Annotated in this window: 56 protein-coding genes (1 of these 56 cut by a window edge); 29 read left to right on the top strand and 27 right to left on the bottom strand. The window is 71.2% G+C overall.

The annotated features are described in order from the left end of the window. Positions 1-161: 161 nt before the first annotated feature. The gene (locus tag ACZ601_RS32075) at positions 162-1,145 is read right to left on the bottom strand and encodes a DeoR/GlpR family DNA-binding transcription regulator (RefSeq protein WP_469544586.1); all 984 of its coding nucleotides are present in this window, start codon (positions 1,143-1,145) and stop codon (positions 162-164) included. 197 nt (positions 1,146-1,342) lie between these two features. Next, the gene (locus tag ACZ601_RS32080; protein WP_440578112.1) at positions 1,343-2,782 is read right to left on the bottom strand and encodes an NAD(P)H-quinone dehydrogenase; all 1,440 of its coding nucleotides are present in this window, start codon (positions 2,780-2,782) and stop codon (positions 1,343-1,345) included. 250 nt (positions 2,783-3,032) lie between these two features. Here ACZ601_RS32080 and ACZ601_RS32085 point away from each other — a divergent pair, with 250 nt between their 5' ends. The 3 genes from ACZ601_RS32085 to ACZ601_RS32095 all read left to right on the top strand — a co-directional run bounded on the left by ACZ601_RS32085 (position 3,033) and on the right by ACZ601_RS32095 (position 6,138). Then, positions 3,033-3,470 carry a gamma-glutamylcyclotransferase family protein gene (locus tag ACZ601_RS32085; RefSeq protein ID WP_024490113.1) on the top strand — a complete coding sequence of 146 codons (438 nt, stop codon included), beginning with the start codon at positions 3,033-3,035 and terminating at the stop codon, positions 3,468-3,470. A gap of 103 nt (positions 3,471-3,573) precedes the next feature. Beyond that, on the top strand, positions 3,574-4,398 hold the full coding sequence (locus ACZ601_RS32090; RefSeq protein ID WP_073732485.1) for a purine-nucleoside phosphorylase: 825 nt from the start codon (positions 3,574-3,576) through the stop codon (positions 4,396-4,398). 99 nt (positions 4,399-4,497) lie between these two features. After that, positions 4,498-6,138 carry a phospho-sugar mutase gene (locus ACZ601_RS32095; protein WP_469544589.1) on the top strand — a complete coding sequence of 547 codons (1,641 nt, stop codon included), beginning with the start codon at positions 4,498-4,500 and terminating at the stop codon, positions 6,136-6,138. A 69-nt stretch (positions 6,139-6,207) separates the two neighbouring features. On the opposite strand, the gene ACZ601_RS32100 is transcribed toward ACZ601_RS32095, so the two are convergent. After that, positions 6,208-7,620, bottom strand: a complete 1,413-nt coding sequence (locus ACZ601_RS32100) for an aminopeptidase P family protein (protein ID WP_469544591.1) — start codon at positions 7,618-7,620, stop codon at positions 6,208-6,210. Between the two features lie 191 nt (positions 7,621-7,811). On the opposite strand from ACZ601_RS32100, the gene ACZ601_RS32105 reads away from it, so the two are divergent. Then, entirely contained in the window at positions 7,812-8,795 is a 984-nt protein-coding gene (locus ACZ601_RS32105; RefSeq protein WP_469544593.1) for a LuxR family transcriptional regulator, read from the top strand. Positions 8,796-8,825: 30 nt separating this feature from the next. Here the strand turns inward: ACZ601_RS32105 and ACZ601_RS32110 are convergent, their stop codons facing one another. Continuing rightward, the gene (locus tag ACZ601_RS32110) at positions 8,826-9,464 is read right to left on the bottom strand and encodes a PH domain-containing protein (RefSeq protein ID WP_469544595.1); all 639 of its coding nucleotides are present in this window, start codon (positions 9,462-9,464) and stop codon (positions 8,826-8,828) included. Positions 9,465-9,610: 146 nt separating this feature from the next. Between ACZ601_RS32110 and deoC the strand changes: the two genes are divergently transcribed. The 3 genes from deoC to ACZ601_RS32125 are packed head-to-tail and all read left to right on the top strand — an operon-like array spanning position 9,611 to position 12,887. Next, positions 9,611-10,558, top strand: a complete 948-nt coding sequence (gene deoC / locus ACZ601_RS32115; protein ID WP_469544832.1) for a deoxyribose-phosphate aldolase — start codon at positions 9,611-9,613, stop codon at positions 10,556-10,558. A 6-nt stretch (positions 10,559-10,564) separates the two neighbouring features. After that, positions 10,565-12,001, top strand: coding sequence for an aldehyde dehydrogenase family protein (locus tag ACZ601_RS32120; protein ID WP_469544597.1), 1,437 nt, complete (start codon positions 10,565-10,567; stop codon positions 11,999-12,001). After that, on the top strand, positions 11,994-12,887 hold the full coding sequence (locus ACZ601_RS32125) for an aldehyde dehydrogenase family protein (RefSeq protein WP_469544599.1): 894 nt from the start codon (positions 11,994-11,996) through the stop codon (positions 12,885-12,887). Before ACZ601_RS32120 ends, ACZ601_RS32125 begins: the two co-directional genes overlap by 8 nt. A gap of 68 nt (positions 12,888-12,955) precedes the next feature. Here ACZ601_RS32125 and ACZ601_RS32130 read toward each other — a convergent pair whose 3' ends face one another. Further along, entirely contained in the window at positions 12,956-13,381 is a 426-nt protein-coding gene (locus tag ACZ601_RS32130; protein ID WP_311303592.1) for a hypothetical protein, read from the bottom strand. Positions 13,382-13,456: 75 nt separating this feature from the next. Between ACZ601_RS32130 and ACZ601_RS32135 the strand changes: the two genes are divergently transcribed. Beyond that, positions 13,457-14,185, top strand: coding sequence for a uridine kinase (locus ACZ601_RS32135; RefSeq protein ID WP_469544602.1), 729 nt, complete (start codon positions 13,457-13,459; stop codon positions 14,183-14,185). 186 nt (positions 14,186-14,371) lie between these two features. Here ACZ601_RS32135 and ACZ601_RS32140 read toward each other — a convergent pair whose 3' ends face one another. Continuing rightward, positions 14,372-15,157, bottom strand: a complete 786-nt coding sequence (locus tag ACZ601_RS32140) for a SigE family RNA polymerase sigma factor (RefSeq protein WP_440574524.1) — start codon at positions 15,155-15,157, stop codon at positions 14,372-14,374. Between the two features lie 192 nt (positions 15,158-15,349). Between ACZ601_RS32140 and afsQ1 the strand changes: the two genes are divergently transcribed. From afsQ1 to ACZ601_RS32165, 5 genes are all read left to right on the top strand, one after another. Beyond that, positions 15,350-16,027 carry a two-component system response regulator AfsQ1 gene (afsQ1, locus tag ACZ601_RS32145; RefSeq protein ID WP_026171255.1) on the top strand — a complete coding sequence of 226 codons (678 nt, stop codon included), beginning with the start codon at positions 15,350-15,352 and terminating at the stop codon, positions 16,025-16,027. Beyond that, positions 16,024-17,562: an ATP-binding protein gene (locus ACZ601_RS32150; RefSeq protein ID WP_469544604.1), complete on the top strand. Its 1,539-nt coding sequence runs from the start codon at positions 16,024-16,026 to the stop codon at positions 17,560-17,562. Before afsQ1 ends, ACZ601_RS32150 begins: the two co-directional genes overlap by 4 nt. After that, positions 17,559-18,176 (top strand): GerMN domain-containing protein, encoded by a 618-nt coding sequence (locus ACZ601_RS32155; protein ID WP_469544606.1) that lies wholly within the window; start codon positions 17,559-17,561, stop codon positions 18,174-18,176. Before ACZ601_RS32150 ends, ACZ601_RS32155 begins: the two co-directional genes overlap by 4 nt. Positions 18,177-18,263: 87 nt before the next feature. Then, positions 18,264-18,812, top strand: coding sequence for a VanZ family protein (locus ACZ601_RS32160; RefSeq protein WP_440574527.1), 549 nt, complete (start codon positions 18,264-18,266; stop codon positions 18,810-18,812). Between the two features lie 120 nt (positions 18,813-18,932). After that, a complete protein-coding gene (locus tag ACZ601_RS32165) occupies positions 18,933-19,139 on the top strand; it encodes a PspC domain-containing protein (RefSeq protein ID WP_469544607.1) in 207 nt (68 codons plus the stop codon). Between the two features lie 68 nt (positions 19,140-19,207). Here the strand turns inward: ACZ601_RS32165 and ACZ601_RS32170 are convergent, their stop codons facing one another. Both ACZ601_RS32170 and ACZ601_RS32175 read right to left on the bottom strand, forming a co-directional pair. Beyond that, on the bottom strand, positions 19,208-19,522 hold the full coding sequence (locus ACZ601_RS32170) for a hypothetical protein (protein ID WP_390086589.1): 315 nt from the start codon (positions 19,520-19,522) through the stop codon (positions 19,208-19,210). Positions 19,523-19,656: 134 nt separating this feature from the next. Continuing rightward, positions 19,657-20,811, bottom strand: a complete 1,155-nt coding sequence (locus ACZ601_RS32175; RefSeq protein ID WP_440574529.1) for an adenosine deaminase — start codon at positions 20,809-20,811, stop codon at positions 19,657-19,659. 113 nt (positions 20,812-20,924) lie between these two features. On the opposite strand from ACZ601_RS32175, the gene ACZ601_RS32180 reads away from it, so the two are divergent. The 5 genes from ACZ601_RS32180 (at position 20,925) to ACZ601_RS32200 (ending at position 25,851) form a co-directional block, all read left to right on the top strand. Next, entirely contained in the window at positions 20,925-21,686 is a 762-nt protein-coding gene (locus ACZ601_RS32180; RefSeq protein ID WP_469544610.1) for an alpha/beta hydrolase, read from the top strand. 33 nt (positions 21,687-21,719) lie between these two features. Further along, complete coding sequence (locus ACZ601_RS32185) at positions 21,720-22,187, top strand: NUDIX hydrolase (protein ID WP_469544612.1); 468 nt, start codon at positions 21,720-21,722, stop codon at positions 22,185-22,187. 201 nt (positions 22,188-22,388) lie between these two features. Further along, complete coding sequence (locus tag ACZ601_RS32190; RefSeq protein WP_469544614.1) at positions 22,389-23,978, top strand: hypothetical protein; 1,590 nt, start codon at positions 22,389-22,391, stop codon at positions 23,976-23,978. A 125-nt stretch (positions 23,979-24,103) separates the two neighbouring features. Further along, the gene (locus ACZ601_RS32195; protein WP_469544615.1) at positions 24,104-24,823 is read left to right on the top strand and encodes an RNA polymerase sigma factor; all 720 of its coding nucleotides are present in this window, start codon (positions 24,104-24,106) and stop codon (positions 24,821-24,823) included. After that, positions 24,820-25,851, top strand: a complete 1,032-nt coding sequence (locus ACZ601_RS32200) for a CU044_5270 family protein (RefSeq protein WP_469544617.1) — start codon at positions 24,820-24,822, stop codon at positions 25,849-25,851. The genes ACZ601_RS32195 and ACZ601_RS32200 overlap by 4 nt, the downstream gene beginning before the upstream one ends. A gap of 32 nt (positions 25,852-25,883) precedes the next feature. Here the strand turns inward: ACZ601_RS32200 and ACZ601_RS32205 are convergent, their stop codons facing one another. Next, positions 25,884-26,837, bottom strand: coding sequence for a LysR family transcriptional regulator (locus ACZ601_RS32205; RefSeq protein WP_440574535.1), 954 nt, complete (start codon positions 26,835-26,837; stop codon positions 25,884-25,886). Between the two features lie 63 nt (positions 26,838-26,900). Here ACZ601_RS32205 and ACZ601_RS32210 point away from each other — a divergent pair, with 63 nt between their 5' ends. The 4 genes from ACZ601_RS32210 (at position 26,901) to ACZ601_RS32225 (ending at position 30,519) form a co-directional block, all read left to right on the top strand. Further along, positions 26,901-28,220, top strand: a complete 1,320-nt coding sequence (locus ACZ601_RS32210) for an MFS transporter (protein ID WP_469544620.1) — start codon at positions 26,901-26,903, stop codon at positions 28,218-28,220. A 133-nt stretch (positions 28,221-28,353) separates the two neighbouring features. Then, a complete protein-coding gene (locus tag ACZ601_RS32215; RefSeq protein ID WP_469544622.1) occupies positions 28,354-29,070 on the top strand; it encodes a L,D-transpeptidase family protein in 717 nt (238 codons plus the stop codon). A gap of 100 nt (positions 29,071-29,170) precedes the next feature. Continuing rightward, complete coding sequence (locus tag ACZ601_RS32220) at positions 29,171-30,163, top strand: sigma-70 family RNA polymerase sigma factor (protein WP_469544624.1); 993 nt, start codon at positions 29,171-29,173, stop codon at positions 30,161-30,163. Then, a complete protein-coding gene (locus ACZ601_RS32225) occupies positions 30,160-30,519 on the top strand; it encodes a hypothetical protein (RefSeq protein WP_469544626.1) in 360 nt (119 codons plus the stop codon). The genes ACZ601_RS32220 and ACZ601_RS32225 overlap by 4 nt, the downstream gene beginning before the upstream one ends. 38 nt (positions 30,520-30,557) lie before the next feature. Here the strand turns inward: ACZ601_RS32225 and ACZ601_RS32230 are convergent, their stop codons facing one another. Beyond that, positions 30,558-30,926: a VOC family protein gene (locus tag ACZ601_RS32230; RefSeq protein WP_469544628.1), complete on the bottom strand. Its 369-nt coding sequence runs from the start codon at positions 30,924-30,926 to the stop codon at positions 30,558-30,560. Positions 30,927-30,988: 62 nt separating this feature from the next. Between ACZ601_RS32230 and ACZ601_RS32235 the strand changes: the two genes are divergently transcribed. Beyond that, entirely contained in the window at positions 30,989-31,453 is a 465-nt protein-coding gene (locus ACZ601_RS32235) for a MarR family winged helix-turn-helix transcriptional regulator (RefSeq protein ID WP_469544631.1), read from the top strand. A 316-nt stretch (positions 31,454-31,769) separates the two neighbouring features. On the opposite strand, the gene ACZ601_RS32240 is transcribed toward ACZ601_RS32235, so the two are convergent. Both ACZ601_RS32240 and ACZ601_RS32245 read right to left on the bottom strand, forming a co-directional pair. Next, positions 31,770-32,240, bottom strand: a complete 471-nt coding sequence (locus tag ACZ601_RS32240; protein WP_469544633.1) for an NUDIX domain-containing protein — start codon at positions 32,238-32,240, stop codon at positions 31,770-31,772. Positions 32,241-32,242: 2 nt separating this feature from the next. Next, positions 32,243-32,962: an XRE family transcriptional regulator gene (locus tag ACZ601_RS32245; protein WP_469544833.1), complete on the bottom strand. Its 720-nt coding sequence runs from the start codon at positions 32,960-32,962 to the stop codon at positions 32,243-32,245. Between the two features lie 270 nt (positions 32,963-33,232). On the opposite strand from ACZ601_RS32245, the gene ACZ601_RS32250 reads away from it, so the two are divergent. After that, entirely contained in the window at positions 33,233-33,484 is a 252-nt protein-coding gene (locus ACZ601_RS32250; RefSeq protein WP_469544635.1) for a hypothetical protein, read from the top strand. After that, positions 33,472-33,717 carry a DUF7848 domain-containing protein gene (locus ACZ601_RS32255; protein WP_469544637.1) on the top strand — a complete coding sequence of 82 codons (246 nt, stop codon included), beginning with the start codon at positions 33,472-33,474 and terminating at the stop codon, positions 33,715-33,717. The genes ACZ601_RS32250 and ACZ601_RS32255 overlap by 13 nt, the downstream gene beginning before the upstream one ends. 375 nt (positions 33,718-34,092) lie before the next feature. Here ACZ601_RS32255 and ACZ601_RS32260 read toward each other — a convergent pair whose 3' ends face one another. The 11 genes from ACZ601_RS32260 to ACZ601_RS32310 all read right to left on the bottom strand — a co-directional run bounded on the left by ACZ601_RS32260 (position 34,093) and on the right by ACZ601_RS32310 (position 47,821). Beyond that, on the bottom strand, positions 34,093-34,398 hold the full coding sequence (locus ACZ601_RS32260) for an STAS domain-containing protein (protein WP_469544639.1): 306 nt from the start codon (positions 34,396-34,398) through the stop codon (positions 34,093-34,095). An 84-nt stretch (positions 34,399-34,482) separates the two neighbouring features. Then, on the bottom strand, positions 34,483-35,073 hold the full coding sequence (locus tag ACZ601_RS32265) for a Uma2 family endonuclease (RefSeq protein WP_469544641.1): 591 nt from the start codon (positions 35,071-35,073) through the stop codon (positions 34,483-34,485). A 123-nt stretch (positions 35,074-35,196) separates the two neighbouring features. Then, the gene (locus ACZ601_RS32270) at positions 35,197-36,474 is read right to left on the bottom strand and encodes a thymidine phosphorylase (protein ID WP_469544643.1); all 1,278 of its coding nucleotides are present in this window, start codon (positions 36,472-36,474) and stop codon (positions 35,197-35,199) included. 144 nt (positions 36,475-36,618) lie between these two features. Beyond that, a complete protein-coding gene (locus tag ACZ601_RS32275) occupies positions 36,619-37,041 on the bottom strand; it encodes a cytidine deaminase (RefSeq protein ID WP_440574546.1) in 423 nt (140 codons plus the stop codon). Continuing rightward, entirely contained in the window at positions 37,038-38,327 is a 1,290-nt protein-coding gene (locus ACZ601_RS32280) for an ABC transporter permease (RefSeq protein ID WP_440574547.1), read from the bottom strand. The genes ACZ601_RS32275 and ACZ601_RS32280 overlap by 4 nt, the downstream gene beginning before the upstream one ends. Then, positions 38,324-39,439, bottom strand: a complete 1,116-nt coding sequence (locus ACZ601_RS32285) for an ABC transporter permease (protein WP_024488543.1) — start codon at positions 39,437-39,439, stop codon at positions 38,324-38,326. Before ACZ601_RS32285 ends, ACZ601_RS32280 begins: the two co-directional genes overlap by 4 nt. Then, on the bottom strand, positions 39,436-41,061 hold the full coding sequence (locus ACZ601_RS32290; protein ID WP_469544645.1) for an ABC transporter ATP-binding protein: 1,626 nt from the start codon (positions 41,059-41,061) through the stop codon (positions 39,436-39,438). The genes ACZ601_RS32285 and ACZ601_RS32290 overlap by 4 nt, the downstream gene beginning before the upstream one ends. Positions 41,062-41,318: 257 nt before the next feature. Continuing rightward, positions 41,319-42,356: a BMP family lipoprotein gene (locus tag ACZ601_RS32295; RefSeq protein ID WP_440574549.1), complete on the bottom strand. Its 1,038-nt coding sequence runs from the start codon at positions 42,354-42,356 to the stop codon at positions 41,319-41,321. Between the two features lie 138 nt (positions 42,357-42,494). Then, on the bottom strand, positions 42,495-43,733 hold the full coding sequence (locus ACZ601_RS32300; protein WP_440574550.1) for an amidohydrolase: 1,239 nt from the start codon (positions 43,731-43,733) through the stop codon (positions 42,495-42,497). 297 nt (positions 43,734-44,030) lie between these two features. Beyond that, positions 44,031-44,582 carry a hypothetical protein gene (locus tag ACZ601_RS32305; protein WP_469544647.1) on the bottom strand — a complete coding sequence of 184 codons (552 nt, stop codon included), beginning with the start codon at positions 44,580-44,582 and terminating at the stop codon, positions 44,031-44,033. A gap of 230 nt (positions 44,583-44,812) precedes the next feature. Continuing rightward, a complete protein-coding gene (locus ACZ601_RS32310) occupies positions 44,813-47,821 on the bottom strand; it encodes a S8 family serine peptidase (RefSeq protein ID WP_469544649.1) in 3,009 nt (1,002 codons plus the stop codon). A 283-nt stretch (positions 47,822-48,104) separates the two neighbouring features. Here ACZ601_RS32310 and ACZ601_RS32315 point away from each other — a divergent pair, with 283 nt between their 5' ends. From ACZ601_RS32315 to ACZ601_RS32325, 3 genes are all read left to right on the top strand, one after another. Next, positions 48,105-49,085: a helix-turn-helix domain-containing protein gene (locus ACZ601_RS32315; protein WP_469544651.1), complete on the top strand. Its 981-nt coding sequence runs from the start codon at positions 48,105-48,107 to the stop codon at positions 49,083-49,085. 184 nt (positions 49,086-49,269) lie between these two features. Further along, a complete protein-coding gene (locus ACZ601_RS32320; RefSeq protein WP_469544653.1) occupies positions 49,270-49,515 on the top strand; it encodes a type II toxin-antitoxin system Phd/YefM family antitoxin in 246 nt (81 codons plus the stop codon). Then, positions 49,512-49,886, top strand: coding sequence for a type II toxin-antitoxin system VapC family toxin (locus ACZ601_RS32325; RefSeq protein ID WP_469544654.1), 375 nt, complete (start codon positions 49,512-49,514; stop codon positions 49,884-49,886). Before ACZ601_RS32320 ends, ACZ601_RS32325 begins: the two co-directional genes overlap by 4 nt. A gap of 35 nt (positions 49,887-49,921) precedes the next feature. Here ACZ601_RS32325 and ACZ601_RS32330 read toward each other — a convergent pair whose 3' ends face one another. Genes ACZ601_RS32330 through ACZ601_RS32345 form a run of 4 tightly spaced genes read right to left on the bottom strand, consistent with a single transcriptional unit; the run spans position 49,922 to position 54,599 of the window. Beyond that, positions 49,922-50,980 carry a hypothetical protein gene (locus ACZ601_RS32330; protein WP_469544655.1) on the bottom strand — a complete coding sequence of 353 codons (1,059 nt, stop codon included), beginning with the start codon at positions 50,978-50,980 and terminating at the stop codon, positions 49,922-49,924. An 11-nt stretch (positions 50,981-50,991) separates the two neighbouring features. Next, on the bottom strand, positions 50,992-51,927 hold the full coding sequence (locus ACZ601_RS32335) for an N-acetylneuraminate synthase family protein (RefSeq protein WP_401923750.1): 936 nt from the start codon (positions 51,925-51,927) through the stop codon (positions 50,992-50,994). A gap of 15 nt (positions 51,928-51,942) precedes the next feature. Next, positions 51,943-53,175, bottom strand: a complete 1,233-nt coding sequence (locus ACZ601_RS32340) for a cytidylyltransferase domain-containing protein (protein ID WP_469544658.1) — start codon at positions 53,173-53,175, stop codon at positions 51,943-51,945. Between the two features lie 32 nt (positions 53,176-53,207). After that, positions 53,208-54,599: a DUF6716 putative glycosyltransferase gene (locus ACZ601_RS32345; RefSeq protein ID WP_469544660.1), complete on the bottom strand. Its 1,392-nt coding sequence runs from the start codon at positions 54,597-54,599 to the stop codon at positions 53,208-53,210. Between the two features lie 220 nt (positions 54,600-54,819). On the opposite strand from ACZ601_RS32345, the gene ACZ601_RS32350 reads away from it, so the two are divergent. Continuing rightward, a protein-coding gene (locus ACZ601_RS32350; protein WP_440576665.1) for a glycosyltransferase family 2 protein crosses the window boundary here: on the top strand, positions 54,820-55,369 show its 5' portion. The gene runs 431 nt beyond the window's last position; only the first 550 of its 981 coding nucleotides appear in the window; its start codon is at positions 54,820-54,822; the stop codon falls past the right edge of the window.

The raw sequence follows: 55,369 nt of genomic DNA on the forward strand, positions 1-55,369 counted from the left end.
CCCCCCCCCCCCCCCCCCCCCCCCCCCCCCCCCCCCCCCCCCCCCCCCCCCCCCCCCCCCCCCCCCCCCCCCCCCCCCCCCCCCCCCCCCCCCGGGCTCCGCCCCGGACCCCGCGCCTCAAACGCCGGCGAGGCTGGTTGCGCACCGCCGAGCCCGAACCGCTAGCGGCGTCGCAGGTCCGCCACCCTCGCCCGGTCCGACTGCCCCTGGCCCTGTCCTTGCCCCTGCTCCGACAGCACCGCGGCACCCCGCAAGGGCTGTGGCCCGCTCCCGTGCGTGCGCCGCTGCCCCGGGAGCGGCATGTCCCGGCGGTTGCCACGCCCGGACGAGCCCGGTTCGGAGGACGCCGGGGCCGGAGCACCCCCAGAACCCGCCACCGCGATCTGCACCCCCTGGTCGGCCAGGGCCTGCAGCTCCGCCGCTCCACGGTCGTCGTGCGCGGCCGGTTCGTCCGTCACGAGCCGGGTGATGAGGTCGGTCGGCACCGTCTGGAACATGGTGTCGGAGCCGAGCTTGGTGTGGTCGGCCAGGACCACCACCTCCCCGGCCGCCTGCACCAGCGCCCGGTCCACGCTCGCGGAGAGCATGTTGGACGTGGAGAGCCCGCGCTCGGCGGTGAGGCCGCTCCCGGAGAGGAACGCCCGCGACACCCGCAGCCCCTGGAGCGACTGCTCGGCCCCGCTGCCCACCAGGGCGTAGTTGGAACCGCGCAGGGTGCCGCCGGTCATCACCACCTCCACCCGGTTGGCATGGGCGAGCGCCTGGGCGACCAGCAGCGAGTTGGTGACCACGGTCAGGCCGGGGACCCGCGCGAGCCGGCGGGCCAGCTCCTGCGTGGTCGTACCGGCGCCGACCACGATGGCCTCGCCCTCTTCGACGAGACCGGCGGCCAAATCGGCGATGGCGGTCTTCTCCGCGGTGGCGAGATGGGATTTCTGCGGAAACCCGGACTCCCGCGTAAAACCGCCCGGCAAGACCGCACCGCCGTGCCGGCGGTCGAGGAGTCCTTCTGCCTCCAGTGCCCGCACGTCCCGCCGTACGGTCACTTCGGAGGTCTGGACGACGCGGGCGAGCTCACGGAGCGATACCGCCCCGTTGGCGCGCACCATTTCGAGGATCAATTGACGACGTTCTGCAGCGAACACGAAACTGACAGTAACGCGATCGCCGGAGAGTTCTCAGCAGTTTGCGCTGAATTGCAGAAGTTGTACATACAAAGGGCCGCCAAGTGGTATAGGCGGCCCTGTTGTTGTTCCCTACTGATCGCGGGTGGTCACAAGACCGCCCGAGTTGACGGGAGTTGCCGTGGAATGCCTGGACTGCCGGGGGTCCGGCAGTCCCCCTAGCCTTCGCCCGCCTGCTTACGGGTGTGCAACTGGCGGGCCACTTCCGCGATCGATCCCGACAGGGACGGATACACAGTGAAGGCGTTTGCGATCTGTTCCACCGTCAGATTGTTGTCGACGGCGATCGAGATGGGGTGGATCAGTTCGCTCGCCCGAGGTGCGACGACACAGCCACCGACCACGATGCCGGTGCCGGGGCGGCAGAATATTTTGACGAAGCCGTCCCGGATGCCCTGCATCTTGGCGCGCGGGTTGCGCAGCAGCGGCAGCTTGACGACCCGGGCGTCGATCCGGCCCGAGTCGACGTCGGACTGGCTGTAGCCGACCGTGGCGATCTCCGGGTCGGTGAAGACGTTCGAGGAGACCGTCTTCAGGTTCAGCGGCGTGACCGCGTCCCCGAGGAAGTGGTACATCGCGATCCGGCCCTGCATCGCGGCGACCGAGGCGAGCGCGAAGATCCCGGTGACGTCACCGGCCGCGTAGACCCCCGGCGCGCTGGTGCGGGAGACCTTGTCGGTCCAGATGTGGCCCGAGTCCTTGAGCCGGACCCCGGCCTCCTCCAGGCCCATGCCCGCGCTGTTCGGGATCGCGCCGACCGCCATCAGGCAGTGCGAGCCGGAGATGACCCGGCCGTCGGCCAGGGTGACCTCGACCCGGTCGCCGACGCGCTTGGCGGACTGCGCGCGGGAGCGGGCCATCACGTTCATGCCCCGGCGCCGGAACACGTCCTCCAGGACGGCGGCCGCGTCCGGGTCCTCGCCCGGCAGCACCCGGTCCCGGGACGAGACGAGCGTGACACGGGAGCCGAGTGCCTGGTAGGCGCCGGCGAACTCCGCGCCCGTGACACCCGAGCCGACGACGATGAGCTCCTCGGGGAGCTCGTCGAGGTCGTAGACCTGGGTCCAGTTCAGGATCCGCTCCCCGTCGGGAAGCGCGTCCGGGATCTCCCGGGGGTGGCCGCCGGTCGCGATCAGCACGGCGTCGGCGGTGAGGGTCTCCTCGGTGCCGTCGGCCGCGGTCACGACGACGCTGCGGGAGCCGTCGGCGGCCTGGAGGCCCTCCAGCCGGCCGCGTCCGCGCATCACCCGGGCCCCCGCACGGGTGACGGAGGCGGTGATGTCGTGGGACTGAGCGAGCGCGAGGCGCTTCACCCGTCGGTTGACCTTGCCGAGGTCGACGCCGACCACGCGCGCGGCCTGTTCTATGTGCGGCGTGTCGTCCGCGACGATGATGCCGAGCTCCTCGTACGAGGAGTCGAAGGTGGTCATCACCTCTGCCGTCGCGATCAGGGTCTTCGAGGGCACGCAGTCGGTGAGCACGGACGCGCCGCCGAGGCCGTCGCAGTCGACGACGGTCACCTCCGCGCCGAGCTGGGCACCCACCAATGCCGCCTCGTACCCGCCGGGTCCGCCGCCGATGATCACGATCCGGGTCACGAAAAGTCCGCCTCGCGTTTCTCGTCCCTCGGCCGTCTGCTGTCCCGGCCGGGGTCCGGGGGGTCGCCCCGGGGGAATGCAGTACGTACTTCATTGTCCCGCACGCGCCAAGGTGCTTCGCCCCGGGGCCCTCCATACGTGCACCGGACCCCTGGAGCCAGGGCGTGTCCACGGGCGGCGGACCCCCCGAGCGGGCGTCTTCCTCACCGGAATCGACCTCACCGGGGCCACCTCCCGTACCCTCGACCCCATGTCGCTCTACGCCGCATACGCCGGCAACCTCGACGCGCGGCTGATGACGCGCCGCGCACCGCACTCGCCGCTGCGCGGAACCGGCTGGCTGAACGGCTGGCGGCTGACGTTCGGCGGGGAGCAGATGGGCTGGGAGGGCGCGCTGGCCACGGTGGTCGAGGCGCCGCGCTCGCAGGTCTTCGTCGCCCTGTACGACCTGGCTCCGATGGACGAGGACTCCATGGACCGCTGGGAAGGCGTCGGCCTGGACATCTACCGGCGGATGCGGGTCCGGGTGCACACGCTGGACGGCGAGGAGCCGGCCTGGATGTACGTGCTGAACGGTTACGAGGGCGGGCTGCCCTCCGCCCGCTACCTCGGCGAGATCGCGGACGCCGCCGACTCGGCGGGCGCCCCGCACGACTATGTGATGGAACTCCGCAAGCGCCCCTGCTGACCCCTGCCGACCGGCCCTTCTGTGCGAAAGCACGAACGGATGCCGCGAGTCTCTGTACGGGAACATCTACGCGCGTAGGGAATCAGCGGTTACGCTCATCCGCGTGAACGCATCAGTTATTCCGGACCACATCCAGGGCGACCCGCGCGCCGCCGCCGACGACGCCGCCGCCCGCCTGCGCGAGCTGACCGGTGCCGAGACCCACGACGTCGCACTCGTGATGGGCTCCGGCTGGGCACCCGCGGGCGATGCGCTCGGCACCCCGGAGGCCGAGTTCCCGGTGACCGCCCTGCCGGGATTCCCGGCCCCCGCCGTCGAGGGCCACGGCGGCACGATCCGCTCGTACCTGATCGGTGAGAAGCGCGCCCTGGTCTTCCTGGGCCGCACGCACTTCTACGAGGGCCGGGGCGTCGCCGCCGTGGCGCACGGGGTGCGTACCGCCGTCGCGGCGGGCTGCAAGACCGTCGTGCTGACGAACGGCTGCGGCGGACTGCGCGAGGGCATGCGCCCCGGGCAGCCGGTCCTGATCAGCGACCACATCAACCTCACGGCGGCGTCGCCGATCATCGGCGCCAACTTCGTCGACCTGACCGACCTGTACTCGCCCCGGCTGCGGGCGCTGTGCAAGGAGGTCGACGAGACCCTCGAAGAGGGCGTGTACGTGCAGTTCCCCGGCCCGCACTACGAGACGCCCGCCGAGATCAACATGGTCCGGGTGATGGGCGGCGACCTGGTCGGCATGTCCACCGTGCTGGAGGCCATCGCCGCCCGGGAGGCGGGGGCGGAGGTCCTGGGCATCTCCCTGGTGACGAACCTGGCCGCCGGGCTGAGCGGGGAGCCGCTGAACCACGAAGAGGTGCTCCAGGCGGGCCGTGACTCCGCGACCCGGATGGGCTCGCTGCTGGCGCGCCTGCTGGACCGCATCTGACGGGCCCGTTCCCGGGGGCGCTGCCCCCGGGGCGGAGCCCGGTTGTGGCCTACCGCAGGCGCCCCACCCGCACCGCACCCACCCCGAAAGGCGGACACCGTGCAGCAGGACCTCATCGCGCGCGCCAGGACCTGGCTCGCCGAGGACCCGGACCCCGAGACCCGCGACGAGCTGGCCAAGCTCATCGAGACCGAGGACCTCGACGAACTCGCCGGCCGTTTCGCCGGCACCCTCCAGTTCGGCACCGCGGGCCTGCGCGGTGAGCTGGGGGCCGGTCCGATGCGGATGAACCGCGCCGTCGTCATCCGCGCCGCCGCCGGGCTCGCCGCGTACCTGAAGGCCCAGGGGCAGTCGGGCGGCCTGGTCGTCATCGGGTACGACGCCCGCTACAAGTCCACCGACTTCGCGCGCGACACCGCCGCCGTGATGACCGGCGCCGGGCTGCGGGCGGCGGTACTCCCCCGACCGCTCCCCACCCCCGTACTCGCCTACGCCATAAGGCATCTGGGCGCCGTCGCGGGCGTAGAGGTGACCGCGAGCCACAATCCGCCGCGCGACAACGGCTACAAGGTCTACCTGGGCGACGGCTCGCAGATCGTCCCCCCGGCGGACGGCGAGATCGCCGCCGCGATCGCCTCGGTCGGCCCGCTGGACACCGTGCCGCGCCCCGACGACGGCTGGCAGACCCTCGGCGACGAGGTGCTGGACGCCTATCTGGCCCGTACGGACGCCGTACTGGCCGACGGTTCGCCGCGCACGGCCCGCGTCGTCTACACGGCGATGCACGGCGTCGGCACCTCGGTCCTCACCGCGGCCTTCGACCGGGCGGGCTTCCCCGCCCCGGTCCTCGTCCCCGAACAGTCCGAGCCGGACCCCGCGTTCCCCACCGTCGCCTTCCCCAACCCGGAAGAGCCCGGCGCGATGGATCTCGCCTTCGCCACCGCACGCCGCTCGGACCCCGACCTCGTCATCGCCAACGACCCGGACGCCGACCGCTGCGCCGTCGCCGTCCCGGACCCGGCGGCCGACGGCGGCTGGCGGATGCTGCGCGGCGACGAGGTCGGCGCGCTGCTCGCCGCCCATCTCGTCCGCCGAGGGGTCACCGGCGTCTTCGCGGAGTCGATCGTGTCGTCGTCCCTCCTCGGCCGGATCGCCGAGAAGGCGGGCCTCGGCTACGAGGAGACGCTGACCGGCTTCAAGTGGATCGCCCGGGTGGACGGTCTGCGCTACGGCTACGAGGAGGCGCTCGGCTACTGCGTCGACCCGGACGGGGTCCGCGACAAGGACGGCATCACCGCCGCGCTGCTCGTCGCGGAACTCGCCTCCGTACTCAAGGAACAGGGCCGCACCCTGTCCGGCCTGCTGGACGACCTCGCGGTCGAGCACGGTCTGCACGCCACGGACCAGCTGTCGGTCCGGGTCGAGGACCTCTCCCTCATCGCGGACGCCATGCGCCGCCTGCGCGAGCAGCCCCCGGCCGCCCTCGCCGGACTCACCGTCACCTCGGCCGAGGACCTCTCCCACGGCACCGAACTGCTGCCGCCCACCGACGGACTCCGCTACCAGCTGGAGGGCGCCCGGGTCATCGTCCGCCCGAGCGGCACCGAGCCCAAGCTCAAGTGCTACCTGGAGGTCGTGGTGCCGGTCGCCTCGGCCGACGGACTCCCCGCGGCCCGCGCACGCGGCACGGAACTGCTCGACGGCATCAAGCGCGATCTGGCGGCCGCCGCCGGGATCTGAGGCGGCGAGAGCTACGCAGGGGCGGGAAGCCGAACGCTTCCCGCCCCTCCCCGTACTCCCCCGGTGCGTTCAGCCCGCGAACCGCGCCATCCAGGCCTCGACCTCGTCGGCCGAGCGGGGCAGGCCCGCCGAGAGGTTCTCGTGGCCGTCCTCCGTGACGACCAGGTCGTCCTCGATCCGGACGCCGATGCCGCGCCACTCCTCGGGCACGGTGAGGTCGTCCGGCTGGAAGTACAGGCCGGGCTCGACGGTGAGCACCATGCCGGGTTCCAGCGCGGCGTCCACGTAGGCCTCGTTGCGGGCGTGGGCGCAGTCGTGGACGTCCAGGCCGAGCATGTGACCGGTGCCCGCCATGGTGAAGCGGCGCTGGAGGCCGAGTTCGTACGCGCGCTCGGCCGGGCCCTCGATGAAGCCCCACTCGACCAGCCGGTCCGCGAGGTGGCGCTGGGACGCCTCGTGGAAGTCGCGGTAGGCGGCGCCCGGCTTCACGGCGGCCATGCCCGCCTCCTGGGCCTCGTACACCGCGTCGTAGACCTTGCGCTGGAGCGGCGTGAAGGTGCCGTTGATCGGGAGGGTGCGGGTGACGTCGGCGGTGTAGAGGGTGTGGGTCTCGACGCCGGCGTCGAGCAGGAGGAGCTCGCCGGGGCGTACCGGGCCGTCGTTGTCCGTCCAGTGCATGATCGTCGCGTGCTCGCCCGCCGCGCAGATCGAGCCGTAGCCGACGGCGTTGCCCTCAAGGCGGGCGCGGCGGAAGAAGGTGCCCTCGATCCAGCGCTCGGACGAGGCGACCGCGCGGGAGAGCTCACCGATCACGTCGGTGAATCCGCGCACGGTGGAGTCGACGGCCTTGCGGAGCTCGGTGATCTCCCAGGCGTCCTTGACGAGGCGGAGGTCGCTGAGGGCCTCCTCCAGTTCGTCGTCGCGCTCCTCTTCGGTGGTGACGGCGTCCTCAAGGGAGGGGTCGATGCCCCGGACGATCCGGGTCGGCGCGCCGGAGCCGGCGGCCAGGGTGTCGGCCGCGGTGCGGACGTCGCGGCAGGGCAGGCCGAGTACCCGCTCCGACTCCGCGAGCGAGCGGCGCCGGCCCATCCACAGCTCCGCCGTGGGGCCGGTCCAGAACTCGTCGTTGTCCCGGCTGTCGCGGGGCAGCTGGAAGCAGTAGGCGTCGTGGCCGCCGTCCGCGCGGGGTTCGAGGACGAGGGCGCCGTCGCGGACCCGGTCGCCGGTCATGTGCACGTAACCGGTGTAGGGGCGGAACGCGTAGCCGTCGTCGTTCGACCGGACCTTGAGGTTGCCCGACGGGATCACCAGGCGTTCGCCCGGGAAGCGGGCGGAGAGCGCGGCGCGTCGGCCGGCCGCGTACGGGGCCTGCTCGTCGGGCTGGAGGTCGTGCCGCTCGGTGTCCGCCCAGCCGGTCCGCATGAGCGCGGACAGTTCCTCGGATATGCCTGCGTAGAGACGGTTCTTCCGGCCTTTCGCCACGTCGTACACCTTCTTCTGGTGGGTTCCTCGGCGGCGAGGGGCGCGTGCCCCGCCGGGTGCGGCCCGGGGCGCCCTCGCTGCCGCCGGTCGGCGGCACCCGGACGGTATCCCGCGCCGCGCGCACCCGGGGCGAAGGAGTGCCAGTGGCACAGATCGGCCATACCTGGATGAGGGCGTTGGACAATGAGGGCATGACGAACGAGAGACTCCGTGCGGCGCTGCGGCTCCTGGGGCTCGGCCACCCGTCGGCCGACGTCTATCTGGCGCTGCTCGATCTGGCCCCCGCACCGCTGCCCGCCGTCGGGGCGGCGGCCGGACTGGCGGGGCCGGAGCTCGACACGGCGTACGGCGCGCTGGTGGACGCCGGTCTGGCCAGTGCGGCGGGGGACGGCGAGGACGTGGTGGCCCCGGTGCCGCCGGCCGCGGGCCTGGAGATCCTGGCCCGGCACCGGGCGAGCGAGGTCGAGGCATCACGGATCGCGGTGGGGGGCGCGTTCGACTCGTTCCGGCGGCAGCGGCTGGCGGCGTACAACGACCATCTCGTCGAGGTCGTCACCGGCGACGCCGTCGGCCCCAGGATCCGCCGGGCCTGGGCGAGCGCCCGCGAGCAGATCCGGCAGTTCGAGTCACCGCCGTACTTCCCGCTGCCGGGCGCCACGGACGACGCGCTGGCCACCCTGGCGCGCGGGGTGACGCAGCGCGTCGTCTACTCGCGGGAGTCGCTGGAGCACCCGGGCCATCTCAAGGACGTCATCGAACCGTGCGTCAACGCCGGTGAGCAGGCCCGGGTGCTGCCGTCCGTGCCGGTCAAGCTGGTGATCATCGACGACGCGTACGCGCTGGTGTCGCTGTCGATCAAGGAGGCCGACGTGCACAACACCATGCTGGTCGTGCAGCCGTGCGGACTGCTCTCCGCGCTCACGGCACTGTTCGAGCAGTCCTGGCAGAACGCCCTGCCCTTCCACGGCCGCACCACCCGCCCCGGCGGCCTGCCACCCGCCGACCGCCGCCTCCTGTGGCTCCTGGCGGGCGGCGCGAGCGACGAGACCCTCACCCGCGAACTGAGCATCAGCCGCCGCACCCTCTTCCGCCGCCTCCAGGTCCTGATGGCCCGCCTAGGCGCCGCGAACCGCTTCCAACTGGCCCTCCAGGCGCAGCGCAGCGGCTGGCTGTGAGCGGCCGGGCCACCCCGACCGGCAGGCCGCTCAGCCCGTCGCGCCCAGAATCACCAGCAGGATCGCGCCCACGGCTGCCGGGGCGATGACCTCGTACGCCCAGCGCACCGATGCGGTGACGTCGCCGGCTACGGGCTTGTCGCCCGCCCCTTCGGCCAGCTCCCGCAGGTCCACCACTGTCTGGTCGGCGCCCGCGGTCAGCGCCCTGGTGGCCTGGACGTCGGCGGTCACCGAGGTCCGGCCGTACGGGTCGTCCGTCGCCTGGCGGGTCTGGCGGCGGGCGGCCTTCTTGCGTTGCCGCAGCGAGACCGGGACGGCCCAGAGCTGGTACTTCGTGCCCTCCTGCGTGAACAGTTCGCTGGAGTAGCTCGCCCGCACGTTCGCGACGCCGGTCCACGGCAGCGTGATCGTGCGGAACGGGTTGCGGATCCGGATGCGCCGGTCGTTGGCGAAGACCACGGGGCGCAGGGTGAAGGCGATCACCAGAGGGACCACGGTGAGCAGCCCGGCCAGCGCCAGCCACGGCACCCGGCCCTCGCCCCGGACCGCGGCGTCCACGCCGATCCAGAGGATGAGCAGGAGCAGCAGGGCGCCCCCGACCAGCCCGGCGGGCGACCGGAAGGTCCGGTCGGCGTAGGTGGGCTCTGCGGGTGGCGTGGGGCTCGTCATGAGCCCGATTCTGCCTCAGAAGCTGCAAGCGATGCGGAGCGGCTTCCCTGCCACCCGGGTGCGCCGGGCCGTGGGGCGGGCGATACGCGAACGGGATGGGCCCCTGTACAGGCCGCTACGCGCGTAGATATGCTCATCTGGTGACCATGCCCACCACTGCTCCCGCATTCGCCGACGCCACGGCGTCCGACAGTGCGCTGCGCCGCTTCCTGCACGGGCTGCCCGGCGTCGACGCCGTCGGCCTCGAAGCGCGCGCCGCCTCGCTCGGAACCCGTTCGATCAAGACGACGGCCAAGGCGTACGCCATCGACCTCGCCATTTCGATGATCGACCTGACGACGCTGGAAGGCGCGGACACCCCGGGCAAGGTCCGGGCACTGGCCGCCAAGGCCGTCCATCCCGATCCCACCGACCGCACCTCGCCGCGCACCGCCGCCGTCTGCGTCTATCCGGACGTGGCGGCGACCGCCGTCGCCGCCCTGGCCGGTTCCGGCGTGAAGGTGGCGTCCGTCGCGACGGCCTTCCCGGCCGGCCGGGCCGCGCTCGACGTGAAGCTCGCGGACGTCCGTGACGCCGTGGCCGCCGGGGCCGACGAGATCGACATGGTGATCGACCGGGGCGCCTTCCTCTCCGGCCGGTACCTGAAGGTGTACGAGGAGATCCTCGCCGTGAAGGCCGAGTGCGGCTCGGCCCGGCTGAAGGTGATCTTCGAGACCGGCGAGCTGTCCACGTACGACAACATCCGGCGGGCCTCCTGGCTCGGGATGCTGGCCGGCGCGGACTTCATCAAGACGTCGACCGGCAAGGTCGGGGTCAACGCCACCCCCGCGAACACCCTGCTGATGCTGGAGGCGGTGCGCGACTTCCGGGCGCAGACCGGCGTCCAGATCGGCGTGAAGCCGGCCGGCGGCATCCGCACCTCCAAGGACGCGGTCAAGTTCCTGGTCCTGGTGAACGAGACGGCGGGCGAGGACTGGCTGGACAACCACTGGTTCCGCTTCGGCGCCTCCAGCCTGCTGAACGACCTGCTGATGCAGCGCCAGAAGCTCAGCACCGGCCGTTACTCCGGCCCCGATTACGTGACGGTGGACTGATACCCCATGGCATCCGCATTCGAGTACGCACCCGCCCCCGAGTCGCGCTCCGTCGTCGACATCGCCCCCTCGTACGGGCTGTTCATCGACGGTGAGTTCACCGACGCCGCCGACGGCAAGGCCTTCAAGACCGTCTCGCCGAGCAGCGAGGAGGTCCTCTCCGAGGTCGCCCGCGCGGGCGCGCAGGACGTGGACCGGGCCGTGAAGGCGGCCCGCAGGGCGTTCGAGAAGTGGTCGGCGCTGCCCGGCTCCGAGCGCGCCAAGTACCTGTTCCGGATCGCCCGGATCATCCAGGAGCGCTCACGCGAGCTCGCCGTCCTGGAGACCCTGGACAACGGCAAGCCGATCAAGGAGACCCGCGACGCGGACCTCCCGCTGGTCGCCGCGCACTTCTTCTACTACGCGGGCTGGGCCGACAAGCTGGACCACGCCGGCTACGGGGCGAATCCGCGTCCGCTCGGCGTGGCCGGGCAGATCATCCCCTGGAACTTCCCGCTCCTGATGCTCGCGTGGAAGATCGCCCCGGCGCTCGCCACCGGCAACACGGTGGTGCTGAAGCCTGCGGAGACGACCCCGCTCTCCGCGCTGTTCTTCGCCGACATCTGCCGCCAGGCCGGGCTGCCCAATGGCGTCGTCAACATCCTCACGGGCTACGGGGACGCGGGCCAGGCGCTCGTCGTGCACGGGGACGTCAACAAGATCGCCTTCACCGGCTCGACCGCCGTAGGCAAGGCCATCGCGCGCAGCCTCGCCGGTACCGACAAGCGGGCCACCCTGGAGCTGGGCGGCAAGGGCGCCAACATCGTTTTCGACGACGCGCCCATCGACCAGGCCGTCGAGGGCATCGTCACCGGCATCTTCTTCAACCAGGGCCAGGTCTGCTGCGCGGGCTCGCGGCTCCTCGTCCAGGAGTCGGTCCAGGACGAGGTGCTGGACGCCCTCAAGCGCCGGCTGACCACGCTGCGCCTGGGCGACCCGCTGGACAAGAACACCGACATCGGCGCGATCAACTCCGCGGAGCAGCTCGCCCGGATCACCGCGCTCGTCGAGACCGGCGAGGCCGAGGGCGCGGAGCGCTGGTCCGCCCCCTGCGAACTCCCCTCCTCCGGCTACTGGTTCGCGCCGACGCTGTTCACCGGCGTCACCCAGGCGCACACCGTCGCGCGCGACGAGATCTTCGGCCCGGTGCTGTCCGTGCTGTCGTTCCGCACGCCGGACGAGGCGGTCGCCAAGGCCAACAACAGCCAGTACGGCCTCTCGGCCGGCATCTGGACGGAGAAGGGCTCCCGCATCCTCGCGGTGGCGAACAAACTCCGGGCGGGCGTCGTCTGGGCCAACACGTTCAACAAGTTCGACCCGACCTCGCCGTTCGGCGGTTACAAGGAGTCGGGCTTCGGCCGCGAGGGCGGCCGTCACGGTCTGGAGGCCTACCTCGATGTCTGACGGGCGACTGAGCGTCTTCAAGACCTACAAGCTGTACGTCGGGGGCAAGTTCCCCCGCTCCGAGAGCGGCCGGGTGTACGAGGTGACCGACTCCAAGGGCAGGTGGCTGGCGAACGCGCCCCAGTCGTCCCGCAAGGACGCCCGCGACGCGGTCGTCGCCGCGCGCAAGGCGTTCGGCGGCTGGTCGGGCGCGACCGCGTACAACCGCGGCCAGGTCCTCTACCGCGTCGCGGAGATGCTGGAGGGCCGCCGGGAGCAGTTCGTCCGGGAGGTGGCGGAGGCCGAGGGGCTCTCCAAGTCCAAGGCCGCCGCCGTCGTGGACGCGGCGGTGGACAGGTGGGTCTGGTACGCGGGCTGGACGGACAAGATCGCCCAGGTGGCGGGCGGCGCGAACCCGGTCGCGGGCCCCTTCTTCAACCTCTCCACGCCCGAACCGACCGGTGTGGTCGCGGTCCTGGCCCCGCAGGAGTCCTCGTTCCTGGGCCTGGTCTCCGTGGTGGCCCCGGTGATCGCAGCGGGCAACACCGCGGTCGTCATCGCCTCCGCGGAGGCGCCGCTGCCCGCCCTGTCGCTGGGCGAGGTGCTGGCCACCTCCGACCTGCCGGGCGGAGTCGTCAACATCCTGTCCGGAAAGACGGCGGAGATCGCCGCGCCGCTCGCCTCCCACCAGGACGTGAACGGCATCGACCTCACGGGCGCCGACGCTGAGCTGGCGAAGGAGCTGGAGATCGCGGCTGCCGACAACCTGAAGCGCGTCGCCCGCCCGCCCGTGCCGGGCACCGACTGGTCAGCCGACCCCGGCACGCACCGGCTCACCGCGTTCCTGGAGATCAAGACGGTCTGGCACCCGACGGGCGCACTGGGCGTGTCCGGCTCCTCGTACTGACGGCTGAGATAACGACACACGGGCGTGGCCCGTCCCCCGGACTCCCCGGGGGACGGGCCACCTCCGGGTCAGCTGTGCAGCAGCCCCGTGACCTGCCCCACCACGGGCAGGTCCTTCAGCGCGCCCCCGCTGGTCAGCGGGTCTGTGACCAGGGCCGTGGAGACCGGCTTGAAGTCGGCGATCTGCGTCCCCACCGCGTTGTCCAGCGGGTCCGTACCGGTGCCGGCCAGCGGGTCGAGCCGCAGATGCGTGACGGGGGCGATGCTGTTGTCGAGCGCGGGGCCGAGCGCCCCGGTCAACGCCCCGCCGGCGGCGTCCGTGGCCGCACCCAGGCCGCTGCTGCCGCTGTCGCTGCCGGTCACCGGTGCGGCGGGCAGCGGCGCCGCCTGGGCCGCCGCACCCCCCGCGCCCAGTGCGGCTCCCACCGCGGTGACGGTCAGCCCCGCCCGCAGCAGAGCGCGGCGCGGGGACTTGGAAAGTGCGTGACGAGCCATGGATTTCCCACCTGATCGGGCCGATCGAACCATCGATCGAGTAATCGTCTGGGCGCACAGCGTAGTTGAGGTGTGATGCTCGATACCAACAAGACCTCCGGGGGGTCCCCTGTGCGGGTCAATGCCTCACACTCATGTCCTGTGAGTTCCCATGCGCATTCGACCCGCGTCGTCCTCCTTGCGGGCCCCTCCGGCTCCGGCAAGTCCTCCCTCGCCGCCCTCACCGGTCTTCCGGTGCTGCGGCTGGACGACTTCTACAAGGAGGCCGGCGACCCCACCCTGCCGCTCGTCCCCGGCAGTACGGACATCGACTGGGACTCCGCGCAGTCCTGGGACGCAGACGCGGCGGTCGCCGCGATCGCCGCGCTGTGCCGCACCGGCCGCACCGATGTGCCGCTGTACGACATCGCCACCAGCTCCCGGACCGGGCACGAGGTGCTCCACATCGAGCGCACCCCGCTCTTCGTGGCCGAGGGAATCTTCGCCGCCGACATCGTGGCGCGGTGCCGGGCGCTCGGGGTGCTCGCGGACGCCCTGTGCCTGCGCGGCCGTCCGTCGACGACGTTCCGCCGGCGACTGCTGCGGGATCTGCGCGAGGGCCGCAAGTCCGTGCCGTTCCTGCTGCGGCGGGGCTGGCGGCTGATGCGCTCCGAGCGGCGCATCGTGGCACGCCAGGCCGAACTGGGCGCGCACCCCTGCAACAAGCCCGAAGCCCTGGGCCGCCTGGCCGCAGCGGCAGCGGGCCGCTGCCGCACACCCGCGACGGCGACGGCGACCGCGAAACCAAGCCCCTCCGGCGATTGAGGAGCGGGGGTCCGGGGGCAGCGCCCCCGCAACGCACCGCAGGCCCGGACGCCCCCGCAACGCACCGCGGGGCCGGACAGGACCCCCCGGCCCGTCCGACCCCACAGCTTCCCCCGTGCGCCGCCGCCTCCCCCGAAGCGACGACCCCGTTTCCCCCGTTCCCCGTTACCCCGTTCCCCCGTCGCCTCAGGCCACCAGCTCGCCGAAGGACTCCTCCTCGTCACGGCCGAAGCTGAGGACCTCGTCCTCACGCAGCCGGCGGAGTGACCGCCAGATGCTGGACTTCACCGTGCCGACACTGATGTCGAGGATGGACGCGATCTCCGGGTCCGTACGGCCCTCGTAGTAGCGCAGGACCAGCATCGTGCGCTGGAGCTCCGGCAGTCGCGCCAGCGCCTGCCAGAGCACGGCACGCAGCTCCGTACCACGCATCGCGTCCGTGTCGCCCGCCGTCTCCGGCAGCTCCTCTGTCGGGTATTCGTTCAGCTTGCGCCTGCGCCAGGCGCTGATGTGCAGATTGGTCATGGTGCGGCGCAGATAACCGCCGACCGCCGCCTTGTCACTGATCCGGTCCCACGCCCGGTACGTGGAGAAGAGGGCGCTCTGCAGCAGGTCCTCGGCCTCGAACCGGTCGCCGGTCAGGTGATAGGCGGTGGCGTACAGGGAGGCGCGGCGTTCCCTGACGTAGGCCGTGAACACCGCTTCGGCGTCCTCGTCCCGCGCCGGGGCCTGCCGCTCCCCCGTGGCCTCCCCGTACGTGCTTCCCCCGTTGCTCCCGCCCGTTGAGGCGGTTGCGTCCACAACCGTCATGTAGGGCTTGCGCCCTTGCTCCCCAGCTGACGGGTGCTGACGCCCAGCGCCGCGAACGCACCCCCGCCCGTTCAATGCGGCGCCGGACTTCTCCGCGGTCCGCCCGACGTCGTGGAGACGCGTGACAACTGCGCTTGCGGTGATGTTGTGTGTTGCGTTCATCTCGCGCCCCCCGTCGGTGGAGTCCGTCCGTTCCTTGTGACAACGAGCTTGCCGGGGCAGTTTCATGGCGCTGTCCCCCGACTGTCACAGGCCTGTCACAGGCCCCTGTGAGGACACGATCAAGGGGTGCTCGACGCATAAGAGGGGACCAACTGTCGAACTAGGGCTCCCCCATGGGTCAGAATGACCAGCGTGCCTTTCCTGTTGCTGATCGAGGACGACGACGCCATCCGCACGGCCCTCGAACTCTCGCTGTCACGCCAGGGCCACCGTGTGGCCACCGCGGCGACGGGAGAGGACGGCCTCAACCTGCTGCGAGAACAGCGGCCCGACCTGGTCGTACTGGATGTGATGCTGCCCGGAATCGATGGATTCGAGGTGTGCCGGCGCATCCGGCGCACCGACCAGTTGCCGATCATCCTGCTGACCGCGCGCAGCGACGACATCGACGTCGTGGTCGGCCTGGAGTCCGGTGCCGACGACTATGTGGTGAAACCCGTGCAGGGCCGGGTGCTCGACGCCCGGATCCGTGCCGTGCTGCGCCGGGGCGAGCGCGAGTCCACCGACTCCGCGACGTTCGGGAACGTGGTGATCGACCGGTCCGCGATGACCGTCACCAAGAACGGGGAGGATCTTCAGCTCACGCCGACCGAGCTGCGTCTCCTGCTCGAACTGAGCCGCCGCCCCGGCCAGGCCCTGTCCCGGCAGCAACTGCTGCGACTGGTCTGGGAGCACGACTACCTCGGTGACTCCCGGCTGGTGGACGCGTGCGTCCAGCGGCTGCGCGCGAAGGTGGAGGACGTGCCGTCCTCACCGACCCTGATCCGTACCGTGCGGGGCGTGGGATACCGGCTGGACTCGCCGCAGTGAGCACGGCTGTGCGGCGGGGCCTGCTCGCCGGGCTCCGCTGGACCAGCCTGCGGCTGCGGCTCGTCGTCGTGTTCGCGCTGGTGGCGCTGACCGCCGCGGTGTCCGCGTCCGGGATCGCGTACTGGCTGAACCGCGAGGCGGTGCTGACCCGTACCCAGGACTCGGCGCTCGGGGACTTCCGCCAGGAGATGCAGAACCGGGCGGCCTCGCTGCCGCCCCGTCCCACCAAGGACGATCTGGAGCACGCCGCCGCGCAGATGGCGAGCAGCAGCCCCGGTTACAGCGTGCTGCTGATCGACGAGCGCGATCCGGGCAAGCCGATCGTCGGCACCTCCGACGTGGACACCTTCACCCGGGACGACGTGCCGCAGTCGCTCCAGAATCAGGTCGCCAAGAAGCAGCCGGTCAAGGCGGGCAACAAGTACCAGTACCACCTGTTCTGGCAGCGGACCTCGATCCGCGGCACCCCGTACCTCGTCGGCGGTACGAAGATCATCGGCGGCGGCCCGACCGGGTACATGCTCAAGTCGCTCGACCAGGAGCGGCAGGATCTCAACTCCCTCGCCTGGTCGTTGGGGATCGCCACCGCGCTCGCCCTGGTCGGCTCCGCGCTGCTCGCGCAGGCCGCCGCGACGACCGTGCTGCGTCCGGTACAGCGGCTCGGTGACGCCGCCCGCAAGCTGGGCGAGGGCAAGCTCGACACCCGGCTCACGGTGTCCGGCACCGATGAACTGGCCGATCTCTCGCGGACGTTCAACAGAACGGCGAGTTCGCTGGAGAAGAAGGTCGCGGACATGACCGCGCGGGAGGAGTCCAGCCGCCGGTTCGTCGCCGACATGTCGCACGAGCTGCGCACCCCGCTCACCGCGATCACCGCGGTCGCCGAGGTGCTGGAGGACGAGGCCGACAGCCTGGACCCGATGATCGCGCCGGCCGTGCACCTGGTGGTCAGCGAGACCCGGCGGCTCAACGACCTGGTGGAGAACCTGATGGAGGTCACCCGCTTCGACGCGGGCACGGCCCGGCTCGTCCTGGACACCGTGGACGTGGCCGACCAGGTGACGGCCTGCATAGACGTGCGGGCCTGGCTGGACGCGGTGGACCTGGACGCGGAGCGCGGCATGATGGTCCGCCTCGACCCGCGCAGGCTCGACGTCATCCTGGCGAACCTGATCGGCAACGCCCTGAAGCACGGCGGTTCGCCGGTCCGGGTCACGGTCAGGACCGAGGGCGACGAGCTGGTCATCGAGGTCCGCGACCACGGTCCCGGCATCCCCGAGGACGTACTGCCCCATGTCTTCGACCGCTTCTACAAGGCCAGCGCCTCCCGGCCGCGTTCCGAGGGCAGCGGTCTCGGCCTGTCGATCGCCATGGAGAACGCGCACATCCACGGCGGTGACATCACCGCCGCGAACTCACCGGACGGCGACGGCGCCGTGTTCGTACTGCGCCTGCCGCGCGACGCCGAGGGGCTGAACAGCACCGCAGAGGACGACGACGCCCAGACCCCGGACCAGGAGGACGACGCGACGTGATGTCCAGCGAACGCCGGAAGCGGCGCCCCGTCGCGGCGGTGGCCGGGGCCGCGCTCTGCGCGATACTGGCCGCGGGCTGCGGGATCAGGACGACCTCGGTACCGGTGGACGCCGGGCCCGCGCCGTCCCGGGTGCCGTGCGACATGCCCGCGCAGGACAGCAGCGCGCAGCCGGGGCAGAGCATCGGCGCGGAGGTCTACCTGGTCTGCAACTCGCAGCTGGTCGCGGTCGACCGCACGGTCCCGGTCAAGGAGGCGGAGGCCGGCCGGCTCACGCTCGCCGGGGCTCTCCTGGACGAACTGAGCGAGGAGCCCCCGGACCCCGAGCGGCAGGCGGGCTTCGCCACGGACGTCCCGTCGACACTGCGGGTGAGCGGCCCCCGTGCGGGCGACCCGAAGGACGCGCTGCGGCTCAGCGAGCAGCCGGAGGACCTGACGGCCGAGGCGCTGGCCCAGATCGTCTGTACGTACACGGAGAGCGAAGCGCTCGTCCGGGGCGGCACGGTGCTGCTCGGCGGCCCGGGGGCGTACGCGCCGCGCGGCTATCTGTGCACCGCGGAGACGAAGGCCAGGCCCAAGGCCGTACCGACGCTGGGCGCGCTCCGGCTGCCCTGAGCGCGCCGCCTTGACCTGCCGCACGGTGAGCCATGTCTCCCCCGGGGGAGCGGAACCGATCCTGCCGCTGCCCGCGTCTTGGGGAACGTGCGTCAAGGTTCGGACGGCCAGGCCGTCATCCGCTTCCGCGCGGCCGGAGTATCACTCCTCCTCGCGCATCTGCTGCTCGTCGGGTGGCTCACTCTCCGCCCGCTGGACGTGCCGTGGATGACCGCCGCCAACCTCCAGCCGTTCGCCGGTATCAAGGCGGACCTGACTCTGGGCCCGGTGACCGCCACCCGTCGGATCGGCGGGGGCCTGCTGCTGCTGGCGCCGCTGGGCGTACTGCTCCCGATGGCCGGCGGCCGGCTGTTCGTCTCGCCGTTGGCCTCGCTCGCCCGTACCGTCGCGGCCGGGGCACTGATCTCGCTGGCCATCGAGCTGGGCCAGACCGGTGTGCCCGGCCAGGTCGTCGACGTCGACTCGCTGATCCTGAACACCGTCGGCGTGGCACTCGCCCACGCGCTGTTCGTCCCCGCCGGCCGGGCCCGGCTGCGCCGCCGCGAGCAGCGCCGGATCCGGGTTCCGGTGCCGGCAGGGCGCGAGGTCCCTCAGGGGTCGACCCCGACGATTTCCGGGGTCGGCATCGCCCCGTAGAGCGATGCCCGGCCCCGTCGTAGGAGCCATCCTGGATACATCGGGAACGGACAGGCCGCTCCCGGCACGGGGAGCGCGACAGGCCGCTCCCTCCAGCAACGGTTCGCGAAGGAGCCCACCATGGCCGCACTTGCCCGCCCCCGTGACGGACGCATGATCGGTGGAGTGTGCGCGGCGCTGGCCCGGCGCTTCGGCACCTCCGCGGGGACCATGCGCGTCATCTTCCTCGTCTCGTGCCTGCTGCCGGGCCCGCAGTTCCTGCTCTACCTGGCGCTGTGGGTGCTGCTCCCCCAGGAGCGCTCGTCGTCGTCCACCGCGGCCTGGTAGCCCCCGTACACATGCCTGTGGGCGGGCACCCCGGTCGGGGGCCCGCCCACAGGCGTGTGCGGTACGGGTCAGCGGCCGAGCGGCACGCCGTTGAGGTTCAGGCCGCCGGTCTTCATGCCGCCGGTGGGGAGACCGCCGAGGAGACCCTTGGCGGGGGCGGTGACGTCCTTGACGGTCTTGGCCTGGCTGGTGCCGAGGAGGTTCGTGGCGGTGTCCGTGACCGGCAGCGTCGAGGTGGCGTTGGCCAGAGAGCCGACGACGGGCAGGGCGCCGGTCGCGGTGTCGAGCGGCAGTGCGGCGGCCGACGCGGTACCGGCGGCGGCAGCGGCGAACGCGGCACCGAGAGCGGCGACGCCGAGAGTCCTGGCAGCAGACTTCTTCATGTGAATTTCATCCTTGGGGAAGGGGATGTGAGCGGCTCTGCAACGTAGCCAGCTCCGGGCCTTCCCGCAAACATCGAAAAGACGCGAAAACGGCCGGGACATACCGTCCCGGCCGTGTGTCGTGGAGCGTTCGTTCAGCCGGCCACGGACGTGGACACGCTGGTCGCAGCGGTCTGCTCGAAGAGCCATTCGGACTTCAGCTCGGCATATCCGGGCTTGATGACGTCATTGATCATCGCCAGACGTTCATCGAAAGGAATGAATGCTGATTTCATCGCATTGACTGTGAACCACTGCATGTCATCGAGCGTGTATCCGAAAGTCTCGATCAGCTTCTCGAATTCCTGGCTCATGCTGGTGCCACTCATAAGTCTGTTGTCCGTATTGACCGTGGCCCGGAAGTGCAGCTTGCGCAGCAGCCCGATGGGGTGCTCGGCGTACGAGGCGGCGGCGCCGGTCTGCAGGTTCGAGGTCGGGCACAGCTCCAGCGGGATGCGCTTGTCCCGTACGTAGGAGGCGAGGCGCCCCAGCTTCACGCCGCCGTCCTCGGCGACCTCGATGTCGTCGATGATGCGGACGCCGTGGCCGAGCCGGTCGGCGCCGCACCACTGGATGGCCTGCCAGATCGACGGCAGCCCGAAGGCCTCGCCCGCGTGGATGGTGAAGTGGTTGTTCTCGCGCTTGAGGAACTCGAAGGCGTCGAGGTGCCGGGTGGGCGGGAAGCCCGCCTCCGCGCCCGCGATGTCGAAGCCGGCGACGCCCTGTTCCCGGTAGCGGTTGGCGAGTTCGGCGATCTCCAGCGAGCGGGCCGCGTGCCGCATCGCGGTGAGGAGGGCGCCGACCCGGATCCGGTTGCCGTCCCGGCGGGCCCGCGCCTCGCCCTCCCGGAAGCCCTCGTTGACCGCCTCGACGACCTCTTCGAGGCTCAGCCCGGCTTCGAGGTGCTGCTCGGGGGCGTAGCGGATCTCGGCGTACACGACCCCGTCGGCGGCCAGGTCCTCCGCGCACTCGGCGGCGACCCTGACGAGCGCGTCACGGGTCTGCATGACGGCGCAGGTGTGGGCGAACGTCTCCAGGTACCGCTCCAGCGAACCGGAGTCGGCGGCTTCCCGGAACCAGTTGCCGAGCTTGTCCGGCTCGGTCTCCGGGAGTCCTTCGTATCCGGTCGCCGCGGCGAGGTCGACGATCGTCCCGGGGCGCAGGCCGCCGTCGAGGTGGTCGTGGAGAAGGACCTTGGGCGCACGCCGGATCTGATCCTGGCCGGGCACATTGAGGGTCGGGCTCATCATTCACGCACTCTAGCGCCTACGCGCGTAGAGCGCCGCTGCGTGCCGCTTGCCGATACGTAACGGTGACCGCGAATACGGGTGGCGTACACCCTTCCTTCTGAGACTGTTACGTCATGGCACAGCGCGCACTACCCCTGCCTGCTGCGAGGCTGGGACGGGCCGTCAGAACGGCCGGAGCACCTACCGAGGTCAGCGGCGTGGTTCTGCTGCTCCCGGACGGCGAGCCCCACTCGTACCGCCGCCCCTCCGCCGTCTCGTACGTCCGCCAGCTGCCGCTGGCCCGCGCCCTGACCCGGGCGGCCCGGGACGACGGCCTCACCGCGCACGTCGTCCACTACCGCTGCCGCGGCTGGAACACGACGGAGGCGCGGCTCGCGGCGGACGCCGAATGGGCGGTGGACGAGGTGGTACGCCGCTACGGCGACGTCCCCGTCTGCCTGGCCGGCCACGGCATGGGCGGCCGCGCGGCCCTGCGCGCGGGCGGCCACCCGGCGGTCGGCGCGGTCCTCGCGCTGGCCCCCTGGCTGCCCGCGGAGCCGGACGCGGAGCCGGAGCCGGTGAAGCACCTGCTCGGGCGTCAGGTCCTGCTGGTGCACGGCACCACCGACGCGGGGGCCGACCCCGAACTCTCCTTCCGCCTCGCGGAACGCGCCAAGAAGTCCAACCGCGACACCTGCCGCTTCGAGGTCCACTCCGACGGCCACGGCCTGCGCCAGCACCGCGGCGAAGTGGCCGCCCTCGCGGCGGACTTCGTCCGGGGCGCGCTCTTCGGGCACGCCTACGCCCGCCCGGTGGCCGACGCGCTGGCGGCCCCGCCGCCGCTGGGGCTGCGGATGCCGCTGGCGGCGGGGTTCGGGAAGTCGCTGGGACGCTGAGGAACCGACCGGTTCGAAAGAGGTGGGGGCGGCATGAGTTTCCGGCTGGCGGCGTACGCCGTTTGTGTCGAGGACGGGCGGGTGCTGGTCGCCCGTCATGTGTCCTCGGACGGGAAGAGCACCTGGACCCTTCCGGGCGGCGGGGTCGAGCACGGGGAGGATCCGTTCGACGCGGTGATCCGGGAGGTCGCGGAGGAGACCGGCTGCACGGCGGTGGTCGAGAGCCTGCTGGGGGTGGACTCACGGGTGATCTCCGCGGCCGAGGCACGGTACGGGGGCAGGCACCAGAACGTCGGTGTCTTCTACCGGGTCCGCATCACCGGCGGCCGGCTGCGGCCCGAGCCGAACGGCGAGATCGCCGAGTCCGTCTGGACACCGTTCCCCGATGTCGCCGCCCTGCGCCGGTCCTCGCTCGTCGACATCGGCCTCGCCCTCGCGCGCACCGCCCCCGCGACCGGCCATGTGGGTCCCGTCCCGGTCGGCGGCCTGGTCCAGCACTGAGCCACCCGCTTGACCTGGCCCCGCGAGCCCTGTCCCACGGGCCCTGCCCCGCGATATGGACCCCGGGATGTGGGCCCCGCGTTTTGGGCCCGGGGATGGGCCTTCGGGCACTGTCCGTGGGCCCCCGTGCCGTCGTTACCGTTCGGGTCCCGGCGGGTGTCCCGCCCACGGGGACCCGGGCGAGGCACGACGAGGTGACGCGTGGAACGCAGCGATCGGATACGCCGAGGCGTACGCACGAGCACGGGGCAGAGCGCGATCGAGTACCTGGCCGTGCTGGGCATCGTCGTCGCGGTGGTCGGCTCGATGGTGGCCGTCAGCATCGGCGGCGACGTCACCGGCTCCGCGCACGAGCAGATCTGCCGCATCGCGGCGACGACGGGCGGCGGCGGCGAGTGCGGCGATGACAACGCTGTCAGCGACAGCGGGACCGACACCACCGGCGCCACGGATGGCGGGCCCGACGACGAACCCGACGACGAACCCGACGACAAGCCCTCCGAGAAGCCCGACGAGAACAAGGGGAACGCGCTCCCCAGCCTCTGCTTCGAGCCGAGGGAGCGCTCGTCGAACTCCTCGGTCTCCGTCCCCGGCAACGGCCCCGTCAGCACGGCCGCCGCCTGGGGCTACTCGTACCTCGTCAACTTCATCATCGACAAGATCAACAACGAGAAGAACAAGGAGAAGCGGGTCAAGCAGGCGCTCGACGACCTCTCCTACTGCCTCCCCGACTACAACATCGTCATCGCGCAGCCGCACGAGGGAAACCTCCAGCAGATGGACGGCGCGGCGATGATCCAGACCGTCGAGATCAGCGGCACGACGTACCGCGTCTACGCTTTCAGGACCGGCACGTTCACCTGGGCGGACGACGCCGACCTCGGATGGAAGAACCGGGCGTTCAAGGGCGTGTTCGACGTCAGCGAGGACAAGCGCACGGTCACGTTCGGCGAACCGCCCCGCCCCAAGCGGAAGAAGGACTGGAAGCCCGGTGACGAGGGCTGCCAGATCGAGGGCCAGGAGCCGCCCGACCGGAGCCGCTACTACGACACGTACTCCCCGCTGGACAACGAGGGTTCGGCCCAGGCGGTCCGGATGCTCGTGAACGACATGCGCCGCTGCTACCCGGACTACAACGTGGTCGCCATGCACTCGGAGCAGTCGTCGCACTGGGTCGACAAGCCGGACTCGTTCATCAACGAGAGCAGGTACCGGCTGAACTCCAACGAGTACCACGACGAGGAGACCGGCGACGACATCGCCTCGGGCCGCGCGGTGTTCGACGTCTACGTCTTCGACAAGGGGACGTATCGCAACGACGGCGACGGCGGGTACACCAACTGGGCGTACTACGGCGACTTCACCCGCGACGGCTCGGAGGCCACCTTCGAGAAGCCCGAACCCGCCGACCTGGACGCCGACTCGATCACCACCGGATCGGAGTCCGTCGACTTCAACGACGGCGCCCCGAAGTACACCGACGGGACGTACCCCGGCACCGACTACGACGGCAAGGCACCGGGCGACGACGCCGAGCTGAACCAGTCGCTGATCGACGAGTACAGCCGCGCCTTCCCCGACACGAACATCATCGCGGTGAAGAACTTCAACGACCTCTCCTTCTCCGGGGTTTCCGGCCTCGAACACCTCGCGGTGGTGGACGGCGTCGACATCTTCTCGATCAAGAACGGCACGATCATCAACAACGGCGACGGCGGCTGGAAGAACTGGGGCTTCGCGGGCACGTACGACCGCGACAAGGACTCGAAGGAGGTGACGTTCAAGCGGTAGCGAGGGCGGCGGGACAGACGTGACGGCACGGGATGGAACTCGAATCCGGCCTGCGGCGAAGTACAGGTGTAAGAACCGATCAAGCCCGAGCCTTCGAGGTATTCAGACCGATGAATGGAGCCCCGATGACCGTCGAACCCCCGGGCGTCCGCACCCGCGACGCGGAGCGCGAGGAGACCGACGCCCAGGTGATCGAGCGGTCCCGGGATGAGCCCGAGCTGTTCGCCGTCCTCTTCGACCGGTACGCCGACGCCGTGCACCGCTACGCGGCGCGGCGGCTCGGACCGGAGGCGGCGGAGGATCTGATGGCGGAGACGTTCACGACCGCCTTCCAGCGACGCCATACGTACGACCTCTCGCGCGGCGATGCCCGGCCGTGGCTGTTCGGCATCACCACCAACCTCGTGAGCCGGCACCGCAGATCGGAGGCGCGCCGCTTCAAGGCGCTCGCCAGGGTGCCGGAGCCGGTGGAACACGAGGAACCGGTCGCGGACCTCGCGGTCGCCAGAGCCGGCGCTACAGGGGTGCGCCGGGAACTGGCGGCCGCGTTGTCCGGGCTTTCGGCCCGGCACCGCGATGTCGTACTGCTGGTGGCCTGGGCCGACCTCGACTACGAGGAGGCGGCCCAGGCCCTGGGGGTGCCGGTCGGCACCGTCAGATCACGGCTGCACCGGGCTCGCAGCAGGCTGCGCGAAGCGCTGGGTGGATGCGATCCGACAGGTCCGGCAGATCCGGGCCGTCCGGCAGATCCGGCAGATCCGGCAGATCGGGCTGCACACGCCCGATCACGCCGATCGGGCCGATCACGCCGATCCGACAGCTTCCGAGAGGCAGACACCCCATGAGTGACCGTGGCATCGATGAACTGCGCACGTTGAGGGAGTACGACGCGGAGGCTCCTCCGCTCGACAACGCCACCCGCGACCGGGCGCGGGCCCGGCTGTTCGCCGCGATGAGCACGACATCCGCGACAGACCGGACCGCCGCGCGCCCCGGCCGCCGGCCCGTCCTGCGCATCGCCCTGACCGGCGGCATCGCGGCGGCCGTCGCCGCCGGTGTGCTGATCGGCGTGCCCGACCACGACAAGGACGGCGACGGGGCGCGGGCGGCCGGGCCCGGCACCAGTTCCCCCGTCATGCGCAACGTGAGCGCCCGGACCGTGCTCAACGACGCGGCGGCGTACGAGCGGAAGCACGAGAAGGCGGTCAGCCCGCGCGACGACCAGTTCGTCTACACCAAGGAGATCATCCAGGAGACGAACCAGGAGACCGGTGCCAGGAAGAGCTACGTCGACGAGGACTGGCGCTCGGTGGACGGCTCGCAGCGCTCCTGGGTCATGGAGATCGGCCACGGCTGGTGGTCGCCGCCGCTCCAGAAGGACGAGAGCATGTGGCCGCCGCAGGACTGGGGCACGCTGCGGAAGCTGCCGACCGACCCCGAGAAGCTGATCCTCTCGTTCCTGCACAAGACCGGGCCCGACGACAGGAACGACTCGCTCGACGACATCACGGAGCAGGAGTGGTCGGACATCCACTTCTCACTCGCCGGGCTGCTCAAGCTGGTCCCGGTGATGCCCGAGGGGCTGCGCCCGGCGGCGTACGAGGCACTGGGCATGGTGCCCGGCGTGCGGGCCGTGCCGAACCAGAAGGACGCCAAGGGCCGTACGGGGGTGGCCATCACGTACGACGACCCGACGATCCCCTCGGGAAAGGGCGGGTACGGCGGATTCTTCATCTTCGAACCACGGACGCACCGGTTCCTGGGCTTCCGTGACGAGCGCACCTCGGGTGACGGTGCGGACATGAAGCGGTACGTCCAGCTCTCGTACCTCGACAGCTGGGCCGTCGTCGACAAGGCCAAGCAGCGGCCGTAGCGTGCGGGGGCATCCGCGGCCGGAGGGCCTCTTCACTCCGGCAGCAGGTGCCCCCTTCGCGACAGCAGGAACTTCTTGAACGCCGCGACCGGCGGGGTGTCCGGGTGGCCGTCCAGCCAGGCCACGCCGATCTCCCGAGCGGCCCGCGGTGCCGTCACCGTCAGCTCCACGACCCCCGGGCGGGCCACCGCCGGAGGGGGCAGGAGGGCCACGCCCAGTCCGGCCGCGACCAGGCCGCGCAGGGTCTCCGCCTCCTCGCCCTCGAAGGCGACGCGAGGGACGAAGCCCGCCTCCGCGCAGAGGTCGTCCGTGATGCGGCGCAGGCCGTAGCCGGGTTCCAGGGTGACGAACGTTTCGTCGGCGGCCTCCGCCAGGCGGACCCGGCGGCGGGTGGCGAGGCGGTGGTCGTCGGGGACGACCAGGCGCAGGCGTTGTTCGTCCAGGCGTCGGGCCACCAGGTCGGGGGCGTCCGGGACGGGTGAGGTGAGGCAGAGGTCGAGGCCGCCCGCGCGGAGGCGTTCGATCATGGCCTCGCCGTAGTTCTGGACGAGCTGGAAGCGGACCAGGGGGTGGTCGGCGCGGAAGGCGCGGATCAGGGCGGGGACGGTCTCCGAGCCCATGGTGTGCAGGAAGCCGAAGGCGACCTTGCCCGCGGTGGGGTCGGCGTCCGCCCGTACCGAGTCGGCGGCCTTCTCCACCTCCGCGAGGGCCCGTTCCGCGGAGCCGAGGAAGGTGCGGCCGGCCGGGGTGAGGGAGACCGTGCGGCCCTTGCGGGCGAACAGCGAGACCCCCAGGTCCTGTTCCAGTCGGACCATGGCCCGGGAGAGCGTGGACTGCGGGACGCCCAGCTCCTGTGCGGCCCGCGTCACATGCTCGTGGCGGGCGACCGCCTCGAAGTAGGCGAGGCGTGGTGCGAGGACCGCGCGGATGTCTTCTTCGTAACTGCTTGGTGACAGCCGCGGCTGTGAGCTGTGCTGATGCGCCATGGGATTGATTATCGGCTGTTTGTGCATTGGACGCATGAACGGGGGGCGGCCTACGTTCTGTGCATGCCTCCCGCCAGTACCGGGGCGTCCACCATCGTCGTGGCCGCCTCGACCCAGTCGTCCCCCGTAAGCACCGTGACCGCAGACCGGACCGCCACCGCGGACCGGCTCGAACCCGGTGGGCCCGGCTACCGCCGGATGAGCTTCGCGCTCTTCGCCGCCGGGGTCGCGACCTTCGCGCTCCTCTACTCCACCCAGGCGCTGCTGCCCGCCGTCTCCGCGTCCTTCGGCGCCACGGCCGGGCAGGCGAGCTGGACGGTCTCGGCGGCGACGGGTGCGCTGGCGCTGTTCGTGCTGCCGCTCAGCGCGCTGTCCGAGCGGTTCGGGCGGCGGCAGATGATGACCGCCTCGCTGACGGTCGCGGTCGTGGTCGGGCTGTTCGTGCCGTTCGCTCCGTCGCTCGGCTGGCTGATCGCGCTGCGGGCCGTGCAGGGCGCCGCGCTGGCCGGACTGCCCGCGTCCGCGATGGCGTACCTCGCGGAGGAGGTCCGGCCCAAGGCGCTGGTCGCGGCGATCGGACTGTTCGTGGCCGGCAACAGCATCGGCGGGATGAGCGGCCGCATCCTCACCGGCTGGGTCGCCCAGCTGTGGGGCTGGCGGGCCGCGCTCGGCTCCGTCGGACTGCTGGCCGTCGCCTGCGCCGTCGTCTTCCACTTCATGATCCCCAGGGCCCGGCACTTCACCCCCGGCTCGCTGAACCCGAAGGCCCTCGCCAGGACCGTCGGCGGGCACCTCGCCGATCCGCTGCTGCGCCGGCTGTACGCGATCGGCGCGCTGTTCATGACGGTGTTCGGCGCGGTCTACACGGTGATCGGCTACCGGCTGGTGGAGGCGCCGTTCAACCTTCCGCAGGGCGTCGTCGGCTCGATATTCCTCGTCTACCTGGTCGGTACGGTCTCCTCCGCCGCTGCGGGGAAGCTCGTGGCACGGATGGGACGCCGGGGCGCGCTGTACCTCGCCGTCTCCACCACCGCCGCCGGCCTGCTGCTCTCGCTGGCCGACCAGCTGGCGGCGGTGCTCGGCGGACTGGTCCTGATCACGGCGGGCTTCTTCGCCGGGCACGCGGTCGCCTCCTCGTCCGTCAGCCGTACGGCGACCAGGGGCCGGGCCCAGGCGTCGGCGCTCTACCAGTCGGCGTACTACCTCGGCTCCAGCGCGGGCGGCACGCTCGGCGCGGTCGCCTTCCACGCGGGCGGCTGGGCGGGCACGGTCACACTGGGGTTGCTCGCGGTGCTCGGTGTCGTCTCGATCACGCTGTACGGGACGCGGGCGGCGCGGGTCGAGCAGCGCCGGTCCGCAGCGGTTCTGTCCGTCCAGCACTGAGACGCACAGAACCGAGCCGTACAGAACTGAGACATACGGCGCACAACCAACCACTCCCCTCCGCACGTCTAGCAGGCGGAATCACCGCACTGCGCGCGAAGGGGAGTTGGGGCATATGAGAGTCAAAGGGAACATGAAGAATATTAAGGGCATATCGGGCGTCCGGCTGCGGCGTGGGCTCGTGCTGTCCGTCGCGGGCCTGACCGCGATACCGGCGTTCGTCCTCGGCACCGGCACGTCCGCGCAGGCGGCGTCCTGCACGGCGTCCAAGGGCCCGTACCAGAAGCAGGTCGAGAAGTACCTGCACCGGACCGTGGACGGCAAGCAGTCCGCGGCCGACTGCAAGGCGATCCGGTCGTTCCAGAGCACCTACGGGGTCACGCCCACCCTCGGGTACGCCGGGCCGGTCACCTGGCGCACCATGCAGACGCTCACCGCCCAGAAGGCGGCCGGGAAGAACCCGAACAAGGCGAAGAAGTGCCCCACCAACAAGGGCCGCATCGCCTGCGTGGACCTGACCCGGCAGATCAGCTGGATCCAGGACGGCAGCAAGCTGAAGTTCGGGCCGGTGCCGGTGCGGACCGGGCGGGACGGATACGAGACCCGTACCGGCGCGAAGAAGATCTACTGGCGCCACATCAACCACGTGTCGTCGATCTACCACTCCGCGATGCCGTACTCCCAGTTCTTCGACGGCGGGGAGGCGTTCCACGCGGTGGGCGTGAAGATGTGGAACCCGCCGGGGTCGCACGGCTGCGTCAACATGCGCACCGCCGACGCGAAGTCATACTGGAAACTGCTCAAGAACGGCGACGACGTCTTCGTGTACGGGCGCAAGCTCGGTACGTGACCGCTTTCCGCTCTTCCCGCCCCCGTTGTCAGTGCCCTGGGGTAGCTTCCGAAGTGCTGGAGTGAGCGGTGTCACGGCGCGACAGGGGTGGAGCGACGCAATGGGTGATCTGACGGCGACGGCGGGCGATGTCGACAGCCGCCTCGAAGGACACCGGACCGAGCTGACCGGGTACTGCTACCGGATGCTCGGTTCGGCCTTCGAGGCGGAGGACGCGGTCCAGGACACGCTGGTGCGTGCCTGGCGCAACTTCGACAAGTTCGAGGGGCGTTCCTCGCTGCGGTCCTGGCTGTACCGGATCGCGACGAACGTCTGTCTCGACATGCTGAACGCGGGCAACAAGCGGGCCAGGCCGGTGGATCTCTCCGGTCCCACGCCGCTCGCGCAGGCCGCGCTCAATCCACTGCCGGAGAACACCTGGCTGGAGCCGATGCCGGACGGGCGGATCCTGCCGTCCGTCGCGGACCCGGCGGAGGCGGCGGTGGCGCGCGAGTCCGTACGGCTCGCGTTCGTCGCGGCGTTGCAGCATCTGCCGCCCAAGCAGCGGGCCGTCCTCATCCTGCGCGAGGTGCTCGCGTGGAAGGCCAGCGAGGTCGCCGAGCTGCTCGACACCTCGGTCGCCTCGGTCAACAGCGCCCTCCAGCGGGCGCGGGCGACGCTCAGTGAGCACCAGGGCACCACGGCCGACGCCGCCGACCCGCTGGACGAGGAGCAGAGCAAGCTCCTGGAGCGGTACGTGGCGGCCTTCGAGGGCTACGACATGAAGGCGCTGACGGCGCTCCTCCACGAGGACGCGATCATGACGATGCCGCCATTCGACCTCTGGCTCCAGGGGCACGACGACATCACCGGATTCATGACCTCGATCGGTGCGGCCTGCGCGGGCTCCCGGCTGGTGGCCACCTCCGCGAACGGCACCCCCGCCTTCGCCCACTACAAGCCGAATCCGGACGGGCCGGGGTTCGTGCCGTGGGCGGTACAGGTCATCGACATCTCGGACGGTGCGATCACCGGGATGCACTGCTTCCTGGACACCCCGCGCTGGTTCCCGCTGTTCGGGCTGCCCGATCACCTCGACGCCGACGCGGCATGAGCCGACGGCTCGGCCGGGGTGCGACGTACGGCCTGGTCGCGGCGTGGGCCGTGGCCGTGGCGGGCGGCTGGGGGGTCAGCCAGTGGCTCGGTGAACCGGCCGCCACCTCCGGTCCCGGCCGTGTCGCGCCACCGGCCTCCGACGCGGAGCCGGGACCGCAGCCGGAGATGGGGGACGCCGGCTTCTGCGACGGGGCCCGATCCGGGGCCGGTTCCGGTGTCGGTCCTTCCTCGTCGCCCTCCCCGTCGCCGTTTCCGAGCGTCCCCTCGAAGACCGTGAGCGCCGAGGCCCGTCTGTCCGTGGTCCAGTGCTCGACGGTGACCGTCAGGGACGGCTGGCGCGAGGCGGACGAGTAGGCGGGCGGTGTTCCGGTCCCCGGGGCGAGCTGTTCGCCTCAGGCGCGGTCATGGAGGGTGATCCGGTATCCGTCGGGGTCGGCGAAGGTGAACGTCCGGCCGAACGGGCCGTCGACCGGCGCGGTGACGATGGTCCGGCCGTCGGCGACGAGAGCGTCGTGAATGGCCTGGACATCGGTGGCGTGGAGCCAGATCGCGGCACCGATGCCGGGCTGAGCGACGGATGCCAGATCGGTGCCGGGAACGATGTCCCGGAGTGCGAACGCGATCGGCTTCGTCTCGAAGACGACGGCGTGCGGAGGTCCGGCCTGCGAGCGGACGAGTCCGAGGTACTGCTCGTAGAACGCCTGCGACGCGTCGAGGTCGCGGACCTGGAGCGAGATGAAGTCGGGGCCGGTGGCGGGCATGGGGTACTCCTTCTCTTCGTGTCAGATTCCTGACATAGACCAATGTATGTCAGACTCCTGACATGAGTCAAAACGACACCGGCATCGACCTGGACAAGTCACTGGGCTACCTGCTGAAAGAGGCTTCGAGCGCCCTGCGCATAGCCATGGAGGAGGTGCTGCGGCCACTCGGGATGACCGTGACGCACTACTCCTGCCTGGAACTGCTGGCCCAACGGCCGGGCCTGTCGAACTCCGAGCTGGCACGGGGCGCGTTCGTCACGCGGCAGTCGATGAACGTGCTGCTCCAGACCCTGGAGCGCGAGGGCCACGTGACCAGGCCGCAGGAGGAGCGCGTCGGGAAGGTCCTTCCGGCGCGGCTCACACCGAGCGGCCGCCGGAACCTGGAGAAGGCGACCGTGGCGGTCCGGTCCGTCGAGGTCAGAATGCTGGCCGGCATGACAGAGGAAGAGCAGTCGGGTGCGTTCCGGATTCTGCGGAGCATGGTTCGTTCCCTGCGCGACGGCGACGGCGACGTCGGCGCCTGAGGACTGTCGCGCAACCCCAGCGGGCACCCGCGATGCCCGCACGCGGGTGGCGTGGTCGCGTCAGGAAGGGCCGAGTCCGGCGAACAAGGACCGGGCCGCTACGTCGGCCCCGCCGGCAGAGGTCAGCTCCTGCACCTCACACCCCGCCCCGTCTACCACCTTCGCCCTGCTCGCGGACGCCATCGGGCCGCAGCCCCCCGGGTCCAAGCGGCCGTTGTGCCGGACCCGGTCGGGGCGCGCGAGGGGCTCCTGAATTCTTCCCGTGGGTGTCCGTGGTTGTGCGGGGTTTTTGCCGTCGCTACTGCCGTCAGGCGGTTCAGCCCAGGTACGGCCTCTCGCGCTGTTCCAGGAAGTGCTGGAGCCTGAGTCGTTGGGTGTGGTGCATCGGCAGCTGTTCGATCTCTTCCGTCGGCACAAACCGGAGTTCGGTGGATTCGTCGGAGATCTCCAGTTGGCCGCTGGTGATGCGGGCGGTGAAGCAGACGTTGAACTGGCGGCGGACCTCGCCGTCGGTGTAGGCGATGATGTGTTTGGGGTCGGTGTAGGTGCCGACCAGGCCGGTGATCTCCACGTCGAGGCCGGTCTCTTCCTTGACCTCGCGGACGGCCGTGCCTGGCAGGGAATCGGTGAGGTCCATGCCGCCCCCGGGCAGCGCCCATAGGTCGTTGTCGCGGCGGCGCTGGAGGAGGATGCGCCCGTGGTCGTCGGTGACGACGGCGGATGCGGCGACGACCATGCTGTTCGGCTTGGGCGCGTTGGGGTCGTCGTAGTACTCGGTGCGGGCCACGGTCAGCCTTCCTCTCGTACGGGGGTTGCGGTCGCCCACACGGCGTCGAAGCTGTCGGCGTAGGTGTCGAACATGCCGCCTGTCTCGTGTCGGCGAAGATGCCACACGGGCGCGGCGTAGGCGTTGACCCCCCAGACGTGTGCGTTGACGAGTTGCTGGTCGTCGGCGCGGTAGAGGGAGTTGTAGAGCGTGGTGCTGTGGGTGCGGACTTCGATGCCGAGGGTGGCGGCGAGTGGGCTGTAGTGCATGAGGGCGAGGCGGCAGCGGGATTCGATGCCGTGGCCGAACCGCTCTTCCTGGCCGCGGGCTTGCACGTTGTCGCTGTCGGGGTCCCCGATCGCGATGCGGACGGTGCAGCCTTCGGCGGCGCGTTCGGTGAGGAGTTCGTTCAGCCGCGGGTACGCCTCGTGGAGGAAGACGGCCGCGTAGACGAGGATGTCGATCCGTTCCCGGGCCTGGGCCATCAGGTCGGTGAACGTCGACACAGGGAGGTCGGCCCGCTGTTCGTAGAGCGCGACCAGTTCGGGGCTGATGGCGCGGGCGGGGCGGGCCTGGCGGAGTGCCGGCCAGAGTGCGTGCACGTCTTCTCCCAGGGCCTTGGCCGCCTGGAGGGCGGTGGCACGGCGTGGGATACGCCCGAGGTTCACCCAGCGCTCGACCGACTTGGGGTCGACCTCGACCTCCTGGGCAAGGGTCGCGTACGTCCAGCCTCCCGCCGCCATGACGGCTCGTAGCTTCTCGTTCGGCACGAGTCTCCCCCTTCGCCTCAGGACGGCACTAGGGACGTTCTACACGGCGTGGGACGTCCCGAAGTGGAGTTTGGTGGAGGTTCCTTCGTCCCGGTGACCGGCGTGAGGATCGGGTGCCGACCCTGCGGCACCAACAGGCCCAGGGGCATCAACGCCGCCGAGGAGCGTCACCGTGCGAATGAGTGCCACCCCCCGTGTTCCCGCCCTGCGACTGGACGCCCGGTCGCGCGCCGCCTTGCCGGGGTGGTCACGATGACGGCCCCCACCCCTGATGCCGACGGGCACACCGTCTCGCCCGATGCCGGCGCCCTGGTGGTCGACCGGCGGAACGGCAAGGTGGGCGTGGTGATGGGGCATGTGGGGACGCGCGTGCAGCTTCGGCCGCCGCACGGCGGCCGGGAGTGGGACGTGCCGCACGAGGACGTACGTACGCCGACTCCGGCGGAGGAGCTGAGCGCGAAGGTGGCCGTGGCCAACCGGAGGTGGGGACGGTGACCCCTCGCTCGGTCCTGCGATACGAGACCTGGACGCTCCAGCCCGACCGCGAGCCGGACGCGGAGCCGGTCCTGTATGCGATGCAGTGCGCCGTGGACGGAGAGACCTCAGCGGCAAGCGAGGACTTCGCCGAACCGCAGAACTGGGTACTGCGGCACTGCGGCAAGAACCCGTCCCACCACACCTACCGGGAGATCATCACCCGCCCCTGGCGGACCTGGCGCCAGACGTGACCCGCGTCGATCGCCCAGGTGCCGCACCGCGCTGACCCACCCGACTCCCGTCCCTGTCGGGCGCAGCCGATCGAGGCTCCCCCGCACACGTCAGCCCCGGCAGGGACGGGCCCTCACGCGCGTGCCGGGCCCATGGCTGTGGGAGTTCTGGCCCCTGCCACAGAAAGTCAGCCACGACGGCGGGCGCGCCGACCGATCACCCGCCACGTGTGTCTCGCTCAACCCCGCACCGGCATCAGCCCCGTTGTCTGCATCGCCACGGCCCCCAGCCAGGCAGCAAGCATGGTCGATTCGACACGCTGAGTAACTCAAGGTCGACGCGCAGGGCATGTGTCCCACGACATAGGGGCGACGCCTGCCCGATGTCTGTCTGGCTCACGACGACGTATCTGCGAGACCTGCCACGTCACTCAACCCCACCAGATCGATCAGCAGCCGCAGTTCGGGCGGCGTCCCGCACAGCCGCAGCCGCCTGCCGCCCGATCTGCGGGCGACCAGCGACAGCCGGGCGACGGCCTCCACGGCGGCCAGGTCCGCCCGTTCGAGCCCGGCCACGTCGCAGTCCACGACGGCGGCGTCGGAGGCGGCCAGTATCGCTTCGAGTTCGGCGCAGAGGCGCGGCACACCGGCCCGCGTGACGCGTCCGGTGACGACGAGGGCGGCCGGCGGCAGGGGGTCCATACCAGGGAGACCGCCGCGACGGCTGAAACTCATCGCGGCGGCGCCGGGCGGCTCAGCTCAGTCATCGCGGCCGTGCTGCGCGTCTCAGCTCACGGGGAAGATCCCGGTGTCCAGCTCCAGGCCGAAGGGCTCGGGCAGCGTCAGCTTCTCGCCGTACTCGACGGTGTCCAGCACGCGGTACGTGCCGCCCGCCGGTTCGCCGTACAGCGTGGCGGTGGGACGGCCGGAGTGCCAGGGGTCGAGGAGGAGGAAGAGCTCGACGCCGGCCTGCGCGTAGCCGTGGGTCTTGCCGACCCGGTCGTGGGCGGCGTTGGCCCGCGAGGTGATCTCGACGACGAGCCGCACCTCTTCCGCCGGGACGCGGTTGCCCGGCCCGGTGGCCGCCGCACGCTCCAGCACGACCAGGTCGGGGATGTAGAGCCCTGCCCGGCCGGGGACCGAGACGCCGAGCGTCTGGTAGATCCCCCAGTCCTCCGGGATGACGGTGTAGAGCCTGCGCTGGAGCAGAGCGGCTGTGGTGTTGTGGTCCTTGGAGGGCGGCGGCGACACGGTGACGATCCACTCGATGATCTCCACCTTGCAGCCCTCGGGCGCGTCCGTCTCCTCCCAGATCCGGACGAGGTCGTCCCAGTCCTGGCCGAAGACCGGTGCGGGGTCGACAGGGAGTGCGCTCATGGCGGTCTCCTCCTATCGGTGCGTCACCGAGTCCAGCATGCCGAACGGGACCGGCGGCAGCCCACCGGTCCCGTTCACCCGCACGAGGAACCCGTACGAGGATGCTGTACGGAAAGCCGCAGGTCAGGCGATACGTTCCCGCACCACGGGGGTGGCGGTGAACGGGGTGCCGGAGGGGGCGATGTCGTACGAGTCGGGTAGCGCCTTCAGCGCGTACTCGAACTTCTCCGGGGTGTCCGTGTGCAGCGTCAGCAGCGGCTGGCCGGCCGTCACCGTGTCGCCCGGCTTGGCGTGGAGCTCGACGCCCGCGCCCGCCTGGACCGGGTCCTCCTTGCGGGCGCGGCCCGCGCCGAGGCGCCAGGCGGCGACGCCGATGTCGTACGCGTCGAGGCGGGTGAGGACGCCGGAGGCGGGGGCCGTCACGATGTGCTGTTCGCGGGCGACCGGGAGGGTGGCGTCGGGGTCGCCGCCCTGGGCGGAGATCATCCGGCGCCAGACGTCCATCGCGGAGCCGTCCGCGAGGGCCTTCTCCGGCTCCGCGTCCTTGAGCCCGGCCGCGTCCAGCATCTCGCGGGCGAGGGCGAGGGTGAGGTCGATGACGTCCTTCGGGCCGCCGCCGGCCAGTACCTCGACCGACTCGCGGACCTCCAGGGCGTTGCCCGCGGTCAGGCCGAGCGGGGTGGCCATGTCGGTGAGGAGGGCGACCGTGCGCACACCGCTGTCGGTGCCCAGCGCGACCATGGTGGAGGCGAGTTCGCGGGCGTCCTCGATGGTCTTCATGAAGGCGCCGGAGCCGACCTTGACGTCCAGGACAAGTGCGCCGGTGCCCTCCGCGATCTTCTTCGACATGATCGAGCTGGCGATCAGCGGGATCGCCTCGACGGTGCCGGTGACGTCGCGGAGCGCGTACAGCTTCTTGTCGGCGGGGGCCAGTCCGTCGCCCGCCGCGCAGATGACGGCGCCGGTGGTGTCGAGGACGTTCAGCATCTCGGCGTTGGTGAGGTGGGCGCGCCAGCCGGGGATGGACTCCAGCTTGTCGAGCGTGCCGCCGGTGTGGCCGAGGCCCCGGCCGCTGAGCTGCGGCACGGCCGCTCCGCAGGCGGCGACCAGCGGGGCGAGCGGCAGGGTGATCTTGTCCCCGACGCCGCCGGTGGAGTGCTTGTCGGTGGTGGGGCGGGAGAGCGCGGAGAAGTCCATCCGCTCGCCGGAGGCGATCATGGCGGCGGTCCAGCGGGCGATCTCCGTACGGTTCATGCCGTTCAGCAGGATCGCCATGGCCAGCGCGGACATCTGCTCGTCGGCCACCTCACCGCGGGTGTACGCGTCGATGACCCAGTCGATCTGCTCGGGGGTCAGCTCGCCTCGGTCCCGCTTGGTGCGGATGACGGAGATGGCGTCCATGGTCTGGAGTCCTTCCGGCCGGTACGTACGTGCGTGCGCGTGGGTCCGGTTGACTCTACGCGCATAGAGGAGGAGAGCGCCGCCGGACGGGCCCCTGATGCCGCAGGGCCCGTCCGGCGGGGTGCTACCCGAGGTGCGGGGGTGCTACCCGAGGTGCGAGGGTCCGAACGCCTGCGGCAGCATCTCGTCGAGGGTGCGGAATCCGTCCGGGGTCTCCAGGACGAGTTCCGGTCCGCCGAACTCGTACAGCAGCTGCCTGCACCGGCCGCACGGGACCAGGATCTCGCCCGCCCCGTCCACGCAGGTGAAGTGGGTCAGCCGGCCGCCGCCGGTGGCGTGCAGCTGGGAGACGAGTCCGCATTCGGCGCAGAGGCTGATGCCGTACGAGGCGTTCTCGACGTTGCAGCCGACGATCATGCGGCCGTCGTCGACCCGGGCGGCGACGCCGACCGGGTAGCCCGAGTAGGGGGCGTACGCCCGGGACATGGCCTCCCGGGCGGCACTCCGCAGGGCGTCCCAGTCGGCCCCGGCCACGGCGGTGGCGCCCGCTCCGGCGGTGGGCGTCACTTGCCCTGCCCCTTGCGGTAGCGCATGCCGTCCGCCTTCGGCATCCGCAGCCGCTGCGCGGAGAGCGAGAGGACGAGCAGCGTGACGACGTACGGGGTCGCGCTCACGAACTCGGTGGGCACGGTGTCCGTGGCGAGGTACCAGACCAGGATGGCGGCGGCGACGACCGCGCTGGCGGCGCCCTGTACGAAGCTCTTGCGGTAGAGCTTCCAGGCCGCGATACCGGCCAGTGCGACGACGAGCAGCAGGAGCAGCGCGTGGACGGACTCGCCGCCGTTGCGCAGCTGGAGCGCGTCGGCGAAGCCGAACAGGCCCGCGCCCATGGCGAGTCCGCCGGGCCGCCAGTTGCCGAAGATCATCGCGGCGAGACCGATGTATCCGCGGCCGCCGGTCTGTCCCTCGTTGTAGATGTGCGAGGTGACCAGGGAGAGGAAGGCGCCGCCCAGTCCGGCCATGCCGCCGGAGACGATCACCGCGATGTACTTGTACGTGTACACGTTGACGCCGAGCGACTCGGCGGCCACCGGGTTCTCGCCGCAGGAGCGCAGCCGCAGGCCGAAGGCGGTCTTCCACAGGACGAAGAACGTGAGGGCGAAGAGGACCACGGCGACGATCGTCAGCAGCGACACGTTGGTGACGAGTCCGCCGAGGACTCCGGCGAGGTCGGAGACGAAGAACCAGTGGTGCTTCTCGACGCTGTGCAGCCAGTCGGAGAGGCCCGGGATGGTCACCGAGGTGATGTCGTCGGCCGGTGGGGACTGCTTGGGCGAGCCGCCCTTGGTCGCCGCCTCGCCCGAGTTGAACCAGAGCTTGGCGAAGTAGGTGGTGAAGCCGAGCGCCAGGATGTTGATCGCGATGCCGGAGATGATGTGGTCGACGCCGAAGGTGACGGTCGCCACCGCGTGCAGCAGGCCGCCGAGCATTCCGCCGACGACACCGGCGAGCACGCCGAGCCAGGGGTTGGTCTGCCAGCCGGCCCAGGCACCGAAGAAGGTGCCCAGGATCATCATGCCTTCGAGGCCGATGTTGACCACGCCGGCCCGCTCGGACCAGAGGCCGCCGAGACCGGCGAGGCCGATCGGCACGGCCATCGCGAGGGCCGCGCTGATCTGTCCGGCCGAGGTGACGTCCTGCGCGCCGGTGATGGCGCGCACGGCCGACAGCGCGAGCAGCACGCCCGCGATGATCAGCAGGACGACGGGGAAGGAGAGGCGGGTGCGGCCGCCCTTGCCGCCGGAGACCTTGCGGGCCGCGGGGGGCGGGGTGGAAGTCGCCGTGACGGTCACGCCGACACCTCCTGCTGGTCGGAGTTACGGGCGGCCTGTGCGGCGAGTTCCGCGCCGACCTTGCTCTGCTGTCGCTTGAGTCCGTAGCGGCGGACGACTTCGTAGGCGATGACGACGCACAGGACGATGACGCCCTGGATCACGCCGACGATCTCCTTGTCGTACCCCTCGAACTCCAGCTTTCCGGTGCCGCGTTCCAGGAAGCCCCAGAGCAGCGCGCCGAGCGCGATGCCGACGGGGTGGTTGCGGCCCAGGAGGGCGATGGCGATACCGGTGAAGCCGATGCCGACGGGAAAGTCGCCGCTGAACTCGTGGCTGTCGTTGAGCAGCGTCGGCATGCCGATCAGACCGGCGACGGCGCCCGAGATGAGCATCGAGGTGACGACCATCTTCTTGACGTTCACCCCGCTGGCCTCCGCGGCGGAGCCGGACTGGCCCACCGTGCGCAGGTCGAAGCCGAACCGGGTGCGCGAGAGCGTGAACCAGTAGGCGACGCCCGCGACGACCGCGACCACGATGAAGCCCCAGACGGGCGTCGGGGTGGTCGGGAACTCGAAGAAGTACGAGGACTCCGGGAGCGGCTTGGTGGAGATCTTGGTGCCGGCCTCGTCGAGGTGGCCGAGGCGGTTCTGCTGGAGCAGGTAGCCGATGACGGCGGTCGCGATGGAGTTCAGCATGATCGTCGAGACGACCTCGCTGACGCCCCGGGTGACCTTCAGGAGGCCCGCGATACCGGCCCACATCGCGCCGACGATCATCGCGGTGAGGATGATCAGCGGGATCTGGAGGGCGCCCGGCAGGGTCAGCGCGCCGCCGACCGCCGCGGCGAAGAAGGCGGCCAGGCGGTACTGGCCGTCGACGCCGATGTTGAAGAGGTTCATCCGGAAGCCGACGGCCACCGCGAGACCCGCGAGGTAGTACGTCGTCGCCTTGTTCAGGATGTAGACCTGGCTGTCCGACTTCAGCCCGTAGTCGAACATGATGCCGAAGGCGCTGAACGGCTCCTTGCCGGTGGCGGCGAGCACGAGTGCCGTCACCAGGAAGGCGACCACGATCGCGAGTACGGGGGCCGCGATCCCCAGGAGCAGCCGCTCCTTGTCGATCTTCTTCATCGGTCCTCTCCCCCGTTCCGGGGGTCGGTGTCGTCGTCGTCCGCGCCGGGGGCGGCGGACGTGCCGGGGGCGGCGGACGTGCCGTCGCTCCCGGGCCCGGCCTCTGCGGGCGTTTCGAGGTGGCCCTCGGCCGCGCCCGTCATCGCGGAGCCGAGCTCCTCCGGGGTGACGGTCGCCGGGTCGGCGTCCGCGACGAGGGCGCCGCGGTACATGACGCGCAGGGTGTCGGAGAGCCCGATCAGCTCGTCCAGGTCGGCGGAGATCAGCAGCACCGCGAGCCCTTCGCGGCGCGCCTCGCGGATCTGGTCCCAGATCTGGGCCTGGGCGCCGACGTCCACGCCCCGGGTGGGGTGCGCGGCGATCAGGAGCTTGGGCGAATGGCTCATCTCGCGGCCGACGATCAGCTTCTGCTGGTTGCCGCCGGAGAGCGAGGCCGCGGTGACCTCGATGCCGGGAGTGCGCACGTCGTACTCGCGCACGATCCGCTCGGTGTCGGTACGGGCCGCCTTGAGGTCGAGGAAGACGCCCTTGCTGTTGGGGCGCTCGGTGACGTGGCCGAGGATGCGGTTCTCCCAGAGCGGGGCCTCCAGCAGCAGTCCGTGCCGGTGGCGGTCCTCGGGGATGACGGCCATCCCGTCCTCGCGGCGCTTGCGCGTCGGGGTGCGGGAGATGTCCGCGCCGTCCAGCGAGAGGGAGCCCGCGTCGAGGGTGCGCATGCCCATGATGGCGTCGACCAGTTCGGACTGGCCGTTGCCCTCGACACCGGCGATGCCGAGCACCTCGCCCTTGTGGATGGTGAAGGTGATGCCGTCGAGCACGGCACGCACCACCCCGTCCGGGTCGGTGGCGGTCAGCCGCAGTCCGTCGACGTCCAGCATCGGCGTCTCGGTGACGGTCGACTCGCGGGTCTCAGGCGACGGCAGCTCGCTGCCGACCATCAGTTCGGCGAGCTGCTTGGTCGTGGTGTGCGCCGGGTCGGCGGTGCCCACGGTCGTCCCGCGCCGGATGACGGTGATCTCGTCGGCCACCGACAGCACCTCGCCCAGCTTGTGCGAGATGAAGATGACGGTCAGGCCCTCGGCCTTGAGCTCGCGCAGGTTGTCGAAGAGCGCCTCGACCTCCTGCGGTACCAGGACGGCGGTGGGCTCGTCGAGGATCAGGGTGCGGGCGCCCCGGTAGAGGACCTTGAGGATCTCCACGCGCTGGCGGTCGGCGACGCCGAGGTCCTCGACCATCGCGTCGGGCCGGATGCCGAGACCGTACGAGTCGGAGAGCTGCTTGATCTTGGCGCGGGCCCGGTCCCCGATGCCGTACAGCTTCTCCGAGCCGAGTACGACGTTCTCCAGGACGGTGAGGTAGTCGGCCAGCATGAAGTGCTGGTGCACCATGCCGATGCCCCGGTCGATGGCGTCGCCCGGGTTGGAGAACGAGGCCTGTTCGCCGTCCACCGCGATGGTGCCCTCGTCCGGCTTCTGCATGCCGTAGAGGATCTTCATGAGCGTGGACTTGCCGGCGCCGTTCTCACCGACGAGGGCGTGGACGGTGCCGCGGCGCACGGTGATGTCGATGTCGTGGTTGGCCACGACCCCGGGGAACCGCTTGGTGATGCCGCGGAGCTCCACGGCATGAGGACTGCTGGACGCGTTGATGGCGCACTCTCCTTGACAGGAGCGGAGGGCGGAGGCGGTGGGTGCCGATTGCGGGGGCGGAAAAAGGTACCGCGCCCGAGCGGGCGCTACGCGCGTAGCGCTCCCGAATCGTTGGCCACCCGTTTACAGGTGGCGTACCGGGGCCGGTGACCCCCGTCGCGGGGGTACGTGAATCGGGGCCCGGGTGAGCGGTGGAAGCCGCTCCCCCGGGCCCCGATCGACGGGCCGGATCAGGTCGTGGACTTGACCTTGATGGTGCCGTCGACGATCTTCTTCTTCGCGGCGTCCAGCTGGGTCTGGATGTCCTTGAGGTGGTCACCCGTGGGGGTCAGGCTGACGCCACCCTTGGCCAGGGAGTACGTCGTCGTGCCGGTCATCGGCTTGCCGTCCTTGACGGACTTGACCAGGTCGAAGACACCGGCGTCGACGTTCTTGACGACCGAGGTCAGGATCGTGTCCTTGTACTTCGCCAGCGCCGGGTCCTTGGCCTGGTCGGAGTCGACACCGATGGACCAGGCGCCCTTCTTGCCCGCGACGGCCTCGATCGAACCGGCGCCCGAGCCGCCCGCGGCGGCGAAGATGACGTCGACACCCTTGTCGAGCATGCCCTTGGCGGCTTCCTTGCCCTTGTCGGGGCTACCGAAGCCGGACAGGTCGGAACCGGTGGACAGGTACTGGATCTGCACCGTGGCCTTGGGCTTCGTGTCCGTGACGCCCTGCCGGAAGCCGGCGGCGAACTTCTTGATCAGCGGGAGGTCCACACCGCCGATGAAGCCGACCTTGCCGTCCTTGGACTTCAGCGCGGCCGCGACTCCGGCGAGGTAGGAGCCCTGCTCCTCGGTGAAGACGATCGAGTTGACGTTCTTCACGTCGGACACCGAGTCGACCAGGCCGAAGTTGACCTTCGGGTACTTGGGAGCGATCTTGTCGACCGCTTCCTTGTACGCGAAGCCGATCGCGATGACCGGGTTGTAGCCGCCTTCTGCGAGCGACTGGAGACGCTGGTCGCGGTCGGCCGAGCTCTCACCGGTCTTGGCGGTGAGCTCCTTGGTCTCTGCGCCGAACTCGGCCTTGGCCTTGTCCAGACCACGGGCCGCGGAGTCGTTGAACGAGTTGTCACCCCGGCCGCCCACGTCGTAGGCCATGCCGATCTTCATCTTGCCGTCGGAGCTGCTGGACTCGTCGGACGAGCTGCCGCAGGCGGTGGCAGTGAGGGCGAGCGCCGCGGCAATGGCACACGCGGCGGTGATCTTGGATACCGGGCGCAAGGGAAGGCTCCTTCAAACCTGACCGAAGCGCCTCTTCCGGCGCTGGTTTCGCGGCGATCGTAACGCGCGTAGATGTCAGATAAAGCCCTGTACGGAAGCCGTTATCGGATCGTCGCGAACCGGGAGTGACCTGTCCGGTTACAGATGATTGCCGTCGAGCAACGCAGCGGCGGTGAAGAGCTCCACTCCAACGGTGATCGCCTCCTCGTCCGCGTCGAAATTGCCCCGGTGCAGGTCCAGACCGCGGGGGTCGCCGGGGGTACGCACCCCGAGCCGTGCCATCGCGCCCGGCACGTGCTCCAGGTACCAGGAGAAATCCTCCCCGCCCAGGCTCTGTTCGGTGTCCTCGATCGCATACGATCCGCGGCGGGCGGTCATGGCACCGGTGAGCAGATCGATCGTCGCGGCGTCGTTGACGACGGGCGGGACGCCCCGGATGTAGTTGATCACCGACTTGGCCCGGTGCATTCCGGCCACCTCGTCGATGGCGGCGTGCACCAGGTCGGGGGCGTCCCGCCAGGCGGCCAGATCCAGGCAGCGAACCGTGCCGGAGAGCTCGGCGTGTTGCGGGATCACGTTGCAGGCGTGCCCGGTCTCCAGCCGCCCCCAGGTCACCGCGAGCCCGGCCCGCGCGTCGACCCGGCGGGCCAGCAGCGCGGGGACGTCCGTGGCCACCCGGGCGGCGGCGGTGACCAGGTCGGTGGTCAGGTGCGGGCGGGCGGTGTGGCCGCCGGGCCCGTCCAGGGACAGCTCCAGCCGGTCGCAGGCGGAGGTGATCGCCCCGACCCGCAGCCCGATCCGCCCCACGTCGACCTTCGGGTCGCAGTGCACCCCGATGATCCGGCCGACGCCCTCCAGCACCCCGGAGTCGATCGCGTCGGGCGCCCCGCCGGGCAGCACCTCCTCGGCCGGCTGGAAGATCAGCCGCACCGGGTTGGGCAGCAGCCCGTCCCGGTCGAGGGCGGCGAGCACGAGGCCGGCGCCGAGCACGGTGGTGGTGTGGATGTCGTGCCCGCAGGCGTGCGCCCGGTCGGGCACGGTGGAGCGGTACGGGACGCCCGTCTTGGTGTCCGGGATCGGCAGCGCGTCGATGTCGGCCCGCAGCGCCAGCATCGGCCGGGTGTCCCCGCTCCTGGTCCCCACGTCGCACATCAGCCCGGTCCCGGTGGCGAGCACCCTCGGCTCCAGGCCCGCCAGCTCCAGCCGGGCCTTGATGGCCGCGGTGGTCCGGAACTCCTGGTTGCCGAGCTCGGGGTGCATGTGCAGGTCACGCCGGAAGGCGATCAGTTCGGCGCGCAGCGCTTCGGGCAGCGTGCCGGGCAGGACCTCTCCTGCGGGCGGCCGGGCTTCACGGAGGCGGGACGTCGAGTGGTTCACCCGGTAAAGGGTAAAGCCCTTCCCCCTCCAACTGACCATGAAACAAGAAAAGTTCAGCCACATAGACGAATAAATGACTGGAGCACGGCGTGTGAGCCGATGCCGGGGTGGGTACACTCGCGCGCTCCACCGCAGCTCTGCCACGACTCCGCCGCCGCTCCACCACGAGTCGGCCCCGGGCAACAACGGCGTGCCTGCGCCTGGCTCAGCCACGTCAGGTTCGCCGAGTACCTGCGGGCGGGGACGGTCGCGCCGCCGTCGTGGGCCGCGCCGTCATCGCGGCAGGCGAGCACCCAGTCAGTTCGGCAGCCCCCGGCGCATCGGGAAGAGGGCCAGTCCGATGCACAGGGCTCCCACCGCCAGCAGGTCCAGACTGATGGCCGCCATGACGACTCCGGCCAGCACCAGCAGTGGGGACCAGGCCGGGACCTCGCCGCGCCGGAAGAGCGCGAGCAGCGTGACGAGCGCCAGCAGGCCCAGCCAGAACAGCAGCGGCACCACCGTGTAGACCACCGGCATCACACCGGGCACATCCTGCACCTTCTCGAATATCTCGCTCATGGCCCGGTCATCCGCCGCGACGAACCCGGCCACCAGGTCGATGACCGCCTGGACCGCGACCGCGGCCGCCCCCAGCAGCCCGGCTCCGGAGGCCACCCGGAAGGCCAGCCGTCTGCCGCCACGTAGCCCGCCCGGCGGACGCAGACCGAGGAGGACCGGAACGAACGCGATCACGGCGGCCAGGAAGAGCAGATGAGCCGCCGACCACCACACCCCGGGCCCGTAGTCGCCCACCGCCCGCCCTGCCAGCCGCACCAGCCCGTAGCCGGCCATCAGGGCCGGTGCCACAAGGAAAACCGTTACGGTCGAATTGTTTTGACGCTGCGTCATGTCTGTCTTCTGCATGCCTCGATGATCAGCTCGGCGCGACCCTGCCCGCTATCGGGGATGACCCCGGGCCGACCCCGATCAGGACGCACTGACCACCTCGGGGCGGACTCGGGGTCGGCGCCCGCGACCACGGGCACGGCTGTGCGGTGGCGGCGCTCCCGCGCCGCCACCGCTTCAGGGGCCCGGGGTCAGTTGAGGGTCAGGACGGTGCCCGCGCCGTTGGCGTACTCGATCCAGGCGGTGGACCGGGCGTCCGACGGGATGCCCGACCAGGCAGCGGTCAGATCGGTCGGGGTGCCGGGGGTCGCGTGGGCGTGGTCGGGCGTGACGGTGACCTTGCCGGTGGCCGCAGGGGCGTCGGTGACGTTGTTCACCTGGTAGGTGTACGGGATGACGCTCTCGCCGGTACCGCTGCCGTCGACCGAGACGAGGGCCACGAAGATCTTCCCGGCCTCGGGCTGCCGCAGGGTGAGGGTGACGGTTCCGTCGCTGTCGGGGTCGGCCAGCGCGAGGTCCGTCGGGGCACCGTTGACCATCCGCCCCCAGACGACACCGGCGATGTCGCCCTCCGCGACGTCGAAGTGGGCCGAGATCTGGGTGGCCCTGGTACCGGCCGGGATGACCGCTTCGTAGTCGGCCTCACCGTTTCCGGTCAGGGTGCCCCTGGTGAGGGGCGCGGAGACGGGGCCGCGGGCGGTGGCCACCAGGGTCTTGGTGGCCGGGGTGACGGAGTAGGTGCTTTCGCCGTGGGTGCCGGTGCCCTTGATCTCCTCGGGGGCGTGAATGCTCTGCGGGGTGACGACGATCGGGCTGCGGACCGTGGTGCGGCCGGACGTCCAGGTCAGGGAACCGGTGTCGACGGCGCCCGCGCGTGCGGTGGTCACCTTGAGCTTGACGGTGAAGGTGCGCTTCTGCCCGGCGTGGCTGAAGCGCAGGACGGACGGGGAGACCGTGGCCTTGATGCCGGGGAGGTCGACCTTGGCGCGGTAGGTGCCGGCCGAGGTGGCGGTGACGGTGCGGGTGACGGTCTGACTGCCGAACAGCTCACCGATGGCGATCGAGGGGTAGTTGAGGTCGCTGGGGTCGATGGCCCTGGTCCCGGTGCCGGTGTCGACGCCGGAGCCTTCGAGGTAGCCGAGCCAGTCCCGCTCCGAGGAGTCGTAGACGAGTCCGGGCCGGAGCATGTCCGTGGCCTCGACCTCGCCGGAGCCCTGGGCGAAGGCGTCGGTGCTGTTCTTGCCGTCGGAGGTCTTGGTCGGCGAAGCGGTGGTCATCATGGCCGACTTGACGCTCATGGGCGACCAGTTCGGGTGCTCGGAGAAGTAGAGCGCCGCGAGGCCCGCGATGTGCGGGGCGGCCATGGAGGTGCCGGAGTAGAAGTCGAAGTCCCGGCCCTGGTTACCGGGCGGGGCCACCGCGGCGAGGATGGTGGCGCCGGGCGCGGTGATGTCGGGCTTGAGCAGGTCACCGTTGCCGACGAGGGAGGGGCCGCGCGAGGAGAAGCTCGTGACCTGTGGGTAGGGGGTGCTGCCGGTGGCGCCGCGGGTGAGGGTGGCGGTGGCGTTGTCCGTGGCGGCGTAGTCGCGTACGGCGGTGGCGTCGGACCCGGTCAGGTGGACGGTCGGCACGGAGTGCAGGTCGCCGTCGGTGCTCTCGCCGTGGAGGTTGGCCAGGACCATGCCGATGCCCCCGGCCCGCTCGACCTCGGCGGACTTCGCGACGCGGTCGACGGTGCCCCGGTCGCAGACGACTATCTTTCCGGCGGTGCGTGCGGGGTCGAGGGTGTCCTTGACGCAGACGTCGGCCTCGGTGGCGTCGGCGCCGTCCGCCTTGACGGCGGCGGCACGGACCAGGGGCGCGGAGCCGACGGTCCTGCGCACGCTGGTGCTGATACCGGCGTAGCTCTTCCCGTTCCCGAGCGTGACGGTTCCGCTGTACGGGGCGATGGTCCCGGCGGCGACCGTGGTGGTCCAGGGGGCGGTGTTGTCGAGGCTGGAGGCGTCGGGGCCGGTGTTGCCCCCGGCGGTGGAGACGAAGATCCCGGCGGCGGCGGCGTTGCGGAGCGCGGTCTGCGCGGGGTCGTCGTAGTCGCTCTCGAACTGGGCGCCGAGGGAGTAGTTGATGACGTCGACGCCGTCCGCCGTGGCCTGGTCGATGGCGGCGACCAGGTCGCTGGTCAGGCCGCCGCTCTGCGTGCCGTCCTTGCTCTGCCAGAGCGCCTTGTAGACGGCCACGGCAGCCGCGGGCGCGACGCCGGAGACGGTGCCGAAGTCGGTGCCGCCGACGGTGGCCCGGACATCGGCGTTGCCGGCCGCGGTCGACGCGGTGTGGGTGCCGTGGCCCTCGCCGTCACGGGCGGAGAAGTAGTCGGGGTCGAAGTCGGGGAACGCCTGGACCCAGCCGTCGGCGAAGTAGCGGGCGCTGATGATCTTCTCGTTGCAGTCGGCGGCCGTGAAGCTGTCGCCGGTCTGGCAGGTGCCGGTGAATTTGGTGCCGTCCGCCTTGGGCATCACCGTGGTGGTGCCGTCCAGGTAGGGCCGGTAACGGTCCTTCTCGGCAGGCTTCTTGACCGGCTTTCGGGCCTTGAGCGCGGGGGCCTTGAACGAGGCGCTCTCGGGCCAGATGCCGGTGTCGATGTCACCGATGACGACGCCCCGGCCGGCCTTGGCGCTGCCGCCGAGCGAGGCCCACAGGCCCTTGCGGCCCGAGAGCCCGAGGAAGTCCGTGGAGTTCTTGTCGTCGGTGGTGTGGTGGAGCCGGTCGGGGGCGATGCCGGTGACGCCCTTGGTGGCGGCGAGCCGGACGAGCTGACGGGCGGTGAGCCGCGCGCTGAAGGTGTTGGTGGTGACGGCGTAGTGCTGGCGGACCGTGGCGCCGACCTCCTTGGCGACCTGGGCCTGTTCGTCGACCAGGTGGGTGCGGTAGCGCTTGGCGTTGGCGGCGCCGACGTCGAGCTTGCGGCCCTCGGCGGGCCGGGTGGCGGGGATGCCGTCGACCCTGCCGTCGTAGGTGACGAGCGGCTGGCCGGCCAGGGTGACCAGGTAGACGCCGGCGGCGAGGGGATTCGCGGAGCCTGCGGCGGCGGTGGCGGGGGTGGCGAGGGGCAGGCTGACAGCGGCGAGGGTGGTGGTGAGCAGAGCGCCGATGGTGCCGCGTCGTATGCGGGTGCGGGACGCTCTTCGTGGCCGAGGTGACACGAGTTTCCTCACAGGGGTCCGGGCATGCCGGGCAGGCGAGCGGGGGTCGCTCGCCTCGCGGGGCGTGGGCCGAGGGCTGGGGTGGTCGGACCGCCGTTCACGTGGAGCGATCGACCGGCGGTCCCTCAGGAGTGAACGCTGTGCGATCACTTGCTGTCCAGATAATCTGTTGGCGTCTTTGGCCTGGTGACCAAACGCGCCACCTGGGAGAGGACGGTCGGCCGTGACTGACTGCCGTACCTGTCCGGGGGCTCCCCCACACGTAGGACTGGGGAGGCTGGTTGTGCTGGAAGCGGTGGGCGTGAGCCCGTTCGACGAGGGTGTGTACCGAGCGGTGCTGTCGGGATCGCAGAGCGCGGTGCGCGATCTCGCGGAGAGCGCGGGGGCCGGGGTGGCCCGGACGGGGCAGGCGCTCACGCGTCTGGCCGGCCTGGGGCTGGTACGGCGGGTGGGGCGGGGCCAGTGGGAGGCGGTGAGTCCGCGTGCGGCGCTGGCGGCACTGCTGCACCGGCGCCGCTCGGAGGCGGAGACCGCGTTCGCGGATGTGGAGACGGGCTTCGCCGATCTGAGCCGCCTGCACCGGGCCGGACAGCTGGGGTCTGACCCGGGCTCTCTGGTGCAGGTGCTGACGGGGCGGGAGGTGATGATGCGGAAGATCGAGGAGCTGAGCCGGTCCGTCACCACGCACCAGTGGACCCTGGACAAGCCGCCCTATCTGGAGCAGGTGGGTCAGCCGCAGGTCGACGAGCGGGAGGCGGCGACGACCCGGGCGTGGGTGGAGCGCGGGGTGGACATCCGGAGCGTGTACTGCCTGGAGTCGATCGAGCCGCCCGGACGGCTGGGCACGATCCTCAATCTGACGGCGGCCGGGGAGCAGTCGCGGCTGTTGCCGCACCTTCCGCTGAAGGCACGGATCGTGGACCGGCGGGTCGCGGTGGTGCCGCTGACGGGGGGCAGCAAGGACTCCATCGTGCTGGTGCATCCCTCGCACCTGCTGGACGGGCTGATGGAGCTGTTCGAGGCGTACTGGGAACGGGCCGAGCCCCTGGTCGCGGAGGCGCCGGACGCGGTGGAGGGGCCCAGCGAGGAGGAGCTGATGCTGGTGCGCCTGTTGCACTCCGGCTACAAGGACCAGGCGATCGCGCGGCAGTTGGACGTCAGCGTCCGGACGGCGACGCGCCGGGTGGCCGCGCTGATGCAGAGGCTGGACGCGGGCACGCGGTTCCAGGCCGGGGTGCGGGCGCGGGAACGGGGGTGGGTGTGAGGGGCGCGGCGCTGCGGGCGGAACTCTCCGGGGCGCGGGGCGTCCTGGCGCGCCGCGTCCCGAAGGGCGGATAGCCCGGCGCGGGGGCGTGGCGGCCCGGGCTCGTCGGGTCAGGGAGCCGGATCGCGATGTAGGGTTAGTCCAGTGGTTAGTCCACCTACCGCTCCGCCCCTGCGAGGCAGCCATGGAAGCAGCGCGCCAGTACAACGTCCATGAGGCCAAGACGCACCTCTCCCGCATCCTGGAGCAGGTGGCCACCGGCGAGGAAGTGGTGATTTGCAAAGCCGGGGAACCGGTGGCCAAGGTGGTGCCGCTCCGGGCCCGGGTGAACCGGAGCGGGCGCGGGTCACTGCGGGGGCAGATCCGCATCGGGGCCGACTTCGACGAGCTGCCGGACGATATCGCCGGCGCCTTCGGGATGCGCGGATGAAGATGCTGCTCGACACCCATGTCGTCCTGTGGTGGCTCGACGACTCCGCCGAGCTGTCGGACGAGGTCAAAGGCCTGCTGGACACGGAGCCCTCGGTCTTCGTCAGCGCGGTCAGCCCGTGGGAGATCGCGATCAAGCAGTCACTCGGGAAGCTCGAAGGGCCGCATGACCTCGCGGAACGGGTGCGGGACAGCCAGTTCCTCTCGCTTCCGGTCACCGCGGGCCACGGCGTACGGGCGGGCAGGCTGCCGGAACACCACCGCGATCCCTTTGACCGGATACTGATCGCGCAGGCTCAGACCGAGGGGATGACCATCCTGACCCGGGACAAGTGGATCCCCTCCTACGACGTGCGGGTCATGCCCGTCTGACCCTGCCCGGACGGCCGGGCAGGGGCCGCCAGGCCTCACGCCTCCCTGACCACCGCCGTAGCCCGCCAGGGCGCCAGGCGCTGGACGTCGCGGGCCGTCTCCGTGACGCCGGACAGGAAGCCCTGGGCGCGCGGGGACGCCGTTTCGTGGAGCCACTCCGGGGCGATGTCGCAGACCGCGACCTTCACGTCGGTGCCGACCAGGGCCAGCGGCAGGGTGTGGACCACCGTGGAGGGGAAGCTCAGGACCGTGCGGCCGATCGGGCCCCGACGGGCGATGAGTTCCAGCGGGAGGTCGGGGCGGACGATCTCCAGGCCGGTGGCGGCCTCCAGGGCGTGGAGCTTCTCGGTGGACTCGCGGCGGTGGGCGAAGTAGCGGGTGGCGCCGTGGGTGCGGGCCAGCTCCGCGACCGCCTCCAGGTACGGGGCGCGGTCGACCACGCCGGTCTCCACCAGGGAGGTGCCGACCAGGTCCGCGCCCTTGGTGAGCAGCGGCGGGCCGAAGCGGGAGCGGGTCCAGGAGAAGGTGTTGGGGATGAGGGAGATGCCGGGCGGCGGGATCACCGGCATCGCGGTGAACAGCTCGACCTCGCGGGCCGCCGACGGGGTGAAGCGGCGGCGCGCGGTGGCGGTGACCGGGGCCAGGGCCAGGTCGCGGGGGTTCGTTCCGCCGCGCCGGTGCCAGCGGGTCAGGCGTTCGCCTCGGGTGAGCTGGGCGACGAACTCCATGGTGGCGGTGCCGTCGTCGACCACGGTGAGGCGGCGGGGCCTGACCAGGGTGAGCAGTAGCTGTACGTAGCGGGAGAACGGGTCCCCGATGACGATGTGGTCGGCGTTGCGGACGAGCCGGGTCAGGGCGCGCAGCGACTTCAGGGGGGTGCCCGAGTCGCCGCGCGCCTCCTGCCAGCGCACGGTGACGCCCTCGTCGCGGGCCAGCTCCGCCATCCGGCGCAGCTGACCGCGCGACATCGGGTCGACCGGAGGGAGGACGACGACGGTGACGTCCGCGAGGACGCGGCCGCCGCCTCCCTCTGTGTAGGCCCACTCCAGGACGTTCAGGAGCTGGACCGGGCTCTCGACGAAGGCGAGGTTCACCGGTCGGCCCGTCAGACCGTGAGCGGCTCGGCGGCCTGGGCCGTCTCACCGCTCTCCGCGACGACGCCCGGGACCCGGCGGAGCTTCTTCATCGGGCCGAGCTCCGACTCGTACACCTTCTTGACGCCGTCGCCGAGGGAGGCCTCGATGGTGCGGATGTCGCGGACGAGGCGGGTGAGGCCCTGCGGCTCGACGGAGGCGGCCTGGTCGGAGCCCCACATGGCGCGGTCGAGGGTGATGTGGCGCTCGACGAAGGCCGCGCCGAGCGCGACGGCGGCGAGGGTGGTCTGGAGGCCCGTCTCGTGGCCGCTGTAGCCGATCGGGACGTTGGGGTACTCCTGCTGGAGGGTGTTGATGACCCGCAGGTTGAGCTCCTCCGCCTTCGCCGGGTACGTCGAAGTGGCGTGGCAGAGCAGGATGTTGTCCGAGCCGAGCACCTCGACCGCGTGGCGGATCTGGCGCGGGGTCGACATGCCGGTGGAGAGGATCACCGTGCGGCCGGTGGCGCGCAGCGAGCGCAGCAGCTCGTCGTCGGTGAGGGAGGCGGAGGCGACCTTGTGGGCGGGGACGTCGAACTTCTCCAGGAAGGCGACGGCCTCGGTGTCCCACGGGGAGGCGAACCAGTCGATGCCGCGCTCGGCGCAGTGCTCGGAGATGGCGCGGTACTCGGTCTCGCCGAACTCGACGCGGTGGCGGTAGTCGATGTACGTCATCCGGCCCCAGGGGGTGTCGCGCTCGATGTCCCACTGGTCGCGCGGGGTGCAGATCTCCGGGGTGCGCTTCTGGAACTTGACGGCGTCGCAGCCGGCTTCGGCGGCCACGTCGATCAGCGCGAGGGCGTTGTCGAGGTCGCCGTTGTGGTTGATGCCGATCTCGCCCGTGACGTAGACGGGGTTGCCGGGGCCCGCGGTGCGGGTGCCGAGGGTGCGCAGTCGGGAGGTGCTCATGAGGGTGTTCCTTAGCTACTTGGTGGGGGTGGTGGTGAGGGTGGGGCCGAGCAGCCAGGCCGCGATCTCGCGGATGGCGCCGGAGCCGCCGGGGGTGGTCGTCACGGCGCGCGCCGCGGCGCGTACCGAGTCGTGGGCGCTCGCGACGGCGACGGGCCAGCCGGCGAGGGCGAAGCAGGGGAGGTCGTTGACGTCGTTGCCGACGTACAGGACCCGTTCGGGGGCGATGGACTGCTCGTCGCACCACTGCTTGAGCGCGAGGTCCTTGCGGTCGATGCCGTGCAGGACGGGGACGCGGAGCTTGTGGGCGCGGGCGGCGACGACCGGGTTCTGTTCCGTGGAGAGGATCAGGAGGGGGACGCCCGCCTTGCGCAGGGCGGCGATGCCGAGTCCGTCGCCCCGGTGCACGGCGACCGTCTCGCGGCCGTCGGCGTCGATGAGGACCCGGTCGTCGGTCTGGGTGCCGTCGAAGTCGAGGACGACCGCGTCGATGTCCTCGCGGGTGGGCAGCGGCGCCGGGTCGAGCAGCGGCGCGAGCGCGCGGGCTCGGGCCAGGTCGTGCGGGTCGTCGATCTCCAGGACGCGTGCCGGGTCGGTGCGCACCAGTGCGGTGTGGCCGAAGAAGCGGTGCCGGTGGGTGCGGAATCCGGCCGCGTCCATCGCGTAGGCGGCGCCCGTCTCAAGCAGGTCCTCGGGCCGGTCCTGGCGGCGCGGGCGGACCGACTTGTCGTGGTTGACGCCGTAGTTGTGGTCCTCGACCGCGCTGCCGTCGCGCCACAGGAAGCCGTGGAACGGGGCGACGGTGACGGCCGAGTCCGCGCCTTCGCGGGCGACGGCGGCGGCGACGCCGTCGATGTCCTCGCGGGCGACGAAGGGGCTGGTGCACTGGACGAGGAGGACGACGTCCACGCTCCGGTCGTACGCGGCCTCGTAGCTGTCCATCGCGTGCAGCACGGCGGCCTCGCTGGTCGCGGTGTCCCCCGCGATGGCCTCCGGGCGCTGTACGCAGTGCAGGCGTGCGGTCTCGCCGAGCGCTTCTGCGGCGGCGCGGGCAGCCTCTGCGACGGCCGGGGCGTCGGTCGTCACGACGACGTCCGTCACCTCGGCCGAGGCGAGGCAGGCGCGGACCGCGCGGACGACCAGCGGTACGCCGCCGACCTGGGCGAGGTTCTTGGCCGGTACGCCCTTGGATCCGCCTCTGGCGGGGATCACCGCGAGCACGGTGGGCCGTGCGGTGGGCTGCGTCATCGCTGCTCCAGTGGGTGTCGTGGTGGTGGTGTTCACAGCTCGCCCAGTCGTCGGACGACCGGGGCGACGCGCTGGACGCCGTGCCGGTAGGCGCCCCTGGCGGCGTCGCGTACCGCTTCGCGTACCGCTCCCCTGACCCGGCCGCGCTCACCGGTCGCGGTGGCGCCCGGCAGCGGGTGGCCGTCGGGGGCCAGGTGGTGGCGGGCGAGGATGCCGGGGAGGTAGCCGGGGGCGGTGGCGGGCGTGTAGTAGGGCGTGAGGTCCGGCAGCCGGTCCCGCTCGGCGAGCAGGGCGGTGACCCGGGCCCGTGCGGTGTCGTAGGCGCTCCCGTAGCCGCCGTCGGCCGCGACGCCCTGGCCGGACAGCCACGTGGCGTCGGGTTGCGGATGGGCGCCGCCGTCCAGGTGGTCCCAGGAGGTGAGCAGTCCGGAGCCGATGAAGTGGTGGTTGCCGAGGGTCTCGCGCACCCCGAGGTCGGTGAGGACGGCGGTGGGAATGCGCCGGTGCAGGGATTCCAGGGCGGCGGTCGAGGAGACGGTGACCAGCAGGTCGGTGCGGTCCAGGACCTCGCCCATGTGCCCGTACACCAGGCGGAAGTTGGGCGGGAGCCCGCCGGGCAGCCGCTCGGCGAGCCGCTGGTACGGGAGTTCCTCGATGTGCGTGGTGTGCTCGCCGGGCTTGGAGCGCAGTTTGAGGAGCACCTCGCGCTCCGGGTGCAGCCTGGCGTGCTCGACGAGCCTGCGCAGCAGGTACGTACGGTCGGCGCGGGAGGCCGGTACGGAGGGCTGCGCGGCGAACACGACGGTGTCGCGACCCGGTTCGGGTCGGTGCGGCTCGCCGCCGAGGAAGGGCAGCGCGGCCTCGGTGACGGCCGAGGCGTCGGCGCCCACTCCCTCGTACACCGCGCGGAAGCGCTCCGCGTCGTCGCGGGAGTTGGCGAGGACGACGTCGGCGCCGTGCCGCAGCAGCAGCCCGTCCGCGAGCTTCTCGTAGACGACGCCGACATAGCCGGTGACGACGACGGGGCGCGCGGGCGTCCGCAGTGCGGCGAGGCCGTGCAGCATCGCCTGGACGGCGCCGCCGACCAGCGCGAGGACCACCAGGTCGTAGCCCTCGTCCCGCACGGTGCGCAGGAACTCGGCGGCCGTCACCTCGCGGACCCGGCCGGGATCGATGCCGACGTCCCCGACCTCGGCCAGCTGGCGCGGCGTCGGGGTGGCCCGGCCGCGCAGCAGCAGTCCGCTGATCTCCGCCCGGGGCGCGTCCGCGCGGCCACCGCCCGAGGTCAGCCGGCGCGCGGTGAGCGCGCCCCACTTCCATCGGGTGTCGGAGTCCGCGAGCACGGCGACCCGGAGCACCGGGGGCGAGGCGCCTGCGGATTCCGGTTCTGCCGGCGAAGCCGAATTGCTTTTACTGGGGGGCACGTCCTAGAAGGTAGGAAGGTCCGGGGGTGCGCAGCCCAACGTGACAGCAACAAAGGGTTAACAGCCCGCCGACGATTACCCAACCCGCAGCCCGGCTGCTTGAACGGGCCCAGAACGCGCCCCTGGATGCTTACCGGTTCATCATTTCGACGGGCGCCGTTCACCTCGTGTCCGTACGGCCGAAAGGGCGAATGCCCGGCCCGGAACTAGCGTGACGCGGGTGGTTAAGCTCTCGGTCATCGTGCCGTTCTACAACGTGCAGACATACGCCCCCGACACCCTGAGAAGCCTGCGGGCGAACGCCCGCGAGGACTTCGAGTTCATTCTCGTCGACGACTGCTCGACCGACGGGACCGCGGACATGCTGCGCCGCGCGCAGGAGGAGATTCCGGGGGTGGTCGTCCGCAGCCATCAGCAGAACGGCGGACTGGCCACCGCCCGGAACACCGGTCTGGACGCGGCCCGCGGCGAGTACCTCGCCTTCCTGGACGGGGACGACTGGCTCGCCCCCGGTTACTACGCCGATCTGCTGGCCAGGACCGAGGCGCTGGGCTGCGACTTCGTCCGTACCGACCATGTCCAGGCCGACGGCAGGACCCGTACCGTCCAGCGCGTCCCGCACGGCCCCAGGAACGTGGTCTCCGCGCCCAGGGACGCGATCCTGCCCGCCGGGCGCTCCACCTCGGTCGACTACGCGTACGCCTGGGCGGGCCTCTACCACCGCAGACTGCTGGACCGGGGGCTGCTGCACTTCACGGACGGGCTGCGCA

The organism is Streptomyces sp. NPDC104307, assembly GCF_055584045.1.

What these genes read in the sequence shown, in the direction of transcription:
- ACZ601_RS32085 (WP_024490113.1), top strand. Translation starts at nt 3,033, where the DNA reads ATGTCGCTCTACGCCGCATACGCCGGCAACCTCGACGCGCGGCTGATG.
- ACZ601_RS32105 (WP_469544593.1), top strand. Translation starts at nt 7,812, where the DNA reads ATGACGAACGAGAGACTCCGTGCGGCGCTGCGGCTCCTGGGGCTCGGC.
- ACZ601_RS32110 (WP_469544595.1), bottom strand. Translation starts at nt 9,464, where the DNA reads ATGACGAGCCCCACGCCACCCGCAGAGCCCACCTACGCCGACCGGACC.
- deoC (WP_469544832.1), top strand. Translation starts at nt 9,611, where the DNA reads ATGCCCACCACTGCTCCCGCATTCGCCGACGCCACGGCGTCCGACAGT.
- ACZ601_RS32120 (WP_469544597.1), top strand. Translation starts at nt 10,565, where the DNA reads ATGGCATCCGCATTCGAGTACGCACCCGCCCCCGAGTCGCGCTCCGTC.
- ACZ601_RS32125 (WP_469544599.1), top strand. Translation starts at nt 11,994, where the DNA reads ATGTCTGACGGGCGACTGAGCGTCTTCAAGACCTACAAGCTGTACGTC.
- ACZ601_RS32130 (WP_311303592.1), bottom strand. Translation starts at nt 13,381, where the DNA reads ATGGCTCGTCACGCACTTTCCAAGTCCCCGCGCCGCGCTCTGCTGCGG.
- ACZ601_RS32135 (WP_469544602.1), top strand. Translation starts at nt 13,457, where the DNA reads ATGCTCGATACCAACAAGACCTCCGGGGGGTCCCCTGTGCGGGTCAAT.
- ACZ601_RS32140 (WP_440574524.1), bottom strand. Translation starts at nt 15,157, where the DNA reads ATGAACGCAACACACAACATCACCGCAAGCGCAGTTGTCACGCGTCTC.
- ACZ601_RS32165 (WP_469544607.1), top strand. Translation starts at nt 18,933, where the DNA reads ATGGCCGCACTTGCCCGCCCCCGTGACGGACGCATGATCGGTGGAGTG.
- ACZ601_RS32170 (WP_390086589.1), bottom strand. Translation starts at nt 19,522, where the DNA reads ATGAAGAAGTCTGCTGCCAGGACTCTCGGCGTCGCCGCTCTCGGTGCC.
- ACZ601_RS32175 (WP_440574529.1), bottom strand. Translation starts at nt 20,811, where the DNA reads ATGATGAGCCCGACCCTCAATGTGCCCGGCCAGGATCAGATCCGGCGT.
- ACZ601_RS32180 (WP_469544610.1), top strand. Translation starts at nt 20,925, where the DNA reads ATGGCACAGCGCGCACTACCCCTGCCTGCTGCGAGGCTGGGACGGGCC.
- ACZ601_RS32185 (WP_469544612.1), top strand. Translation starts at nt 21,720, where the DNA reads ATGAGTTTCCGGCTGGCGGCGTACGCCGTTTGTGTCGAGGACGGGCGG.
- ACZ601_RS32195 (WP_469544615.1), top strand. Translation starts at nt 24,104, where the DNA reads ATGACCGTCGAACCCCCGGGCGTCCGCACCCGCGACGCGGAGCGCGAG.
- ACZ601_RS32200 (WP_469544617.1), top strand. Translation starts at nt 24,820, where the DNA reads ATGAGTGACCGTGGCATCGATGAACTGCGCACGTTGAGGGAGTACGAC.
- ACZ601_RS32205 (WP_440574535.1), bottom strand. Translation starts at nt 26,837, where the DNA reads ATGGCGCATCAGCACAGCTCACAGCCGCGGCTGTCACCAAGCAGTTAC.
- ACZ601_RS32210 (WP_469544620.1), top strand. Translation starts at nt 26,901, where the DNA reads ATGCCTCCCGCCAGTACCGGGGCGTCCACCATCGTCGTGGCCGCCTCG.
- ACZ601_RS32215 (WP_469544622.1), top strand. Translation starts at nt 28,354, where the DNA reads ATGAAGAATATTAAGGGCATATCGGGCGTCCGGCTGCGGCGTGGGCTC.
- ACZ601_RS32220 (WP_469544624.1), top strand. Translation starts at nt 29,171, where the DNA reads ATGGGTGATCTGACGGCGACGGCGGGCGATGTCGACAGCCGCCTCGAA.
- ACZ601_RS32225 (WP_469544626.1), top strand. Translation starts at nt 30,160, where the DNA reads ATGAGCCGACGGCTCGGCCGGGGTGCGACGTACGGCCTGGTCGCGGCG.
- ACZ601_RS32230 (WP_469544628.1), bottom strand. Translation starts at nt 30,926, where the DNA reads ATGCCCGCCACCGGCCCCGACTTCATCTCGCTCCAGGTCCGCGACCTC.
- ACZ601_RS32235 (WP_469544631.1), top strand. Translation starts at nt 30,989, where the DNA reads ATGAGTCAAAACGACACCGGCATCGACCTGGACAAGTCACTGGGCTAC.
- ACZ601_RS32245 (WP_469544833.1), bottom strand. Translation starts at nt 32,962, where the DNA reads ATGGCGGCGGGAGGCTGGACGTACGCGACCCTTGCCCAGGAGGTCGAG.
- ACZ601_RS32260 (WP_469544639.1), bottom strand. Translation starts at nt 34,398, where the DNA reads ATGGACCCCCTGCCGCCGGCCGCCCTCGTCGTCACCGGACGCGTCACG.
- ACZ601_RS32265 (WP_469544641.1), bottom strand. Translation starts at nt 35,073, where the DNA reads ATGAGCGCACTCCCTGTCGACCCCGCACCGGTCTTCGGCCAGGACTGG.
- ACZ601_RS32270 (WP_469544643.1), bottom strand. Translation starts at nt 36,474, where the DNA reads ATGGACGCCATCTCCGTCATCCGCACCAAGCGGGACCGAGGCGAGCTG.
- ACZ601_RS32285 (WP_024488543.1), bottom strand. Translation starts at nt 39,439, where the DNA reads ATGAAGAAGATCGACAAGGAGCGGCTGCTCCTGGGGATCGCGGCCCCC.
- ACZ601_RS32320 (WP_469544653.1), top strand. Translation starts at nt 49,270, where the DNA reads ATGGAAGCAGCGCGCCAGTACAACGTCCATGAGGCCAAGACGCACCTC.
- ACZ601_RS32325 (WP_469544654.1), top strand. Translation starts at nt 49,512, where the DNA reads ATGAAGATGCTGCTCGACACCCATGTCGTCCTGTGGTGGCTCGACGAC.
- ACZ601_RS32335 (WP_401923750.1), bottom strand. Translation starts at nt 51,927, where the DNA reads ATGAGCACCTCCCGACTGCGCACCCTCGGCACCCGCACCGCGGGCCCC.
- ACZ601_RS32340 (WP_469544658.1), bottom strand. Translation starts at nt 53,175, where the DNA reads ATGACGCAGCCCACCGCACGGCCCACCGTGCTCGCGGTGATCCCCGCC.